The 49306-nt window shown below is 72.0% G+C and carries 47 protein-coding genes; 19 read left to right on the top strand and 28 right to left on the bottom strand.

Annotated elements, in window-relative coordinates; genetic code table 11:
- Window positions 1–2: 2 nt before the first annotated feature.
- The 6 genes from ITP53_RS21245 to ITP53_RS21220 all read right to left on the bottom strand — a co-directional run bounded on the left by ITP53_RS21245 (window position 3) and on the right by ITP53_RS21220 (window position 6237).
- Window positions 3–1037, bottom strand: coding sequence for a DUF917 domain-containing protein (locus tag ITP53_RS21245; RefSeq protein WP_195897161.1), 1035 nt, complete (start codon window positions 1035–1037; stop codon window positions 3–5).
- Window positions 1034–1945, bottom strand: a complete 912-nt coding sequence (locus ITP53_RS21240) for a hypothetical protein (RefSeq protein WP_195897160.1) — start codon at window positions 1943–1945, stop codon at window positions 1034–1036. Before ITP53_RS21240 ends, ITP53_RS21245 begins: the two co-directional genes overlap by 4 nt.
- A gap of 14 nt (window positions 1946–1959) precedes the next feature.
- Window positions 1960–3267, bottom strand: a complete 1308-nt coding sequence (locus ITP53_RS21235) for an MFS transporter (protein ID WP_207756224.1) — start codon at window positions 3265–3267, stop codon at window positions 1960–1962.
- A gap of 209 nt (window positions 3268–3476) precedes the next feature.
- Window positions 3477–4235: an ATP-binding cassette domain-containing protein gene (locus ITP53_RS21230; RefSeq protein WP_195897159.1), complete on the bottom strand. Its 759-nt coding sequence runs from the start codon at window positions 4233–4235 to the stop codon at window positions 3477–3479.
- The gene (locus tag ITP53_RS21225) at window positions 4232–5260 is read right to left on the bottom strand and encodes an ABC transporter permease (protein ID WP_195897158.1); all 1029 of its coding nucleotides are present in this window, start codon (window positions 5258–5260) and stop codon (window positions 4232–4234) included. The genes ITP53_RS21230 and ITP53_RS21225 overlap by 4 nt, the downstream gene beginning before the upstream one ends.
- On the bottom strand, window positions 5257–6237 hold the full coding sequence (locus tag ITP53_RS21220) for a sugar ABC transporter substrate-binding protein (RefSeq protein ID WP_195897157.1): 981 nt from the start codon (window positions 6235–6237) through the stop codon (window positions 5257–5259). The genes ITP53_RS21225 and ITP53_RS21220 overlap by 4 nt, the downstream gene beginning before the upstream one ends.
- A gap of 117 nt (window positions 6238–6354) precedes the next feature.
- Here ITP53_RS21220 and ITP53_RS21215 point away from each other — a divergent pair, with 117 nt between their 5' ends.
- Window positions 6355–6906 (top strand): hypothetical protein, encoded by a 552-nt coding sequence (locus tag ITP53_RS21215; RefSeq protein ID WP_328815258.1) that lies wholly within the window; start codon window positions 6355–6357, stop codon window positions 6904–6906.
- 13 nt (window positions 6907–6919) lie between these two features.
- On the opposite strand, the gene ITP53_RS21210 is transcribed toward ITP53_RS21215, so the two are convergent.
- The 4 genes from ITP53_RS21210 to ITP53_RS21195 are packed head-to-tail and all read right to left on the bottom strand — an operon-like array spanning window position 6920 to window position 10572.
- A complete protein-coding gene (locus tag ITP53_RS21210) occupies window positions 6920–7156 on the bottom strand; it encodes a hypothetical protein (protein WP_195897156.1) in 237 nt (78 codons plus the stop codon).
- A gap of 12 nt (window positions 7157–7168) precedes the next feature.
- Window positions 7169–8506 (bottom strand): TRAP transporter large permease subunit, encoded by a 1338-nt coding sequence (locus ITP53_RS21205; RefSeq protein ID WP_195897155.1) that lies wholly within the window; start codon window positions 8504–8506, stop codon window positions 7169–7171.
- Window positions 8507–8548: 42 nt separating this feature from the next.
- Window positions 8549–9388: an HpcH/HpaI aldolase/citrate lyase family protein gene (locus tag ITP53_RS21200; protein ID WP_195897154.1), complete on the bottom strand. Its 840-nt coding sequence runs from the start codon at window positions 9386–9388 to the stop codon at window positions 8549–8551.
- Window positions 9385–10572 (bottom strand): CaiB/BaiF CoA transferase family protein, encoded by a 1188-nt coding sequence (locus ITP53_RS21195; protein ID WP_195897153.1) that lies wholly within the window; start codon window positions 10570–10572, stop codon window positions 9385–9387. Before ITP53_RS21195 ends, ITP53_RS21200 begins: the two co-directional genes overlap by 4 nt.
- A gap of 79 nt (window positions 10573–10651) precedes the next feature.
- Here ITP53_RS21195 and ITP53_RS21190 point away from each other — a divergent pair, with 79 nt between their 5' ends.
- The 3 genes from ITP53_RS21190 (at window position 10652) to ITP53_RS21180 (ending at window position 13137) form a co-directional block, all read left to right on the top strand.
- Window positions 10652–11305 (top strand): GntR family transcriptional regulator, encoded by a 654-nt coding sequence (locus ITP53_RS21190; protein WP_236051038.1) that lies wholly within the window; start codon window positions 10652–10654, stop codon window positions 11303–11305.
- Between the two features lie 256 nt (window positions 11306–11561).
- Entirely contained in the window at window positions 11562–12290 is a 729-nt protein-coding gene (locus ITP53_RS21185) for a hypothetical protein (RefSeq protein ID WP_195897152.1), read from the top strand.
- 163 nt (window positions 12291–12453) lie between these two features.
- Entirely contained in the window at window positions 12454–13137 is a 684-nt protein-coding gene (locus tag ITP53_RS21180) for an HAD family hydrolase (RefSeq protein WP_195897151.1), read from the top strand.
- Window positions 13138–13320: 183 nt separating this feature from the next.
- Here ITP53_RS21180 and ITP53_RS21175 read toward each other — a convergent pair whose 3' ends face one another.
- Window positions 13321–14085, bottom strand: a complete 765-nt coding sequence (locus ITP53_RS21175; RefSeq protein ID WP_195897150.1) for an inositol monophosphatase family protein — start codon at window positions 14083–14085, stop codon at window positions 13321–13323.
- Window positions 14086–14217: 132 nt separating this feature from the next.
- On the opposite strand from ITP53_RS21175, the gene ITP53_RS21170 reads away from it, so the two are divergent.
- Window positions 14218–14958 carry a GntR family transcriptional regulator gene (locus ITP53_RS21170; protein ID WP_195897149.1) on the top strand — a complete coding sequence of 247 codons (741 nt, stop codon included), beginning with the start codon at window positions 14218–14220 and terminating at the stop codon, window positions 14956–14958.
- A gap of 77 nt (window positions 14959–15035) precedes the next feature.
- Here the strand turns inward: ITP53_RS21170 and ITP53_RS21165 are convergent, their stop codons facing one another.
- The gene (locus ITP53_RS21165; RefSeq protein ID WP_195897148.1) at window positions 15036–16025 is read right to left on the bottom strand and encodes an aldo/keto reductase; all 990 of its coding nucleotides are present in this window, start codon (window positions 16023–16025) and stop codon (window positions 15036–15038) included.
- Window positions 16026–16153: 128 nt separating this feature from the next.
- Between ITP53_RS21165 and ITP53_RS21160 the strand changes: the two genes are divergently transcribed.
- From ITP53_RS21160 to ITP53_RS21125, 8 genes are read left to right on the top strand one after another with little or no spacing between them, the layout of a single operon-like run.
- A complete protein-coding gene (locus tag ITP53_RS21160) occupies window positions 16154–18067 on the top strand; it encodes a glycoside hydrolase family 127 protein (protein WP_207756222.1) in 1914 nt (637 codons plus the stop codon).
- Window positions 18068–18087: 20 nt separating this feature from the next.
- Window positions 18088–19773 carry an ABC transporter substrate-binding protein gene (locus ITP53_RS21155; RefSeq protein WP_195897147.1) on the top strand — a complete coding sequence of 562 codons (1686 nt, stop codon included), beginning with the start codon at window positions 18088–18090 and terminating at the stop codon, window positions 19771–19773.
- A gap of 33 nt (window positions 19774–19806) precedes the next feature.
- Window positions 19807–20703: an ABC transporter permease gene (locus tag ITP53_RS21150; protein ID WP_207756221.1), complete on the top strand. Its 897-nt coding sequence runs from the start codon at window positions 19807–19809 to the stop codon at window positions 20701–20703.
- Complete coding sequence (locus ITP53_RS21145; protein WP_236051037.1) at window positions 20700–21698, top strand: ABC transporter permease; 999 nt, start codon at window positions 20700–20702, stop codon at window positions 21696–21698. The genes ITP53_RS21150 and ITP53_RS21145 overlap by 4 nt, the downstream gene beginning before the upstream one ends.
- Window positions 21695–22495, top strand: coding sequence for an ABC transporter ATP-binding protein (locus ITP53_RS57765; RefSeq protein ID WP_195897145.1), 801 nt, complete (start codon window positions 21695–21697; stop codon window positions 22493–22495). The genes ITP53_RS21145 and ITP53_RS57765 overlap by 4 nt, the downstream gene beginning before the upstream one ends.
- Entirely contained in the window at window positions 22492–23304 is an 813-nt protein-coding gene (locus ITP53_RS60375; RefSeq protein ID WP_328815249.1) for an ATP-binding cassette domain-containing protein, read from the top strand. Before ITP53_RS57765 ends, ITP53_RS60375 begins: the two co-directional genes overlap by 4 nt.
- Entirely contained in the window at window positions 23301–24575 is a 1275-nt protein-coding gene (locus ITP53_RS21130; RefSeq protein WP_236051036.1) for an alpha/beta fold hydrolase, read from the top strand. The genes ITP53_RS60375 and ITP53_RS21130 overlap by 4 nt, the downstream gene beginning before the upstream one ends.
- Entirely contained in the window at window positions 24568–25923 is a 1356-nt protein-coding gene (locus ITP53_RS21125; protein ID WP_195897144.1) for an aminopeptidase P family protein, read from the top strand. The genes ITP53_RS21130 and ITP53_RS21125 overlap by 8 nt, the downstream gene beginning before the upstream one ends.
- Before the next feature lie 89 nt (window positions 25924–26012).
- Here the strand turns inward: ITP53_RS21125 and ITP53_RS21120 are convergent, their stop codons facing one another.
- A complete protein-coding gene (locus tag ITP53_RS21120) occupies window positions 26013–26867 on the bottom strand; it encodes an ACT domain-containing protein (RefSeq protein WP_195897143.1) in 855 nt (284 codons plus the stop codon).
- A gap of 164 nt (window positions 26868–27031) precedes the next feature.
- Here ITP53_RS21120 and ITP53_RS21115 point away from each other — a divergent pair, with 164 nt between their 5' ends.
- A complete protein-coding gene (locus ITP53_RS21115; protein ID WP_195897142.1) occupies window positions 27032–29116 on the top strand; it encodes a S9 family peptidase in 2085 nt (694 codons plus the stop codon).
- Here the strand turns inward: ITP53_RS21115 and ITP53_RS21110 are convergent.
- The gene (locus ITP53_RS21110) at window positions 29088–31166 is read right to left on the bottom strand and encodes an alpha-galactosidase (protein ID WP_195897141.1); all 2079 of its coding nucleotides are present in this window, start codon (window positions 31164–31166) and stop codon (window positions 29088–29090) included. The genes ITP53_RS21115 and ITP53_RS21110 overlap by 29 nt on opposite strands.
- Window positions 31167–31256: 90 nt before the next feature.
- A complete protein-coding gene (locus ITP53_RS21105) occupies window positions 31257–32699 on the bottom strand; it encodes an RICIN domain-containing protein (RefSeq protein WP_328815245.1) in 1443 nt (480 codons plus the stop codon).
- 310 nt (window positions 32700–33009) lie between these two features.
- Here ITP53_RS21105 and ITP53_RS21100 point away from each other — a divergent pair, with 310 nt between their 5' ends.
- On the top strand, window positions 33010–33903 hold the full coding sequence (locus ITP53_RS21100) for a siderophore-interacting protein (RefSeq protein WP_195897140.1): 894 nt from the start codon (window positions 33010–33012) through the stop codon (window positions 33901–33903).
- Window positions 33904–33928: 25 nt separating this feature from the next.
- On the opposite strand, the gene ITP53_RS21095 is transcribed toward ITP53_RS21100, so the two are convergent.
- Window positions 33929–34624, bottom strand: a complete 696-nt coding sequence (locus ITP53_RS21095; protein ID WP_195897139.1) for a hypothetical protein — start codon at window positions 34622–34624, stop codon at window positions 33929–33931.
- Window positions 34625–34749: 125 nt separating this feature from the next.
- Between ITP53_RS21095 and ITP53_RS21090 the strand changes: the two genes are divergently transcribed.
- Together ITP53_RS21090 and ITP53_RS21085 are read left to right on the top strand one after the other, a co-directional pair.
- On the top strand, window positions 34750–35343 hold the full coding sequence (locus ITP53_RS21090; protein ID WP_195897138.1) for a TetR family transcriptional regulator: 594 nt from the start codon (window positions 34750–34752) through the stop codon (window positions 35341–35343).
- 222 nt (window positions 35344–35565) lie between these two features.
- A complete protein-coding gene (locus tag ITP53_RS21085) occupies window positions 35566–35889 on the top strand; it encodes an STAS domain-containing protein (protein WP_195897137.1) in 324 nt (107 codons plus the stop codon).
- On the opposite strand, the gene ITP53_RS21080 is transcribed toward ITP53_RS21085, so the two are convergent.
- Window positions 35861–36481: a TetR/AcrR family transcriptional regulator gene (locus tag ITP53_RS21080; protein WP_195897136.1), complete on the bottom strand. Its 621-nt coding sequence runs from the start codon at window positions 36479–36481 to the stop codon at window positions 35861–35863. The genes ITP53_RS21085 and ITP53_RS21080 overlap by 29 nt on opposite strands.
- Window positions 36482–36672: 191 nt before the next feature.
- Window positions 36673–38337, bottom strand: coding sequence for an ABC transporter ATP-binding protein (locus ITP53_RS21075; RefSeq protein WP_236051035.1), 1665 nt, complete (start codon window positions 38335–38337; stop codon window positions 36673–36675).
- A gap of 603 nt (window positions 38338–38940) precedes the next feature.
- Here ITP53_RS21075 and ITP53_RS21070 point away from each other — a divergent pair.
- Window positions 38941–39129 (top strand): hypothetical protein, encoded by a 189-nt coding sequence (locus tag ITP53_RS21070; protein ID WP_195897134.1) that lies wholly within the window; start codon window positions 38941–38943, stop codon window positions 39127–39129.
- 7 nt (window positions 39130–39136) lie between these two features.
- Here ITP53_RS21070 and ITP53_RS21065 read toward each other — a convergent pair whose 3' ends face one another.
- From ITP53_RS21065 to ITP53_RS21030, 7 genes are all read right to left on the bottom strand, one after another.
- On the bottom strand, window positions 39137–41860 hold the full coding sequence (locus tag ITP53_RS21065) for a DEAD/DEAH box helicase (RefSeq protein ID WP_195897133.1): 2724 nt from the start codon (window positions 41858–41860) through the stop codon (window positions 39137–39139).
- Between the two features lie 158 nt (window positions 41861–42018).
- The gene (locus tag ITP53_RS21060; RefSeq protein WP_195897132.1) at window positions 42019–42918 is read right to left on the bottom strand and encodes a diacylglycerol/lipid kinase family protein; all 900 of its coding nucleotides are present in this window, start codon (window positions 42916–42918) and stop codon (window positions 42019–42021) included.
- A 16-nt stretch (window positions 42919–42934) separates the two neighbouring features.
- On the bottom strand, window positions 42935–43795 hold the full coding sequence (tatC, locus tag ITP53_RS21055) for a twin-arginine translocase subunit TatC (RefSeq protein WP_195897131.1): 861 nt from the start codon (window positions 43793–43795) through the stop codon (window positions 42935–42937).
- Window positions 43796–43826: 31 nt separating this feature from the next.
- Window positions 43827–44162, bottom strand: coding sequence for a Sec-independent protein translocase subunit TatA (gene tatA / locus ITP53_RS21050; RefSeq protein ID WP_195897130.1), 336 nt, complete (start codon window positions 44160–44162; stop codon window positions 43827–43829).
- Window positions 44163–44229: 67 nt separating this feature from the next.
- Window positions 44230–44385 (bottom strand): hypothetical protein, encoded by a 156-nt coding sequence (locus tag ITP53_RS21045; RefSeq protein ID WP_195897129.1) that lies wholly within the window; start codon window positions 44383–44385, stop codon window positions 44230–44232.
- Window positions 44386–44634: 249 nt separating this feature from the next.
- Window positions 44635–45756 carry a helix-turn-helix transcriptional regulator gene (locus ITP53_RS57745; RefSeq protein WP_236051034.1) on the bottom strand — a complete coding sequence of 374 codons (1122 nt, stop codon included), beginning with the start codon at window positions 45754–45756 and terminating at the stop codon, window positions 44635–44637.
- Window positions 45757–45772: 16 nt separating this feature from the next.
- Complete coding sequence (locus tag ITP53_RS21030; protein WP_195897128.1) at window positions 45773–46723, bottom strand: helix-turn-helix transcriptional regulator; 951 nt, start codon at window positions 46721–46723, stop codon at window positions 45773–45775.
- Window positions 46724–46762: 39 nt separating this feature from the next.
- Between ITP53_RS21030 and ITP53_RS21025 the strand changes: the two genes are divergently transcribed.
- Window positions 46763–47830 (top strand): DUF3866 family protein, encoded by a 1068-nt coding sequence (locus ITP53_RS21025; protein WP_195897127.1) that lies wholly within the window; start codon window positions 46763–46765, stop codon window positions 47828–47830.
- On the opposite strand, the gene ITP53_RS21020 is transcribed toward ITP53_RS21025, so the two are convergent.
- The 3 genes from ITP53_RS21020 to ITP53_RS21010 all read right to left on the bottom strand — a co-directional run.
- Window positions 47776–48255, bottom strand: coding sequence for a DUF3291 domain-containing protein (locus ITP53_RS21020; protein WP_195897126.1), 480 nt, complete (start codon window positions 48253–48255; stop codon window positions 47776–47778). The two genes, ITP53_RS21025 and ITP53_RS21020, sit on opposite strands and share 55 nt — an antisense overlap.
- Window positions 48256–48271: 16 nt before the next feature.
- Window positions 48272–48928: a helix-turn-helix transcriptional regulator gene (locus ITP53_RS21015; protein WP_195897125.1), complete on the bottom strand. Its 657-nt coding sequence runs from the start codon at window positions 48926–48928 to the stop codon at window positions 48272–48274.
- A partial coding sequence (locus ITP53_RS21010; RefSeq protein WP_195897124.1) for an FKBP-type peptidyl-prolyl cis-trans isomerase occupies window positions 48925–49306 on the bottom strand: 382 nt, incomplete at its 5' end. The genes ITP53_RS21010 and ITP53_RS21015, both read right to left, overlap by 4 nt.

The following is a 49306-nucleotide window of genomic DNA, read 5'->3' as shown; positions in this document are numbered from 1 at the left end:
CCTCACAGCGGGATCCCGAACGCGTGCAGACCGCCCAGCGCCAGCCCCTCTTCGGTGTGCCACACCGGTGCCGCCTCGACCACCATGATCTCCACCTCCAGGCCCGGCTCCGCCGTGTCGACGTCGACGACCATCCCGTCGGACGTCGAGATCATGCAGATCTGGTCCGGCGCCATCGCCTCCACCGCCCCGTCGGCGAGGGCCAGGATGATCTCGTTGTGCGCCTCCAGGCGTACCAGCCGCCGCAGGCCATGGGACTCGCGCACCACGATGCTCGACGGCAGCGACGGCAGGGCCAGGTCGGCCCCGTGTCCCGTGCTGCCCTCCACGGCCAGGATCCGCCCCGTGCACAGGGTCCGCACACCGTACGGCACCGCCGCCGACCGCGGCGCCCCCGGCGTGCCCGCCTCCAGCAGCAGGCTGACCGTGCCGGGCACCGCCACCCTGGCCAGGTCGCGCGCGGCCATCGGATAGCACGCCGCCACCGCCCACCCGCCGACCGACAGCACCACCGGCCGCAGCAGCTCCTCCACCCGGCCGGCCGCCGGCTCCAGCACCAGCAGCTCACCGGACGCCCCGGCGAGCGCCAGCGGCGCGGGACGCACACCGCCCAGCGCGTACGTCGTCTGCTCCACCAGCGGGAACACCCGCCCAGAGCCGTCGCCGTCCACCAGCGGCACCCCGAGCCCGGCCGCCGCGATGAACGGGATCAGCGCGTTCTCCGCCGCCAGGTTCAGCGCCACCACCGCCTGGGCCCGCTCCCCCAGCCGCCGCTCCAGCGCCCGCACGGCCCGCACCGGCTCCTCCCCGCGCGGCAACTGCTCCCCCAGCGCCGTCGTGGAGCCGACCAGGCTGACCGCGACGCACAACGCGTCCGGCGCCGGCTCACCGGCCGCCACCAGCTCGACCCCCGACCCGGCCACCGACCTCGCCCAGTCCAACGCCAGGCTGAAGGACGGCTCGGCGCCCCCCGCGGCGAACAACCGCGACCCCGCCGCGAACCGGGTCAGCTCGCCGCCGTCGATGAGCCGGCTCACGGGAGCACCCCCTCCGCCGCCACGCGTACCCGGTAGATCCCGTGGGGCAGGTACGACAGCGGGTTCACCGTGGTCTCCGCGATCCACGCCGAGCCCGGCGCGGCGCCCGCGCTGACCACCCGCGTCAGCACCTCGTCCCGCGCGTCCTGGAGCGCCCGCTCCAGCTCGGCCCGGCCGTGCGCCTGCACGATCCGCTCCACCCGCGCCTCCGGCCGCCCGATGGCCGCGCCGTACGCCGCCGCCACCTCGCCGGGCACCGACTCGTCCGCCAGCGCCGCCCGCCCCCGCACCCGGCTCGCCGTCGCACCCAGGTCGCAGGCCAGCGGGAAGCGCCGGAAGTAGTGCGCCGACACCACGCCGCCGTCCGACCTGGCGAAGTACGCCGGCATCCGGGGCAGCTCCCTGACCACCTCGTCGGCGATCCGGCCCGCCTCCCCGCCGAGCGCCGCGTTGCGGATCGTGTCCCTTTCCCGCTCACGCAACCCGGGCTGCCCGAACTCGTACGACAGCGTGATACGCGCCCCAGGCACCTCGGCCGCGACGATCTCCGCAACCGCCAGCTCGTGATCGGACAGCATGGGTGACCCGCTCGCCGTCACGGCGAAGTCCGCCAGCCCGCACGAGCCGGCGAAGCGCCGCACCGCCTCGGTGTCCAGCGGCTCCAGCGGCCGCCCGGTCAGGCTGTGGCCGCCCCGCACGATCGTCGCCGCCCCCGGCCTGGCCACGTGCGGACGCAGCGCCGCGGGGCACGGCCCGCCCACGCGGATGGCCGCCACGGGGGACGTGCCTGAGCCGCTCAGGTCCACCGCGACGCAGGCGCGCGCGGCCGTACGGGCGGTGGCCCGGTTGACCGGCCAGTCCGGCACGCCGTCCCGTACGGCCACCACCACCGGTAGGGGCCGTCCCAAGGCGACGCCGAGGATCACTCCAGCTCGCGCCCTTCCGTCTCCGGCAGCGGCAGCGCCAGCAGCGCGGTCGCCACCATGAACGCGTTGATGAGCAGCATCGTGGCGGTGAAGCCGGTGGCGTTCGCCAGCAGCGCCCCCACCGCCGACGGCGCCGCCGTCGTCGCCACGAGCTGCGCCGCGGTGGCGTGCGCGTAGCCGGTGCCGCGCAGGGCCGTCGGGTAGAACTCGCCGTTCCAGGTGTTCCACACGCCCCAGGCGCCCAGGCTGAAGAACGACAACACGAAGACGCCGAGGTAGAGCCCGGCCGCGGACCTGGCCGTGGCGAAGCAGAGACCGCCGAGCACCGCCCCCGCCACGTAGCCGAGGAACACCTTCTTACGCCCGAGGCGGCCGGTCAGCAGCGACGCGGTCACGTACCCGGGGATCATCATCAGCGCGCTCAGCGCCGCGAACCCGAGCGAGGCCGCCTGCGTCAGCCCCCGGCCCCGCAGCAGCGTGGGCAGCCACGTCTGAAGGCCCCAGTAGCCCCAGTTGAAGAAGAAGTTCAGCGCCAGCATCACGACGGTGATCCTGGCGAGCCCGCCGCGGAACAGGTCCAGCGGCCGCCCCACCCGCTCGGCCGCCACCGTGAACCTGGCGCCGGCGTCCGGGCTGGCCAGTGAGCGCAGCACCGCCCGCGCCTCCTTCTGCCGGCCGCGCGCCGCCAGCCAGTACGGCGACTCCGGCACCCACGCCCTGATCGCGAACGCCCACACCCCCGCCACCGCGCCGGCGATCGCCACCACGCGCCAGCCCAGGCCGCCCAGCGCGACCGCCGCCCCGATCGCGGCCAGCATGCCGACCGGCCACCCGATCGACAGGTACACCGTCGCCCGCCCGCGATGCCGGGTCGGCAGCAGTTCCAGGAAGAGCGGGAACGTGATCGTGTAGATGCCCGCCAGCGCCAGCCCCGCGGCCACCCGCGACGCCACCAACGCCACCGCGTCGGGCGCGAACGCCGAGGCCAGCGCGATCACCCCGTACGCCGCGAGCGACCAGAACGCCGCCGGCCTGCGCCCGACGTGGTCGGCCACCGGCCCCCACACCAGCACGCCCGGGATCATGCCGAGCGCCACGGCCGACAGCACCACCCCGATCGCCGCCTCGCCGATCCCGAGCTCCGCGCCCAGGTCACCCGCGACGTAGACGAGCGCGAGCTGCTCCCACGACTCGATGACGAACGCGACGAACAGCGCGAAGGCGATGAGCAGATGCCGGCGGGTGAACGGCATCCGGTCGAACGCCGCGCCGATGGGCAGCACCGACCGGCCGACGGCGGTCATGGGAGCTCCTGGGGCCGAGAGCCGGAAGGAGGCCCGGCACGCGGCCGGGCCTTCCTGCTGGGCGCGCGGGTAATAACGGTGCGCACAGCAGCACACCGCCGGACGCCTTTACTTTGTAGATCAAAGTATGCCCCCCGGTGGATGGTTCCGCCGAGGTGTTCCTGCCTGACTTTGCGTCGAGCGGATCGCCCAAAAGCCTCAAATTCCCATCAAGTCTCCCGTTTCAGCTCGTGCTCCAGCTCATCCAGCTCGGCCCCGCCCGCCATGAGCGCGGTCAGCTCCTCGCGACTGATGTCCGCCTTGCCGTACTCGCCGAGGCTGGTCCCCCGGTTGAGCAGCAGGAACCGGTCCCCCACCGGGTAGGCGTGATGCGGGTTGTGGGTGATGAAGACCACCCCGAGCCCTCGGTCGCGGGCTCTGGCGATGTAGCGCAGCACCACGCCCGCCTGCTTCACCCCGAGCGCCGAGGTGGGCTCGTCCAGGATGAGGACGCGGGCGCCGAAGTACACCGCCCTGGCGATCGCCACCGACTGCCGCTCGCCGCCGGACAGCGTGCCGACCGGCTGGTCCACGTCGCGGACGTCGATGCCCATCGCGCGCAACTCCTCGCGGGCCACCCGCCGGGCCTTGACCACGTCGAACGCCAGGCCCTTGCGCGGCTCGGAGCCGAGGAAGAAGTTCCGCCAGACGGACATGAGCGGGATCATCGCCAGGTCCTGGTAGACCGTGGCGATGCCGCGGTCGAGCGCGGCGCGGGGGCCGCCCAGGCGCACCTCCGCGCCGTCCACCAGCAACGTGCCCGTGTCGTGCTGGAGGACACCGGCCAGGATCTTGATGAGGGTGGACTTGCCCGCGCCGTTGTCGCCCAGCACGCAGGTGACCCGGCCGGCCTCCACCCCCATCGACACGTCGCGCAGCGCCAGCACCGAGCCGAACGTCTTGCCGATGCCGCGGGTCTCCAGGATCAATGCCGCACCTCCTCGGCGTAGCGCCGGACCAGGCGGTTGGCCAGCGTCGCCAGCAGCAGCATCGCGCCGAGGAACAGCTTGAACCAGTCGGCGTCCCAGCCCAGGAACACGATGCCCTTGTCGGCCATGCCGAAGATCACCGCGCCGATGGCGGCGCCGATCGCGGAGCCGTACCCGCCGGTGAGCAGGCAGCCGCCGATGACGGCGGCGATGATGTAGATGAACTCCTGCCCGATGCCGATGTTGGCCTGCACGGACGTGTACCGCAGCGCCAGGATCGAGCCGACCAGCCACGCCGCGAACGCCGTCGTCATGAACAGCGCGATCTTCGTACGGGCGGCGGGCACGCCCACCGCCCGCGCGGCCTGCTCGTCGCCGCCCACCGCGAAGATCCAGTTGCCGGCCTTGGAACGCATCAGCACCCAGGTGGCCACCGCGGTCACGAGGATCCACCACAGGATCGCCACCCGGAACGAGGTGCCGCCGATCTGAACGGTCCCGGCGAAGATCGCGCTCGCGCCCTCGAACCCCTCGGCCCGGCGCAGGCCGCTGACCTGCACGGTCCCGGTGATGGCCTTGGTGACGCCGAGGTTGACGCCTTGGAGCATGAGGAACGTCCCCAGCGTGACGATGAAGCTGGGCAGCCGGGTCCTGGTCACGACCAGGCCGTTGGCGTACCCGACGGCCAGCGCCACGACCAGCCCGGCGAGCATCGCCAGCCACACGCTGACCCCGAAGCGGGTGGCCAGCGTGACGAGGATCAGCCCGCTCGTGCCGGTCAGCACGCCCGCCGACAGGTCGAACTCGCCGCCGATCATCAGCAGCGCGACCGCGACCGCCATGATGCCGAGCGTGGCGGCCGGGTCGAGCCAGTTCGCGATGCCGGCCGGCGAGCGGAACACCGGCGACTGGGCCGCGAAGAACGCGAACACCACCACCAGCCCGACCACCGCGCCCAGCTCGGGCCTGATCAGCAGCCGGCGGGCCAGTCCCACGTGGGCGAGCCGCTCGTCCGCAGCGGTCACCGAGTGCCCGCCTCGGCCAGCTCGGCCACCTGCGCGGCGTTGTCCTTGGTGACGAACCCTGGCCCGGTGTTGACCGGCAGCCCGCCGCCGACGGTGTTGAGGTTGGCCTTGTACAGGTTCAGGAACGTGATCGGCAGGTAACCCTGCAGGTACTGCTGCTGGTCCACGGCGAACAGCACCTCACCGGCCTGGATCGCCTCCACCACGTCGGCCGACAGGTCGAACGTCGCCAGCCGCGCCTGCGACCCCGCGTCCCTGATCGCGTCCCTGGCGGCCACGGCGATCGCCGGGTTCAGCGCCAGCACGCCGTTGACCTGCTGGTCCGACTGCAGCTTGGCGGTGACCTTGGACGTCACGTCGGCCAGGTTGCTCACGTCCACCTGCAGCCGCTCGACGGTCCCGCCCAGCGTCTCCTCCGCACCCTTGCAGCGCTGGTCGAGGCCGACGTTCCCGGCCTCGTGGATGACGCACAGCAGCTTGGTGACGCCCGCGGCCTTGAGCTGCTCGCCCGCGCCGCGCCCGGCCACGTCCTCCGACTGGCCGACGTGCGTAACCGCGCCGAACGCCTTGGAGGAGCCGGCGCCCGAGTTGATCGTCACGACCGGGATCCTCGCCGCGACCGCCTTGCCGATGGCCTCCTTCAGCGCGTCGGGGTTGGCCATGGAGACCACGATGCCGTCCACCTTCTCCGAGACGGCCTGGTCGATGAGCTGCGACTGCTTGGCGGGGTCGCCGTCGCCCTGGTAGGTGACCTGGGCGCCGTACTGCTCGCCGGCGGCCTCTGCGCCGTTCTTGACCACGTCCCAGAAGGAGTCGCCGGGCGCCCCGTGCGTGATGACGGCGAACTTGGCGCCGCTCCCCTCCTGCGCCGCGGAGGTCGCGGGCGGGGCACTCGGCGCGCTCTGCCCTCCCGAGGAGGAACAGCCGGTCACGGCCAGCGCGCCCAGCAGGGCCAGCACGATAGGGGTACGTCTCATCGGACACCTCCAAGACGAACGGGCTCGCCCCGGTTGTACCCCAATATCAACTCTTTGTATAGACATACGGACCAATGCTCAGCCCCGTTCACTCCCGGCGATGACCCGGCCATCTGGGTGCATCCCGGACGCCCCGGCGCGAGCGTGGTCATCGCGACCGCCAAGGAAGGCGGCCTGTACGCCTACTCCCTCACCGGGGCCGTGCTCCAGCACGTACCCGCCGAGCCGCCGCCCGGCCCCGACCACGAGCCTGGCCGGCTCAACAACGTCGACCTCGTCCACGGGCCACGTCGTCGCGCGGTACGGGCTGCACCGCGTCCACGCCGGGATCTTCTCGGGCATCGCCGTCGCGGTCGCGCTGCTCGGCCTCGCCCCCGGTTCGCTCCCCGCCGTCGCCCTCTCCGCCCTGCTCTACGGCCCGTGCTTCATGGCCGGATCCGGGGGCCTCGCGGTGTGGAGTTACCGTGTCTTCCCCGAGCGGCCCTCCGCCGGCCTCAGCCTCACCGCCTTCTTCCTGGGGCTGGGCACGATCGCGGGACCCGCGCTGCTCGGTGCGTACGCCGAACTCCACGGCCTGCGCGCCGCGTTCCTCCTCACGGCCGGCGTCGCGGTCCTCACCTTGGTGTGCGCTCCAAACCGCGGCGCGTCACGCCGTCGCAGGGCGCGTGACGGCGTCGGTGAGCTAGTCCTCGCCTGCCTTCCAGTGGAACAGGTACGACATCACGAACCCCAGTAGCCCGGTCACCCCCGCCGCCACGGTCATGGCCGTGCCGAGCATCGACACGGCGCCGGAGACCAGGCCCGCGTCCCCGGCGATCAGCCCTACGGCCTGGGTCAGCACGACGATCACGCCGAGGGCGAGGAACGCCACGACGCCGATCTTGAAGATGGTCATGGTGACGCTCTTGACGGTGTTCACGAAGGCTTCCTCTCAGATCGGCAGGACACCGGTCGCCACCAGCACGCCGATGACCAGGGTCGGGACGACGAACCAGATGATCAGCCGGCCGAACGTCCTGGCCGGGTCCACCTGGGCGATGCCGCTGGCGATGTAGATGGGCGCGGCTCCCGGCGGCGAGGCGCCCTCGGTCGAGGCGAAGATCATGATCGCGGCGGCCGCGGCGGCGGGGGCGATCCCGGCCGCGGTCAGTGCGCTGAAGGCCACCCCGCCGACGGCTGCGATGGTGGCGGTGGCGGTCAGCGGCGAGGCGACGACCACGATGAGCAGGCCGACGAGCGTGGCGATCACGACCGCGGGGGCGTCCATGGCCTGCATGATCGCGGTCAGCTGATCGACCAGGCCCAGCTCGCCCAGGCTGGCGGCGGCGGCGAAGGCGAAGAACAGCGTCGCGCCGATGACGGCGTATCTGGGGGCCATGTCGCCGAGCAGTTGGCTCCAGGCGCGGCCGGTGCGCGGCAGCCGGCGCCACGCCACCGCGAACGTGGCCAGCACCGTCAGCACCGGGATCCACACCACGATGCTGACGTCGCCGGCCGCCTCGCCGACCCGCGACTCCATCAGCGCCACGCCGAAGTCGAGCGTCATCAGCACCGGGATCAGGATGCCCGCGTACACCAGCAGTGACGTCCAGCCGGCCCGCAGCGCCGCGCGCAGCGGGACGATGTCGGCCGCGTCGGTCGCCGCGATCCGGTGCCGCCGCACCCACACGAACACCACCACGAACCGGTACGCCACCGTCCACAACCCGCCGACCAGCGCGGGGACGAAGAGCTGGTCGGCGGTCAGCACGGGCGTCACGGCGGCGGACCCCAGCAGCAGGAACATCGACGAGCTCGGCGGGATCGAGATGCCCAGCCCGGCGTTGCCCGCCACCAGGGACGCGGCCAGGTCGGGCCGCCAGTTGGAGCGCGTCATCCACGGGATGGTGACAGAACCGACGGACGCGGCGATGCCGGACCCGGACCCGGACGGGCCGCCCAGCAGCGCGGCGGCCGAGGTGGAGACGTAGCCGGCGCCGCCGCGGAGCCGGCCGAAGATCGAGTTCAGCACGGTGACCTGCTCCTGGATGAGGCCCAGCCTGGTGAGCAAATACCCCATGAACACGAAGGCCAGGGCGGCGAAGACCACCTCCTCAGAGAGCGCCTCGGTGATGCCGGCCCAGGCCAGCCCGAAGAAGCCGGTGCCGCCGAAGAGGCACACACCGGCGAACCCGATGAGCATGGCCTCACCGATGTTGCGTTTCAGCACGCCGTTCCAGACGACGATGATGGCGATGTACGCGATGAGCGCCCAGACGGCGATTCCCATGGCGCGATGACCTCCAATGGGGGACGGCAGGGGTGGCCGGCGTCAGTCGCCGGCGGGGGGCGGGCCGGCGAGCCGCCTGGCCAGTTCCACGGTGCGTCTGGCCCGCGCGACGATCGGGGCGTCCACGAAGCGGCCGTCGGGCAGCGCGACCGCGCCCGTCCCCGACCGCCCGGCCTGCTCCGCCGCCTCGACGATCTCGGCGGCTCTGGCCGTCTCCTCGTCGGTGGGCCGGAACGCCCTCCTGATCACGGGGATCTGGCGGGGGTGGATCGCGGTCCTGCCGAACAGGCCGAGCGCGCGACCGGCCAGGCAGGAGGCGAGCAGGCCGGCCTCGTCCTTGATGTTCGGGTAGACGGACATGGGGACCGGCGGCAGGCCCGCCGCGGCGGCGGCGAGCACCACCCGCAGCCTGAGGTGGTTCATGGCGCTCTCGTCGGTGATGGACAGCTCGGCGGCCAGGTCCTGCTCGCCCAGGGCTACGCCGGCGACGCGCGGGTGGGCGGCGATGTCCCCGGCGGCGACGATCCCGGCCGCCGACTCCAGCAGCGCGTACGCCGGGGCAGCGCCGAGCATGTCCAGCACACCGGGCGACTCGACCTTGGGCAGCCGTACGGCGTCGGCGAGGTCACCGACCGCCCCGAGGTCGGCCTGTCCGCGCTCAGTGGCCAGGTCGTTGAGCCGTACGTGCACCGCCGGCCCGCCGGGGCGCTCCCGCCGTTCGCGCAGGTAGGCGGCGGCGTTGGCGCGGGCCTCGTCCTTGCGGACGGGCGCGACGGCGTCCTCCAGATCGAGGATGACCACGTCGGCGCCGGACGCGGCGGCCTTGGCGAACCGCTCGGGCCGGTCGCCGGGCACGTAGAGCCAGGTCACGGGGATGTTCACGCGATCACTCCGTCCTCGCGCAGTGCCGCGACTCGCTCGCCGGGGTAGTCCAGCTCCGCCAGCACCGCGTCGGTGTCGTGCCCGAGCGACCGGCCTGGCCAGCGGATCTCGCCGGGCGTGTCCGAGAGGCGGAAGAAGACGTTCTGCATGGTGACCTCGCCCAGCTCCTCGTCCGCCATCTCCACGAAGGTGCCCAGCGCCGCGTACTGCGGGTCCTCGGCCAGGTCGCGTACGTCGTAGATGGGCGCGACCGCGGCCTGGACCTCCTCGAAGCGGGCGATGACCTCGTCGGCGTCCCGCTCGGCGATCCAGGAGGCGACGGCCTCGTCCAGCTCGTCCACGTGCCGCACCCGCCCTGCGCCGGTGGCGAACCACGGCTGCTCGACCAGGTCGGGGCGTCCCACCAGGGTGACCACCCGCTCGGCGATCGGCTGCGCGCTGGTGGAGATCGCCAGCCAGCGCCCGTCGCGGGTGCGGTAAGTGTTGCGCGGCGCGTTGCTGCTCGAACGGTTGCCCGTCCGCTGGGGCACGACCCCGAGCGCCTTGTACGCGGTCATCTGCGGCCCCAGCAGGCCCAGGATCGGCTCGATGATGGCCAGGTCGATGACCTGCCCGAGCCCGGTCCGCTCGCGGGCGTGCAGCCCCACCATGATCGCGTACGACATGGCCAGGCCGGCGATGCCGTCGGCGAGCGCCAGCGGCGGCAGCGTCGGCGGGCCGTCCGGCTGCCCGGTCATGGCCGCGAACCCGCTCATGGCCTCGGCCAGCGTCCCGAACCCCGGCCGCTTGGCCATCGGCCCGAACTGCCCGAACCCGGTCATCCGCGCCACGATCAGCCGCGGGTTGAGCTCCAGCAGGTCCTCGGGAGCGAGGTCCCAGCGTTCCAGGGTGCCGGGGCGGAAGTTCTCGATCAGCACGTCCGACCGTTCGGCCAGGCGGCGCAGGATCTCCTGACCCTCGGGGCGCGACAGGTCTACGGCGGCGGTGCGCTTGTTGCGCGACAGCGTCTTCCACCACAGCCCTACGCCGTCCACGGAGGCCCCGTGCCCGCGCGAGGGGTCGCCGCGCCGCGGATGCTCGATCTTGATCACGTCGGCGCCGAAGTCACCCAGCATCATCGCGGCCGAGGGGCCGGCGAACAGCGTCGCCGCGTCGATGACCCGCAGGTCGGCGAGGGTAGTCATGGGTATGTAACTTATAAGAAATAAGTCATAGGTCAAGCTTTTGCATGATCGACCCCGATATTGCGGGACACTTGAGGACATGCCCACCAGCCAGCCCCGGCCGCCCATGAGCAAGGCCGACTACGTCTACAGCGTGCTGCTGGACGAGATCCGCAACGCGCGCATCCCCGGCGGCACGGCGCTGCGGGCCGGCGAGGTGGCCAGGCGGCTGGGGGTGTCCGTCACGCCCGTGCGGGAGGCGCTGCGCCGGCTGGAGAAGGACCGGCTGATCAGCTACGAGGCCCACCACGGCGCGACCGTGATCGACCTGGGCGCCGAGGCGCTGGCGGAGTACTACGGCCTGCGCGCGGTCGTCGAGGGGCTGGGCGCACGGCTGGCGGCGGCCAGGATCACCGCGGCGGAGCTGACCGGGCTGCGCGACCTGCACGCCTCGATGGCCGCGGACGCCGAGCACGGCAGGTACGCCGGCCTCGGCGAGCAGAGCATGCGCTTCCACCTGCGCATCGTGGACATCGGCGGCCCGGCGTTCCTGGGCGCGCACGCCAGGTCAGTGCGCAACAGCGTCCCCGTGCCCGCAGAGGCGTCGCTCTGGCTGGACGAGAGGCAGGTCGAGCGGCAACTCGAAGCGCACCAGGGCATCCTGGCCGCGCTGGAGGCCGGCGACGGCGCCGCCGCGGAACGCGTCATGATCGACCACGTACGCAGCGCGGGCGACCACCGCACCCGCCACTGACCGACTCCCGGGAGGCTCCGCAACGCCGCCTCGGGCCAGGCGGACGCGCACCGCAGGGCTCGCAGGCCGGGCGGACGCTCAGCCTGGGGCGCGCCACGGCCGTTCGGACCGCTTGGCTCCGGGCCGCGCCGGAGCGGACGATGACAAACATCACCCTTTGCATCCGCTCTGTTGCAACGCGGTGACGCCTGATGCACGATGGCCACCTCAGTGGTCTGACACCTGACGCATACTCCGAGGTGAAGGGGCGGAAACCGTGGCGGACGCGTGGGTCCTGCATCCCGACTACCGGACGCCCCCGGTCCCCACAGGCACAGGCGTCGACCCCGGCCCGTGGCGGCACCCCGACGGCGGCCAGATCATGAACGGCACCTACGAGCGCCCCCTGCCCGACCACCAGGTCGAGGTCGTCACCATCTGGTACGGCTACGCGCTCAGCCACTGGCGCGGCCCCCGGATGCCGCGCTTCAGCAGCCCCATGGTCTCGGCCTGGAACCCGGTGCTGGCCCAGGGGCTCGCCGTCGAACCCGGCACGCCGACGCCCTACCGCGACGCGTTGTGGTGCGATCGGTGGATCGCCGAGGCCCTGCTCTACGGGCGCAAGCCGTACGGCGCGTTCACCCTGCCCGTCGAGGAGACGCTGCGCTGGTTCGGCAAGAGCGGCGGCAGCGGGCTGGTCTACCACGCGGAGACCAGCGGCGAACTGATCAGGGTGGTGGCGGGCACGTCGGAGCGATACGCGCACCTGTTCGACCTGGACGCGCTGATCGCGGACTACCGCGACGCGCTGCCGCCCGAGCTGGCCGAGCCCGAGGCGGCGGCGCTGGAGGAGCACCGCGGCCACTCCCCCGCGCTGCACTACATCCTGAGCGACGGCGCCGAGGCCCGCTTCGCGCAGGCACCGCTGTCCGTGCGCGGCCTCACGCTGGGCTACCCACCCCGCGAGACCGCCGCCCGCATCGCCGCGGCCGCCGCACTGTCCTGATCCCGTCTCTCCCGCACGCCCTCATCCTCGAACCACGGCCCTGCTCACCCGCGCCCTCGCGATCCCGTCCATCGTCGAGGTGCGGTCCCGGTCAGCGGTGGTCGCCGCGCTATCGTGATTCAGGACAAACCGTCCTCTCCCGTACGACCCCCGAGGCGCTGTCGTGATCAAAGGCATTCTGTTCGACCTGGACGGCACGCTGCTGGACCACCGGGGGGCGGCCGACGCCGCGATCAACGCCTGGCTGGCGGCGCGCCGCCCCGGCCATCCGCGCCTGGCCGAGGCGGCCATGCTCTGGGCGGGTTTCGAGCGGCCGTACCTGGCGATGTGGCAGGCGGGCGAGTGTTCATGGGAGGAGCAGCGGCGGCGCCGGCTGCGCGCGTTCTGCCAGGAGCTGGCCGTGCCCGTGCCCGCCGACCTCGACGCGGCCTACGCCGACTTCGCCGCGCGTTACCGCCGGGGCTGGACCGCCTACCCGGACGTGGCGGAGGCGGTGGCGGGTCTGGGCGGGTTCGCGCTCGGGGTGCTGACCAACGGCGGGCAGCGGATGCAGGAGGCGAAGGTCCGCACGATCGGGCTCGACGGCCCGTTGGCGACGGTGCTGACGGGCGAGGTGCTGGACGGCCACTACAAACCGTCGCCCGGCGCCTACACGCGGGCCGCCGCGACGCTCGGGCTGGCACCCGAGCAGGTGCTGCTGGTGGGCGACGACGTGGCCAACGACGTGACGGGGCCGGCCGCGACCGGGATGCGCTCGGTCTGGCTCGACCGGCTCGGCGCCGACGAACCGCCCGCCGGTTTCCCCCGGATCACCTCACTCACCGACCTCCCGCACCTACTTCCCTGACCGGCGCGCCCCCGAGCCCCAGGGTGGAGCGGGCAGGATCAGCGCACCGAGAGCCGAGCTGCGCAGGGGCCGGGTCACGGTCGGTGCGCCACGTCGGCGAGCACCCGAGCCCCGCAGATCGCACGGACGGGGGTCACGGTCGGAGCGCGATCTCGGCGAGCATCCGAGCCCTCAAGGGCGCGGTCAGTGGGCCACGTCGGCGAGGGCCGAGTTCTCCAGGTCGAAGCCGCCCACCGTGGCCAGGTAGTCGCCTTTGACCAGCGGGTCTCCCAGGTAGACGCCGCCCGCCCTGCGTACCAGCAGCGCCCCCGCCGCCACGTCCCATGGGTTGGACATGGTGCCGAACGTGGCGTCGGACCAGCCGGCGGCGACGTGCGCGAGCTGGAGCGCGGCGCTGCCCGGCCGGCGTACGGCAGAGAAGGACTCCAGGAAGCGCTGGTAGCGCCGCAGCGCCAGGTCACCGTCCGTCTCCAGGTCGATCGGCGTCGGGTAGCTCGTCAGGAGCATCGCCTCGCGGTCGGTGGCGGCTCCCGCGCTGCGCAGCCGGGCGCCGTTGCACCAGGCGCCCTCGTCGGTGGCGGTGAACTCGTCCTCGCGCACCGGGTCGTACACCACGCCCGCCACCAGCTCCCCGCGTACGGCGGCGGCGATGGAGACACAGAAGAACGGCAGTCCGGCGGCGAAGTTGGCGGTGCCGTCGATGGGGTCGACGTACCAGGTGAGGTCGCCCGAGCCGGTCGCGCCGCCTTCCTCGCCGACGATCGCGCTCTCCGGGCGCCGGGCGGTGATGACGGCGCGGATGGCCTCCTCGGCGGCCCGGTCGTGCTCGGTGACGGGATCGTGGAAGTCGCGTTTCTCCGTGACCTCGGGCCGGGACCTGAACGCCTTGCGCAGCAGCGGGCCGACCGATCTGGCGGCCTCGGTGGCGATGTCGAGCAGCTGGGTCACGTCCGTGTCCTCTCCGGCGGGGCGGTACGGCTCTCCACGACTCCATGCCCATTTTCGCCCGTTTCTGAGCGTACGAACGGGAGGAACGGCGGCATTTGTCTGGACATTCTGACCTGCGTTAAGCTGATCAGCATGACCGCGAACCTGGCCATCGACCTGGATCGATCCAGCCCCGTGCCGCTCTATTTCCAGGTGGCCGAGCAGATCGCCGAGGCGATCCGGCGAGGTGATCTGGCCCCGGGCTCCCGGCTGGACAACGAGATCCTGCTGGCCGGCAAGCTCGGGCTGTCCAGGCCGACGATCCGCCAGGCCATCCAGTATCTCGTGGACAAGGGCCTGCTCGTCCGCAAGCGCGGCGTCGGCACGCAGGTGGTGCACGGCCAGGTCAAGCGCTCGGTCGAGCTGACGAGCCTCTACGACGACCTGCGCAGGGCGGGCCAGGAGCCGGCCACCCAGGTCCTGTCCCTGGAGCCGCGGGCGGTCGAGGAGGGGATCGCCGGCATCCTGGGCGTGGAGCCCGGCGCCGAGATCCTCTACCTGGAGCGGCTGCGCTTCGCCGCCGGCGAGCCGCTGGCCGTGCTGCACAACTGGCTGCCGCTCGGCCTGGCCCAGCTCACCGCCGCCGATCTGGAGGGCCGCGGCCTGTACGAGCTGCTGCGCGGGGCGGGCGTGCGCATGCGGGTGGCCAACCAGCGCATCGGCGCGCGCGCCGCCACCCAGACCGAGGCCCGGCTCCTGGACGAGCGCCGCGGCGCCCCCCTGCTCACCATGATCCGCACCACGTACGACGACCAGGGCCGGGCCGTCGAGCACGGCTCGCACATCTACCGCGCCTCGCACTACTCCCTGGAAGTCACCCTCATCGAACGCTGATCGCGCGATGCCCCCGAACCGACCGAGAGCGTGCGCCCGTAACGCCCGAGAACCGTCCGAAGGCAGGCACCCGGCGGTCAGCGCTCGCTGTCGAGGTGGGCCATCTGCGATTCGGCGTACCTCGATCCCGCGGCGGCCCCGGCGGGCACGGCGGCCTCGATCCTGGTCAGGTCCTCGGCCGTCAGCGTCACGTCGAGCGCGCCCAGCGCCTCGGCGAGCCGATCGCGCCGCCGCGCCCCGATGAGCGGCACGATGTGGTCCCCCCGCGACAGGACCCACGCGATGGCCAGTTGCGCCAGCGGGATCCCCTTGGCATCGGCGAGCGCCCCGAGCGCGGCCACCAGGGCGAGGTTGTGCTCCAGGTTCTCGCCGGAGAAGCGCGGGCTGAAGGCGCGGAAGTCCCCCGCGGCCAGCTCGCGGTCCTTGGACCAGCGCCCGCTCAGCAACCCCCTCGACAGCACCCCGTAGGCCGTGACCCCCACGCCCAGTTCCCTGCACGCGGGCAGGATCTCCCGCTCGATCCCCCTCGACAACAGTGAGTATTCGAGCTGCACGTCGGCGATCGGGTGCACCGCGTGGGCCCGCCGCACGCTCTCGGCGCCCGCCTCGGACAGCCCGATGTGGCGTACGCGCCCCTTGGCCACCTCCTCGGCGATGGCCCCGACCGTCTCCTCGATCGGCACGGCCGGATCCACCCGCGCCATCCGGTAGACGTCCACGTAGTCGGTGCCCAGGCGCTGCAGCGTGTACGCCAGCGAGGTCTTCACGGCCGCCGGCCGGCCGTCGAAGCCGAGCCAGTCGCCGTCGGCGTCGCGCTGCGAACCGAACTTCACACTGATCCGCACGTCGTCGCGGGACCGCCCGCGCAGCGCCTCCTCGATCAGCAGCTCGTTGTGCCCCATGCCGTAGAAGTCGCCGGTGTCGAGCAGCGTGATCCCGGCGTCGAGGGCGGCGTGGATCGTGGCGATGGACTCGGACCTCTCGGCCGGCCCGTAGAAGTCGGACATGCCCATGCAGCCGAGCCCCAGGTCGGACACGGCGGGTCCGCCGATTCCCAAAGTTCTCATACCCTCACCATGCCAGTTGGAATGACAGATTTCAATTTTTGTCAGGATAAGTGTCGCGGTTACGATCGCGTTTACGACCCTTCTGCCCCCTTGGCAACACGCCTCCCGGACACCTACAGTTCAGTGCAATGCCACACAGTACTTGGAAGGCCATGACGTCCAAGCAGGTCAAGGCACGGTTCGGCGCTGTTCGTACCACCGCGGGAGCCGTCAGGCCGGTGTCCGGGGCCCGCATCACCGGCGGTCTGCTGCACGACTGGCAGCGCCGCAACGGCACCGCCACGATCCCGCACACCATCGAACGGCTGCGCGCGGCCGGCAACCTCACCAACCTGAGCCGCCTCCTGGAGCCGGACCCCGCGCCGTACCGGGGCCTGTACCCGTTCCTGGACACCGACCTGTACAAGACCCTCGAAGGTCTCGCGTACGAGCTGGGCGACGGCGACGAGCAGCCCCGCGAGTTCTACGAGGAGGTCGTCGGCCTGCTGGAGCGGGTGCAGGCCGAGGACGGCTACCTCAACTCCTTCTTCCAGGACCCCGCGGCGGCCAGGAAGCCCTGGCAGGACCCGGCCTGGGGGCACGAGCTGTACAACCTGGGCCACCTCATCCAGGCCGCGGTCGCGGCCAACCGGCGGATGGGCGACGACCGGCTGCTGCGCGTGGCGGTCAGGTTCGCCGACCTGGTGGTGCGCAGGTTCGGCGAGGAGGGCCTCTGCGGGCATCCCGAGGTGGAGATGGCGCTGGTCGAGCTGTTCAGGGAGACGGGCGAGCGCCGTTACCTGATCCAGGCGGGGCGGTTCGTCGACCGGCGCGGCACGGGCCGGCTGAAACACAGCATCTTCCCCGGCGACTACTTCCAGGACCACGTGCCCTTCCGCGAGCTGCCGTCGGTGACCGGGCACGCGGTGCGGATGGCGTACCTGGCGGCGGGCGCGGCCGACGTGTTCCTGGAGACCGGTGACCGGACGCTGTTCGACGCGCTGGAGCGGCTGTGGGACGACATGGTCGCCTCGAAGCTGTACATCACCGGCGGGCTGGGCAGCCGGCACTCCGACGAGGCGATCGGCGACCGGTACGAGCTGCCGCCCGAGCGCGCGTACAGCGAGACCTGCGCCGCCATCGCGGTCATGCAGTGGGCCTGGCGGATGTTCCTGGCCACCGGCGGCGCCAAGTACCTCGACGCGTTCGAGCGCGTCCTCTACAACGCCTACGCCGTGGGTCTGTCGCGGGACGGCCGGGCGTTCTTCTACGACAACCCGCTCCAGCGCCGGCCCGACCACGAGCAGCGCAGCGGCGCGGAGGCGGGTGGCGAGCCGTTGCGCCGCGCCTGGTTCGGGTGCGCGTGCTGCCCGCCGAACATCGTGCGGTGGATGGCCCAGCTCGCCGACTACGTGGCGGCCGAGCGCGACGGGGCCGTGCTGATCGCCAACTACGCCGCGGCGCGGATCGAGACGGCCGCGGTGGCGTTGGCGGTGGAGACCGCCTACCCGTGGGACGGCGACGTGCGGGTCACGGTCGAGCGGGCCCCGGAGGAGGCGTACGGGCTGGTGCTGCGCGTGCCGGGGTGGGCCGCGAACGTGACGGCGGCCGTCAACGGCGAGCCGTGTGCGGCCGAGCCGGACGGCGACTGGCTCACGCTCGAACGGCGCTGGGCGGCGGGCGACGAGGTGCGCCTCCACTTCCCCATGCCCGTCAGGGCGCACGGCTCGCACCCCTACCTGGACGCCACCAGGGGGACGGTCAGCCTGGCCCGCGGCCCGCTCGTCTACTGCGTCGAGCAGCGGGACAGCCCGCTGGCCTCGGTCGACGACCTGGTGATCGGCGTGCCGGACATCGCGGCCGCCGGCGTCGAGCGGCGGGACGACGCCGTCGTGCTGCGTGTCGAGGCGGCCGCGGCTCCCCCGGTCTCCGCCGAGCTCTACCCCGAGTACCCCGGGCCGCCCGAGCAGCCGCGGACGAGGGCCGGCACGACCTTCGTCCCCTACTTCCTCTGGGGCAACGGCGACCCGGGCGCGATGCGGGTCTGGGTCAGAACCTCCTGAACCAACGGAAAGAAGGCGACATGAGGAGATCGGCGGCGCTCGCGAGCGTCACCCTGACCGCCGCGCTGACGCTCACCGCGTGTGGTGGCGGCGGCGCCGCGCCCGCCGCCGGCGGCGGGGCGGCCACCTCGACGGCGGCCCCCGCGACCGGCGGCACATTGCGCTTCCTGACCAACGCGGACTTCTCCCACCTGGACCCGGCTCGCGGCTGGGACGGCGGCGTGAACAACTTCTACCGGCTCATCTACCGCGGCCTGACGACCGTCGGGGCGGGTCCCGGCGCGGAGAGCACGAAGATCGTGCCCGACCTGGCCACGGACACCGGCAAGCCGTCCGCGGACCACAAGACCTGGACCTACACCCTCAAGGACAACGTTTTCTTCGAGGACGGCACGCCGATCACGAGCGAGGCGGTGAAGTTCGGATTCTCACGGTCGTTCGACCCGGAGGCCGGCATCGGCTCCCCCTACGCCAAGCTGCTGCTCGACGCGCCGAAGGACTACAAGGGCCCTTACCTGTCCGGTGATCTCGACACGATCGAGACACCCGATGACAAGACGGTCATCTTCCATCTGAAGAAATCGTTCCCCGACTTCCCGAGCGCGCTGACACTGCCGAACTTCGTCCCGTTCCCGAAGGGCACCGGCGCGGCGGCCGCGTTCGACAGCAAGCCGATCGCCAGCGGGCCGTACAAGGTCGAGAGTTACCGGCGCGGCTCCTCGCTCAAGCTGGTGCGCAACCCGTACTGGAAGCCGGAGACCGACCCCGTGCGGGCGGCCAAGCCGGACGTCTTCGAGTGGACGTCCGGGCTGGACCCGGCCACCATCGACGAGCGCATGCTGGCCGGGCAGGGCACGGACACCGACGCCATCATGGCCATCATCCAGAGCTCCACCGTGGCGCGGGTGCAGGCGCCGCAGCTCAAGGCGCGCACGCTGAGCGGGCTGACCGGCTGCACCACGTACATGTCCCTGAACATGACCAAGAAGAACCTGGACGATGTCCGGGTACGCCAGGCGATCAACTACGCGGTCGACAAGGACACCGTGGTCGCGGCGCAGGGCGGCTCGACACTGTCCGCCAAGGCCACCGCGATCCAACCGCCGACGATCGCGGGGCGGGTGGAGTACGACCCGTACCCGCGCAACGTCGAGACCGCCAAGAAGCTGCTGGCCGAGGCGGGTCTGGCGGGCGGGTTCTCCATGACGCTCGACGCACGTAACGACCCGAAGATGCAGGCGATCGCGGTGGCGATCCAGGAGGCGCTCAAGCAGGTGAACATCAACGTCAAGATCAACAACGTCGACGTCTCCACGTTCTACGAGGTGATCGGCACTCCGGCGCAGCAGCACGACGCCGCCGTCACCGGCTGGTGCCCGGACTGGGCGTCCGGGGCGACGTTCCTGCCGCCGCTGTTCGACGGGCGCCAGATCGTCGACAAGGGCAACCAGAACCTGGCGCAGATCAACGACAAGGCGATCAACGCGCGCATCGACGAGATCGCGGCCATGCCCGAGGTCGAGCAGGCCAACGCGGCCTATGGCGCGCTGGACAAGCAGATCATGGAGCAGGCGCCGATCGTGCCGCTCACCTACGAGAAGCACGTCACGATCACCGGCTCGAACATCGCGGGCGCGTACCTGTCGGCGTCGTTCTCCGGCGGCATCGACCTGGTCTCCGTCGGTCTGGCGAAGCCGAAGAAGTAAATGACCGTCGCAGCTCATACAGAGGTGGCGGGTGTGCCCGTCACCTCGGGCCGCCGGATCGCGGGCGTGCTGCTACGCGACAAGGGCGCCGTCGTCAGCGCCGCGTTCCTCGTGCTGATCGTGCTGATGGCGATCTGCGCGCCGCTGATCAGCGCGATCACCGGCCACGGCCCGAACGACTTCGACAGCGCCGCGATCGACACCGACCTGGGCGGGCTGCCGCGCGGGTCGCTGGGCGGGATCAGCGCCGAGCACCTGCTGGGCGTCGAGCCGCAGAACGGCCGCGACATCCTGGCCCGCATCGCGTACGGCGCCCGCGTGTCGCTGCTGATCGCGACCGCCGCCACGGCGCTGACGACCCTGCTGGGCGTGGTGCTGGGCATGCTGGCCGGCTTCTACCAGGGCTGGGTGGACCAGGTGATCTGCCGGGTCATGGACTTCCTGATGGCCTTCCCGGCTCTCATCTTCATGATCGCGATCCTGTCCTCGCTGCCGCAGGGCAACAAGTCGGTGCTGCTGGTCGTGGTGATCACCGGTTTCGGCTGGCCGTACCTGGCGCGGGTGGTGCGCGGGCAAACGATGACCCTGGTCAACCGGGAGTTCGTGGAGGCCGCGCGGGCGTCCGGCGCGTCCACGGGGACGCTGGTGTTCAAGGAGATCCTGCCGAACCTGCGCAGCTCCCTGATCGTGATGACCACGCTGGCCGTGCCCGGATACGTCGGCACCGAGGCGGGCCTGTCGTTCCTGGGCGTGGGCGTGGCGCCGCCGACACCGTCATGGGGCCAGATGATCGCCAGCTCGGTCTCCTGGTACGCCGTGGACCCGATGTACTTCGTGATCCCCGGCGCGTTCCTGCTGTGCCTCGTGCTGTCGCTGACCGTGCTCGGCGACCGGCTGCGGGCCGCCATCGACGCGGGGGACGCCTCATGATGGCGCGTTACCTGGCCGGGCGCCTGGCCGGCGTGGTACTGATCCTCTTCCTGGTCTGCCTGTTCACGTTCATCATCTTCTTCACGCTGTCGCCGGACCCGGCGCTGCTGATCTGCGGCAAGACGTGCACGCCCGACCGCATAGACCAGATCCGCGGCGTACTGGGCCTGGACCAGCCGTTCCTGACGCAGTTCTTCGGCTTCCTCGGCGGGATCTTCGCCGGCCGCGACTACGGCGAGGGCGCGAACCTGGTGCACTGCGCGGCCCCGTGCCTGGGCTACAGCTTCCAGACCAACCAGTCCGTGTGGGACATGGTGGTGGAGCGGCTGCCGGTCAGCGCCACCGTGGCGATCGGCGCGGCCGTGTTGTGGCTGGTCTTCGGCGTCGTCGCCGGGCTGCACAGCGCGGTCAGGGAGGGCACCTGGTGGGACCGCACCGCGATGGGGCTGGCGCTCGGCGGCTCCAGCATCCCCAACTACGTGCTGGCGCTGGCCCTGCAGTACGTGCTGGTCGTGCAGCTCCAGGTGCTGCCGTTCCCGCAGGCCGTGGCGTTCGCCGACGACCCGGTGGTGTGGTTCCAGTCGTACCTCATGCCGTGGATCGTGCTGGCCACCGGCTACGCCTGCCTGTACGCCCGGCTCACCAGGGCGAACGTGATCGACACGCTGGCCGAGAACTTCATGCGCACCGCCAGGTCCAAGGGGCTGAGCCCGGTGCTGACGATGCGCAGGCACGCGTTGCGGCCGGCGCTCACGCCGATCACCACGATCTTCGGCATGGACTTCGCCGCGCTGCTGGGCGGCGCGCTGATCACCGAGAAGGTGTTCGGGCTGAACGGGGTCGGCAAGATGGCCGCCGACTCGATCGCCAAGAACGACCAGCCGGTGATCATGGCGGTGACGTTGCTGGCGGCGTTCTTCGTGGTGGCCGGGAACCTGGTGGTGGACCTCGTCTACAGGATGCTGGACCCGAGAGTGAGGATCACGGCGAGATGAGCGAGCTGCTGGTCGTTGAGGACCTCACCGTCACCTTCCCCACCACGCGCGGCCCGGTGGACGTGGTCAAGGGCGTCTCCTTCACCGTCGGGCGGGACGAGACCGTGGGGATCGTCGGCGAGTCGGGCTCCGGCAAGTCGATGACCAGCCTGGCGATCATGGGGCTGCTGCCCAGGGGCGCCACGACCGGCGGCAGCGTCCGGCTGGACGGGGTCGAGCTGCTCGGGGCCGCCGACCGGGACCTGCGCCGGCTGCGCGGCGACCAGATGTCGATGGTCTTCCAGGATCCGCTGTCGTCGCTGAACCCGTACTACACGGTCGGCCTGCAGATCGACGAGGTCTATCGCGCGCACCGGGGCCGCTCGCGCAGGGCGGCGCGGGAGGTCGCGATCAAGGCCCTGGAGCAGGTCGGCCTGCCGGACGCCGGGCGGCGGGTGGACCACTACCCGCACCAGTTCTCCGGCGGTCAGCGGCAGCGCATCATGATCGCGATGGCGCTGGTGTGCTCGCCCGCGCTGCTCATCGCCGACGAGCCGACCACGGCGCTGGACGTGACCGTGCAGGCGCAGATCCTGCGACTGCTGGCCGACCTGCGGCAGCAGACCGGCACCGGGATGATCTTCATCACGCACGACCTGGCCGTGATCAGCTCGATCGCCACCCGCGTGCTGGTCATGCGCGCCGGCGAGCCGGTCGAGTACGGCACCGCCGAGCAGGTCTTCGCCGAACCACGCCACGACTACACCCGGATGCTGCTGGAGAGCATCCCGCGCATCGACGATGAGGTGACCACGTGACCCTGCTGCGCGCCAAGGACCTGACCAAACGCTTCGTCTCCCGCGGCCCGATGGGCGCCCGGGCCGAGTTCACCGCGGTTGACCGGGTGAGCTTCGACGTACGGCTAGGCGAGACCCTGGCCGTGGTCGGCGAGTCGGGCTCCGGCAAGTCGACGACCGCCCGCATGGTGGCCAAGCTGATGGACCCGAGTGAGGGCACGCTGGAGTTCGACGGCGAGGACGTCACCCACGCCAAGGGGGCGGCGCTGGCCCGTTTCCGCGCCAACGTGCAGGTCGTCTTCCAGGACCCGTTCTCCTCGCTCAACCCCCGGCACACCGTCGAGCGCATCCTCATGGCGCCGCTGGTCTACCAGGGCATCGCGCCCCACGGCAGCCGCCGCGCGCACGCCAAGGAGCTGATGGAACGGGTCGGGCTGAACCCGGACCACTCGCTGCGCTACCCGGCGCAGTTCTCCGGCGGGCAGGCGCAGCGCATCGGGATCGCCCGCGCGCTGGCCGTCAACCCCAAGCTGGTGATCTGCGACGAGGCCGTCTCGGCGCTGGACGTGTCCGTGCAGGCTCAGGTGATCGAGCTGCTGCGGCGGTTGCAGCGCGAGAGCGGGTTCAGCTACGTGTTCATCGCGCACGACCTGGCCGTCGTACGGCAGATCGCGCAGCGGGTCGCGGTCATGAGCGAGGGGCGGATCGTCGAGGTCGGCTCCACCGCGCAGGTGTTCGGCGAGCCCAGGGACGAGTACACGCGCACGCTGCTGGCGGCCATCCCCCGCATCAACCCCGAGTGGGACCGCCGCAGAAGGGAGAGATCTTGATCACCGCGAGTTACACCATTCCCGGCATGCGGGTGCGGGACCACGTCGAGAGGGTACCGCTCGACTGGTCGGATCCGGCGGTCACGATCACGGTGTTCGCCCGTGAGCTGGTGGATCCGGCCCGCGACCGGGAGGACCTGCCGTGCCTGCTCTACCTGCAGGGCGGGCCCGGCGGCAAGGGACCGCGTCCCGTGGGCACGTCGGGCTGGCTGGGGGCGGCGCTGGCGGCGTACCGGGTGATCCTGCTGGACCAGCGGGGCACGGGCCGCAGCTCGCGGATCGACGGGCGGGTGATGGCGGCGCTCGGGCCGGAGGAGGGCGCCGGCTACCTGGCGCGCTTCCGCGCGGACTCGATCGTGGCCGACGCCGAGCACCTGCGCAGGACGGTCTTCGGCGGCGGGCGCTGGTCGACGCTCGGGCAGAGCTACGGCGGGTTCCTCACGCTGACGTACCTGTCGCGGGCGCCCGAGGGCTTGAGCGCCTGTTACGTGGCGGGCGGCCTGCCGGCGCTGGAGCCGGACGCCGGGGAGGTCTACCGGCGCACGTATCCGCGAGTGGCGGCCAAGAACGCCGAGTTCTACCGCCGCTACCCACACCACGCCGAGACGGCGGCCAGGCTCGCCGACCGGCTGGCGGCAGGTGACGTGCTCCTGCCCGACGGGGACATTCTCACTGTGCGCAGACTGCAGTCGCTCGGCATCGACTTCGGCATGAAGCCGGGTTACGAGCGCATGCACTGGCTCCTCGACGAGGCCGAGGGCCTGCCGGAGACGTTCCTGCACCAGGTGCTGGCCCGCTCCTCCTACGCCGACAACCCGCTGTTCGCGGCGCTGCAGGAGAGCATCTACGGCTCAGGCCCCGGCGCGACCGCGTGGGCGGCGCAGCGCGAGCAGGCCAGGCACCCGGCCTTCGCCGAGGACGCCAGGCCGCTGCTGTTCACCGGCGAGATGATCTATCCGTGGATGTTCGAGGAGATCCGCGCGCTGCGCCCCTTCCGCGCCGCCGTGGACCTGCTCGCCGAACGGGCCGACTGGCCGCCGCTGTACGACCTGGACCGCCTCGCGGCCAACGAGGTGCCGGTGGCCGCCGCCGTGTACTTCGACGACATGTACGTAGACTCCGGCCTGCAACTGGACACCGCCGCCCGAGTCGGCAACACGCAGGCGTGGGTAACCAACGAGTACGAGCACGACGGCATCGGCGAGGAACGTGTCTTCGCCAGGCTCACCGGGCTCGTCCGCGACACAGGAGGAGGAATCACCGGTGAGTGACGGCAGACTGCCCAAACTGTCGGAGATCCCCGCGTTCACCGAATACATCGCCCAGGGCTGGGATTCCCCCGCCCGCACCTCCGATGTGGTGCCGGGCGCCGCCGAGGCCGCCGCCGGGCACCGGGCCGCGCTCGCCGCCGCCCTCCCCGGCCGGACGGTCGTCGTCGCGGCCGGCCGCGCGCCGGTACGCAGCAACGACACCGACTACGACTTCCGCGTCGACAGCGACTTCTACTGGCTGACCGGCTGCGCCACGGAGAACGCCGTGGTGACGGTCGTGGACGGCGACGCCACCCTGTATCTGCCGCCCCCGGCCCGCCCCGGCGACGTGGGCTTCTTCAGCGACGCGGTCCACGGCGAGTTGTGGGTGGGCCCCTCCCCCACGCTCGCCGAGTGGTCGGCCGCGCTCGGCGTCACGGTCCTGCCGCTGCCGGAGTTCGCCGGGCCGCCCGGCGACGCCCTGCTCGGCGGGCCCGGCTGGGAGCAGCCGTCGGAGGAGCTCGGCCGGGTGCTGGCCGAGCTGCGCATGATCAAGGACGAGTGGGAGGTGGGCCGGCTGCGCGAGGCCGTGGACCGTACGGTCGAGGGCTTCGCGGCGGTGCTCGCCGAGATTCCCGCGGCGGTCGCGGGCGGGGGCGAGCGCTGGCTGCAGGGCACGTTCGACCGGTACGCCAGGACCCACGGCAACGGCCCCGGCTACGGCTCCATCGTGGGCAGCGGCCCGCACGCGCCCACCCTGCACTGGGTGCGCTGCGACGGCCCCGTACGCCACGGCGACCTGCTGCTGCTCGACATGGGCGTGGAGGTGCGCAGCCACTACACCGCCGACGTCACCCGCACCTTCCCCGTCTCCGGCGCGTTCTCACCCGCGCAGCGGCAGGTGCACGACCTGGTGGAGCGGGCGCACAGGAAGGCGATGGCGCAGGTGGCGCCGGGCCGCAGGTTCACCGACTTCCACCACGCGGCCATGGAGGTCATCGCGCACGGCCTGGACGACTGGGGGCTGCTGCCGGTGTCGGTGGACGAGGCCCTGTCCGAACGCGGCCAGCACCACCGCCGCTACCTGATCTGCGGCGTCGGCCACCACCTGGGGCTGGACGTGCACGACTGCGCCAGGTCCAGCGTGGCGGCCTACCACGGCGCGGAGATGGCGCCGGGGATGGTGCTGACGGTCGAGCCCGGGCTCTACTTCCACGCCCACGACCGCACGGTGCCGCCTGAGCTGCGCGGGGTCGGCGTACGGATCGAGGACGACCTCCTGGTGACCACGGACGGCGCGGAGGTGCTGTCCGATGCCCTGCCGATCGACGCGAGCGGGCTGGAGAGCTGGACCAAGGAGCGCACCTGACCCACCGGCCAGGGCCGGGCAGCCGTACCACCGGATGGTCAGGTGCTCCGGCCAGGGCGGCCGTACGACCGGATGGGCCGGCGGCGGGGTCACGACGAGCTGTAGCGGGCGTGCCGGGCGGCGGCGGTCAGGGCCGCCGCCCTGGCCGCCTCGGTCGGCGTGAACGGCAGCTCTGGCCGCCTGATCAGCAGGGCGCGGTCGGGGTTCACGGAGATCACCATGGTGGTGTTGAGCTCGGCGCCCTCCTCCACGGTGTCGCCGGGCCGCCGCCACTCGACCTGCGAGACCCGCAGCAGCTCGGCCATCGCCTCCGGCAGCCTGCCGGGGTCCGCGCCGACCCGCTGGGCCAGGAGGAACGCCTGCACGCCCGGGTCGGTGAGGTCCTTGACCTGTGCGGGAACGATCACGACGTCATGCCCGCCGGCCTCGGTGAGCGCCTTCACCAGCACGTCGCGCGCCAGCTCGCGCGGCGCCTCGATGACGAACTCGTCCAGCGCGTCGCACCCGGCGGGCGTGATGGCGCTGCCGCCGGTCGGCGCGATGTGCAGGGCCAGGATGTTGCAGCCGAGCCGGCCGAACGCGCCGGCCACGGTGGCCAGCCGTCCCGGCCGCTCCACCACCCGCATGCGGATGCGCCACAGCGCCATGGGCGCCTCCGCGCACCCGTCCACCGGGAGCGCCGCCCGCCTGGCGGGACGGCGGCTGCTCAACGGTTTGCGGCGGCCCAGCCGCTTGTGGACCGCCGCGCCGACGATCAACGCCATCCCCAGCCCGACCAGCACGACCGGCCCCGGCTCCTGGTGCCCGAGCAACGTCGCGAGCAGGTGCGCCAAGCCCACCGCGAGGAACAGCGCGGCGAGCTCCGCGATCTCCCGCCGCCAGGAATGCGCGTGACGGCCGCCGGGTCCGGAACGTGAGTGCATCACCTCAGGTGCATCGCTCATGCCGCCAGTGTGTCCGCGGCGTGTTTCCGATCAGGAACGGCGACGTTGCGACGGCATTGGCCCTCCGGCCCGTGACCGTCCGGCGCTGAAGGCCCTGGTGAGCACCGCCCACCCCCTTACCTAACGACTTGCGGCGGGCTTGACAGGCATGCCTACGATCCTCCATGCCTCCCCTCACGCTTCCCCGTCAGCACGCCCGTACGGCCCGCTTCAAACTCGGCGTCCCCAGGGACTTCACGATCTCGCCGGACGGCGCCAGGGTGGTCTTCCTCAGGTCCTCGGCCGGTGACGACCCGGTGAACCGGCTGTGGACGCTGACGGTGGCCACGGGAGAGGAACGTCTGCTCGTGGACCCCGGCACCCCGTCGGGCGCGACCTTGCCGGAGGCGGAGCGCGCGCGAAGGGAACGCACCCGCGAGCGGGCGAGCGGCATCGTCGCCTACGCCACCGACGCCGCCGTGACCAAGGCCGTCTACGCACTCGACGGCGAACTCCACACCGTCGACCTGCTGACCGGCGCGATCACCCCGCTCGGTGCGACCGGGTCCGACCCGCGGCTCGACTCGTCCGGGCGACACGTCGCCCACGTCTCCGACGGCGCGTTGCACGTCGACGGCAGGCCGCTGCTGACGCCCGACGGCCCCGAGGTGACGTGGGGGCTGCCCGAGCACGTGGCGGCCGAGTCGATGGCCAGGCACAGGGGCCACTGGTGGTCGCCCGACGGCACGCGCCTGCTGGTGGCGCGCGTGGACAACGCCGGGGTGAGCAGGTGGCACCTGTCCGATCCCGCCGATCCGGGCAGGCCGCCCAGAACCATGGCCTATCCGGCGGCCGGCACCGCCAACGCCGACGTGACGCTATGGCTGACCACGCCGGCCGGGGAGCGTACCGAGGTGATCTGGGACAGGTCGGCGTTCGAGTACGTCGCGGCGGTGTCGTGGACCGGGCAGGGCCTGCTGGTGCTGGTGCAGAGCCGCGACCAGCGCACCACCCGCGTTCTGGAGGCCGACCCCGAGACCGGCGCCACCACCGTGCTGCGCGAGGACACCGACGACGCCTGGCTCGAGCTCGTGCCCGGCACGCCCGCCCGCACGGCCGGCGCGGAGCTGGTCTGGACGGTGGACCGCGACGACACCCGCCGCCTGATGGTGGGAGACGACCTGGTCACGCCTCCGGGCCTGCAGGTGCTGCGGATCCTGGCGGTGGACGGCGACACCGTGCTCGCGCAGTGCTGCGACGAACCGACGGAACGCCACCTCTACACCTACTCCAGGGCAGACGGGCTGGTCAGGATCACCTCCGAGCCGGGGCTGCACACCGGGACGCGCGGCGGCGGCGTCACCCTGGTGCTCACCCGCACCTTGGAGGAGCACGGGGTCCGTGTCACGGTGACCGGCGGGCGGGCGGCCACGCGGATCACCTCGAACGGCGCGGTCCCGGTCCTGCGCCCGAAGGTCGAACTCGTGTCGCTGGGCAAGCGGGAGCTGCGCGGCGCGATCATGTTCCCGGCCGGGCACGTGCCGGGCTCGCGGCGCCTGCCGGTGCTGCTCTCCCCGTATGCCGGGCCGGGGGGCGCCCTGGTCCTGCGGGGGCTGGACGATTTCGCGGTCTCACAGTGGTTCGCCGACCAGGGGTTCGCCGTGCTGGTCGTGGACGGGCGCGGCACGCCGGGCCGGGGACCGGCCTGGGAGCGGGCCGTCCACCTCGACAAGCTGAGCGCGGCGCTGGAGGACCAGGCCGATGCGCTGCACGCGGCCGCCGGCCGCTTCCCCGACCTGGACCTGGGCCGGGTGGCGATCCGCGGCTGGTCCTACGGCGGGTATCTGGCCGCCGCCGCCGTGCTGCGCCACCCCGATGTCTTCCACGCCGCCGTCGCGGGCGCGCCGGTCACCGACGCCCGCCTCTACGACACCCACTGGCAGGAACGCTTCCTGGGTCACCCCGGCGAGCACCCCGAGGCCTATGACCGCAGCTCCATCATCGCCGACGCCCCCGCCCTGCGCCGCCCGCTCATGCTCGTGCACGGCCTGGCCGACGACAACGTCTTCGCCGCCCACACGCTGAGGTTGTCCGCCGCGCTGCTGGCCGCGGGCCGCCCGCACACCGTCCTGCCGCTGCCGGGCGTCTCACATATGACCGCCCAAGAGGAGGTCGCCGAGAACCTGCTCCTGCTCGAACTGGACTTCCTGCGCCGCAACCTTCCGCAGCACGACCTGGACTCTAGAGGGACAGGTTCGTCACCTCGATGAGCAGCACCGACGCGGGCTTGAGCTTCGGCGCCGGCAACCCCAGCTCGCCCAGCACCGACCCCGGCACCCGCACCGGCGCGGCGGCCCACCCCGGCAGCGCCGCGCCGTCCGGCACCGGCCCCGCGACCCGCACCTCGTAGAGCGCGGCGGGGTCGAGGCCGGGCAGCCGCAGCGGCTCGGCCTCGACGGTGACCCTGGAGGTCAGCTGGGCGAACCCGAACACCGCCTGCTCGGGCAGGACCACGCCGTGCAGCAGCGCCGACGGGTCCGGACGGTCGGCCCGCACCACCCGGCCCGCGTGCAGCACCGGCCGCAACCGCTTGTGCAGCGCGATCCAGGTGGCCAGCTCCTCCCGCTCGGCCTCGCTCGCCGAGGTCAGGTCCCACTCCACGCCCATGTGCCCGAACAGCGCGGTCGCCGCGCGGAACGCGAGCGGCAGCGACCGGCCTGTGACGTGGTCGCGCGGCGCGCCGACGTGGCAGCCGAGCCGCTCCGGCGGCACCAGCAGCCCGGTCCAGCGCTGGATGGCCTGCCGGTCGAGCGCGTCGTTGGTGTCGGACGTCCAGACCCGGTCGGTACGGGCCAGCACGCCGAAATCGATCCTGGCGCCGCCCGACGAGCACGACTCGATCTCCAGCCCGGGATGGCGGCGGCGCAACTCGTCCAGCAGCCGGTACGTCGCCAGCGTCTGCGCGTGCACGCCCGGCACGCCGTCGTGCACCGGCTCGGCGATGTCGCGGTTGTGGTCCCACTTGATGTAGTCGAGTGCGTACTCGCTCACCAGCGCGTCCAGCCGTTCGAGCAGGTAGGCGTACGCCTCGGGCCTGGCCAGGTCGAGCACCTGCTGGTTGCGCTGCGGCGGCGGCGTACGCGCGGCCCGGCCGAGGATCCAGTCCGGGTGCTCACGGGCCAGGTCGGAGTCGGGGTTGACCATCTCGGGCTCGAACCACAGCCCGAACTGCATGCCCAGCTTGCGCACCCGGCCGGCGAGCGGGTGCAGGCCGCCGGGCCACACGCTCTCGTCGACGTACCAGTCGCCGAGCCCGGCCCGGTCGTGGCGGCGGTGCAGGAACCAGCCGTCGTCGAGCACGAATCGCTCGATCCCGGCCGCCGCGGCCCGGTCGGCCAGCTCCAGCAGCCGGTCGAGGCCGTGGTCGAAGTAGGTGGCCTCCCAGTTGTTCAGCGTGACCGGCCGGACCGGCAGCGGGCCGGCCGCCCGCAGGTGGTCGTGCAGCCGGGCGCCGGCGTCGTCCAGCCCGCCGCCCGACCAGGTGAAATACACCCGAGGCGTCGCGTAGGTCTCCCCTTGCGCCAGCACGATCTCGCCGGGCTCCAGCAGCTCGCCCGCGGCCAGCAGGCCGGGACCCTCGGCCAGGCGCTCGGCGTAGTGGACGTGGTCGCCGCTCCACCCCGCGTGCACCGCCCACACCTCGCCACTCCGGAACCCGAACCCCTCGGTCCCGGCCACCAGCAGCCCCGTGCCGTCGTGCCCGGTGCGCCCGCGCCGGTTCTCCCTGGACCACACCCCCTGCCCGAACGCCCGGCGCTGCGGCACCTTCTCCAGCGCCCACCGCCCGGTGAAGTCGAGCAGCTCACCGGCCCGCGCGGGCAGCGGCAACGCGCAGGTCAACCCCTCCACCCGGTACGGGGACGCGGCGGTGTTGCGCACCGTGTGCCGCATCGTGACCAGCCCGCCCGCGTCCATCGCCAGTTCGGTCACCAGCTCCAGCCCCGCCATGTCGTCGGAGGCGGCGACGGTCACCGTACCGCCCGCGCCGGGCGTGGCCGTCACGTCGAGCCGGTCAAGAGTCCACCGCACCGGCCAGTGCTCGCCGGTCCTGCCACCGGACAGGCCGGGCCGGCCGTACCAGGCGTCTCCCTGCGCGGGCAGGAGCGGCGGCGCGGCGGCCGGGGAGCCGAGCGCGGGCACCAGGTCGGGCCCGGCGGCAGAGCCCAGACCGGCGCCGAAGTGGCGCACCCGGGGCAGGCCGGGACCGGACGCGTCGAGCACCAGGGCGGCACCGGCGGCGGAGAGTACGACGGGGGACAACGCGGCTCCTCGCTCAAGGCAGGGTCAGGTCTTCACCGACAAAGGTAACGGTCCCTCCGGCGCGCGCCGAAGGGACCGTTACCCGGGGGGTCAGGCGGAGATCCGCCCGGCGCCCGCGCCCGCCGTCACGATGGACTTGACGTTGGAGGCGGTGTCGAGCGAGTAGGAGTAGGGGATGGAGCCGACGCTGCCGCCGGTCTCGCCGCTGCCGGAGTTGACGAAGTGGTTGTTGCGGGCGACCAGGCTGCCCGGACCCGAGTCACCCTCGCCCAGGTGGAACGGGTCGTCGGTGTTCTCGAAGTAGTTGCCCTCGACCAGCACGCCCGCGCCCTCGGTGGAGGCCACGCCATAGCTGCCGACGTTGCCGTAGAAGTTGTTGTAGACGTGCACCGGGTTGCCGAAGCGGACGCGCGGGTTGCGCTGGTTGGTGCCGTCGAACCAGTTGTGGTGGTACGTCACCCGCAGGTGCCCGCGGTCCTCGCTGCCGTTGCCGTCGTCGTGGCCGAGCAGCATGTTCTTGTCGTGGTCGAAGACCCTGTTCCACGAGATGGTGACGTAGTCGCTGGCCCGCTTGACGTCCACGGCGCCGTCATAGCCGTCGCTGAAGGTGTTGTGGTCGATCCACACCCGGGTCGAGTACTGCACGTTGATGCCGTCGTCGTTCCAGCCGCGGAAGGTGAGGTTGCGGACGATCACGTTCGAGGCCTCGGAGATGTTGAACCCGCAGCCGGAGATGGTCGCGCCCGAGTTGCCCAGCACGGTCTTGTTGGAGCCCACGCGGAGCATCCCGGAGCAGGAGATCGTGCCCGACACCCGGATCACCGAGGCGCCGCTGGACGACAGCACGCTGGTCAGGGCCGAGGCGGTGGAGACGGTGACCGGCGAGGCGTTGCCGCCGCCGGTGGTGCCGCCGCCCTGCGTGGCCCAGCCGACCAGCCCGGTCGCGTTGCCGGGCGGGTCGGTCGGCGGCGGGTCCGTGGGCGGCGGGTCACTCGGGTCGCCGCCGCCCGCGGGGACGAGCCGCCACTGCTTGGTCGCGACGGAGTCGCAGGAGTTCTGCTGCACCAGGGCGCCGGAGGAGGTCGAGTTGTCCTTGGTGTTGAGGCACTTGCCGCCGTTGGCGTTGACGACCCTGACGGTGGAACCGGACTCGGGCAGCGTCCACAGCTGCGACGCCGCGCCGCTGCAACCCTCCTGCTGCACGGCCTTGCCTGCGGAGGTGCTGGCGTCCTTCACGCCCGCGCACCTGCCGCTGTGGGCGGCCTTGAGGGTGTAGCCGCTGCCGCCGGCGGTCAGGTTCCAGGTCTGCGCGGCGCCGCCGCAGCCGGTCTGCGTGAGCTGCACGCCGTCGGACGAGCTCGATCCCGGTACGGTGAGGCACAGGCCGCTGGCGTTGTTCACCACGCTGTACGCGCCCGGCGCCGGGGCGGCCGCCGCCGATGAGGCCACCGCGACGCCTGCGACCGCGGTTCCTGTCAGGGTGATGACGCCCGCGATCATCGCAGCCGTTCTGCCGTTGATTCTCTGTCGCACGATTCAAGCTCCTTGCTGGACCGGCAGGCCATCGGCCTGCGACATGGTGTCCCCCCAGCGAGCACTCGTTCACATACATGGCTGCCATACGTGTGAGCGAACAAGCCACAACATAGGTAAGCGCTTTCCCACTGTCAATCAACCGTGAAACTTTCATCACAACCGCAGTTAGGGGCCGTGCGAACCCCTTCCGGCCTGCGCCTATCCGGAGAACCGCCACCGAGGGTGACATCGCGTGACATCGCCCCGCTGGTCATCACTCCAGGGATCGATTAGGTTAGGCTCACCTAATTAAGGAGGAGAGGTCGGGATGGTCGAGCCTTTTCGCATGTTCGACGTACGGGTGGACCGGCTCGAAAGGCTGAGCCCGTCATTCCTGCGGGTCACCTTCACCGGAGAGGATCTGCACTGTTTCGCCGACAACGGCTTCGACCAGCGGCTCAAGCTCATCCTCCCGCTCCCGGAGCACGGCATGGCGCACCTGCCCAGCGGTCCGGACTGGTACCTGAGGTGGCGGGAGCTCGACTCCGGCCGGCGCAACCCGATGCGTACGTACACCGTCAGGCTCGTCCGCCCCGAGGCCCGCGAGGTCGACGTCGACGTGGTCATGCACCCGGACGGCGGACCCGTCGCCCGGTGGGCCGAGCAGGTGCGGCCCGGAGACATCGCCGCGCTCTTCGGCCCCGACTCCGGCCACGACGGGCGGCACGGCGGCCTGGAGTTCCGCCCGCCGGCGGGCACCGGCTCGGTGCTGATCGCCGGGGACGAGACCGCCGTGCCCGCCATCTGCGCCATCCTCGAGCAGTTGCCCGCCGGCATGGGCGGCGAGGCCCTCATGGAGGTGCCGGGCGAGCACGACTTCCTCGACGTCAAGACGTCCTCCCCGATCACGGTGAGCTGGCTGGCCAGGAACGGCGGGGAGCGCGGCGCCCGGCTCGTCCCGGCCGTGCGGGCCGCCGCCGACCGGCTGCTGCCGCCGCTGCCTGTGCCGGAGTCGTTCGACGACGTGGACGTCGACGCGGACGAACTGTGGGAGGTGCCGCAGGAGACGGCGGCGCAGGAGCCGCTGTACGCGTGGCTGGCCGGGGAGGCGGGCGTGATCAAGACGCTGCGCCGGCACCTGGTCGCCGAGCGCGGGATGGACCGGCGTTCGGTGGCGTTCATGGGCTACTGGCGCCAGGGCCGCGCCGAAAACAGCGAGTGACGAATCCCGGACGATACGGACGTGCTCACGACGGCCCGGCCGCGAGCGCGCCCTCACGTTCCTCCGGTGTCGGGGGCCGTACCCAGGTGAGCCCGGGACCGTCGGCCGTGGCCATGCGGGTGACGACCTCGCGCAGCAGCGCCCGCGCCGGCGCGTCCGGCTGCTTCTCGCGGGCCTCCAGGTAACGGTCGAGCACCCTGGCCAGGTCGAGCATCATCGTGTTCGGCTGCTCCCCCGAGACGGTGACGTACGACGACCCGAGAACCTCGTCGCCGGCCCAGTCACCGCCGGGGCACACGCTCTCGCGCACGGCGCCGGCGAACCCGCCCCGGTCCATGCCGTCCACCTCGCCGGTCAGCCAGTCCCTGCGCAGGTGCAGGATCCCTGGCCGCTCGGCCGTGGCGAGCCGGTTCATCAGGGTCGCCACCGTGCCCTCCGGATCGTGCAGCGCGGCGTCCCCCCGGGTCGCGAAGCCGTCCGCGAGCAGGTACAGGGAGACCAGGCACGGCGGGTCGTACATCGTGAGCACTCCCCGCTCGATCCGGGGACCGTCCCCACGGTCATGGCAGGCCCGCAGGCCCTCCGCGAACGCCGGCCGCGCCTCCGCGCCCAACCCCAGGTCCCCCTCGACCTCGAACCCGTCGTCGGCCGGGTCGCGACGGAGCCACCAGGCCACCACGCCGACGGCGGCGGCGGCCAGCACTGCGACTGCGATCCACACGATGCGCTGCTTCCCCTCGTCTCTGACAGCGGTAGCGTAGTGTGATCTTTCACCAAAAATGCCCCTATTTCGCGAAAGCGCGTTCGCTGTCCGCGCACGCCCGCCCGGCTGACAGAATTGGGAATGTGACAGATGGCATCCTGACGGCCGAGCAGATCCTCGCGGCGGCTCAAGACGTCCTGCGCCGCTACGGTCCGGCCAAGGCCACGGTCGTCGACGTCGCGCGCGCGCTCGGAGTCAGCCACGGCAGCGTCTACCGCCATTTCCCCAGCAAGGCCGCGCTGCGCGAGGCGGTCACCCAGCGCTGGCTGGAGGAGTCGCGCGCCGCGCTGGACTCCGTCATGGCGAAGGACTCGCCCGCCGGCGAGCGCCTGCGCGAGTGGCTGGCCGCGCTGTTCGCGTCCAAGCGCGAGAAGGCCCTCGACGACCCCGAACTGTTCGCCACGTACACGGTGCTGGCCCGCGAGGACAGCGAGGTCGTCGACCGGCACGTCGCCGACCTGACCGGCCAGATCGAGCGGATCATCACCGCCGGCATCGAGCGCGGCGAGCTCACCGCGGCCGACCCCGCCACCGCCGCCCGCGCCGTGCTGCACGCCACGACCCGCTTCCACGACCCCGTGCACGCCGCCGAGTGGGTCACGCCCGGCATCGAGGAGGAGTTCGCCGCCGTCTGGGATCTCGTCCACCTCGGGCTGAAGCCGCGCTCCACGGGGTGACGATTATCCTCTGGTAATCGGAATTGTTTTCCTGAGGATTTCTCCTGTTCACCCGCCACAGTGGACCCGCGGGGCCGGACCTGTACACTCCATTCCGGAAGCAGACAGTCGCTCTCAGTGAGACACGCACGGACTAGGTTGGCATTCGGCGCCTTCGGCCGTGGGCGGGCCCCCGCGACCCGACCGGAAGATCCCGGCCCCTGACCCAGCGCGGAGCCGGACATGGACCCTCTCCATCTGACCACCCGCCGCCACCACGGGGCCCTGACCGTGTCCGTCTCGGGCGAGCTCGACATCGCCACCACCGAGTTGCTCCGGGGTCACCTGCTGGAGCTGCTGCAGGAGGCCGGTCGCGCGCGCCGTGGGCAGGTCACGGTCGTCGTCGACGTGAGCGGCCTGTCCTTCATCGACGCGGCCGGGCTGGGCATCCTCGTCGGCGTCCAGAACCAGGCCCTGCGCCAGCGCACGCCGCTACGGATCGCCGGCGTCCCGCCGGGCATGGCGCGGCTGCTGCGGATCACCGGGCTTGACGCCCGTCTCGCCTGACGGGCTCGGCCCGGCGGGCGGTGGCGCGCATCCCGTCGCAGACCACTTCGGCCATCCGCACCGCGCCGCCTCTGGCACGTGCCCGCCGCTCGGCCATCAGGCAGCCCCGCAGCAGGTCGCGTACGTCCGCCGCGGCCAGCTCCGGCCGTACCGCGCCGACCCGCTGAGCCCTGACTAGCAACCGGCCGAGCGCGCCCGCGAAGTCATCCTCCAGCGTGGAGCCCGGCCGGAACGGCAGACCCGCGCCGCTCTCCAGCATGTCGCACAGCGCCTGGTTGGCCGACGCCTGCTCGACCACCCGCGCGAACCAGCCGAAGAACGCCCGGCCCGCGTCCTCCGCCGTGGCCAGCGCGCGGGCGTCGGCCACGAACCGCTCGATCCGGCCCAGCAGCACGGCCTCGAACAGCGCCTCCTTGGTCGGGAAGTGCCGGTAGACGGTGCCGACTCCGAAGCCGGCCCGCCGGGCGATCTCGTCGAAGGAGATGGTCAGGCCGTCGCTGGCCAGGGCCTCCTGCGCGATCTGCAGGACCCGCTCGCGGTTGCGCCGGGCGTCTGCCCGCAGCGGCCTGGCCGGGCCGTGACCGTCGCCCATCCATGCACCTGCCTTCGACGTACGAAGCCCGGCCCTCCCGGGGCTAAGCGGAGAGGATTCTCCGATTCTAGCGATCACATGTCATGACATACACCCCTATTCGGGACGCCTTCACACAGCGGCACCCGCCCCCGGGTGGGGCGGGTGCCGCTCAGGCATCCCCTGCCGGGACGCTCGCCGCGGTACGCCGATCAGGGCGGACATCCCAGCCGGGACGATCGCCGCGGCGCGCCGACGACCTTGAGCCGGCTGCGTTCCTCCCTGCGCAACGGCTCCAGCTCGACCGTGCGGGCGCCCTCGGGCACGTGCCGCAGGTCGTGGGTGATGAGGATGGTCGTCCGCCCGCTCATGAGCCGGCCGAGCGGCTTCATGATCTGCGCGGCCGTGGCCTCGTCGAGGCCGGCCATCGGCTCATCGAGCACCAGCACGGGCGCGTCGCGCAGGATGGCCCTGGCGATCGCGATCCGCTGCCGCTGCCCGCCGGACAGGAGCCTGCCCCGCTGCCCCACCGGGGTGTCGTACCCCTGGGGCAGCATCTTGACGAAGTCGTGCACCCCGGCCGCCTCCGCCGCCCCGATCACCTCGTCCAGCGAGGCGTCCGGCCGGCCGTAGGCGATGTTGTCGCGTACCGATCCGGAGAACAGGAGCGTCTCCTGGTGCAGGACGGTGACGTTGGAGCGCAGCGACTCGCGCGTCAGGCCGCGGATGTCGGCGCCGTCCAGCAGGATGCGCCCCGCGGCCGGGTCGTAGAAGCGCAGCAGCAGCTTGGCCAGCGTGGACTTGCCCGCCCCGCTGGGCCCGGTGACGACGAGAAGTTCGCCGGGCTCCGCGGTGACGGACAGGTCGCGCAGCACCGGCCTGGCCCGGTTCGGGTAGGCGAAGCCGACCTGGTCGAACTCCACCCGGCCAGGGCCGCGCACGGCGGCCACCGCGTCCGGTGCGTCGGTCACGGCGGGCCTGGACCCCAGGATCTCGATGACCCGGTCGGACCCGGCGGCCGCCTCCGACACCGTCAGGGCCAGCTCCCCCAGGCTCTGGACGGCCGGGTAGAGCATGGCCAGGTACGCGGCGAAGGACAGCAGCCCGCCGATGGTCAGCCGGCCGGCGGCGATCTCCCAAGCGCCGAACCCCAGGATGACGATCAGGCAGACGGTCTCGATGACCTGGACGGCGGGACCGTACAGGCCGGACAGCCACGCCTGCGACATGTTGGCGCGCAGCCACGTCCACCCCTCCGCGTGCAGGCGCCGCGACTCGGCCGGCTGCCGGTTGTACGCCTGCACGAGCGGCTGGTTGGCCAGCCCCTCCTCCAGGACGCTGTTCATGGCGCCGTTGCTGGCCCGCTCCCGCGCCGCCGCGGTCCTGAACCGGCCGGCGAACGCCTTGGAGACCAGCAGGAACGCCGGGATCAGCGCCATCGTGACGAGGGCGAGGTCCCACCGGACGAAGAACGCCGCGCAGGCGAAGAACACCGCGCTGGCGGCGGTCGTGAGCGCCTTGACCAGCCCCGAGCCGACGAGTTCCTCGATGGCCTCGACGTCGTCGGTGAGCCGCGCCATCAGGTCGCCGAGCCGCCGGTTCTCCGAGAAGTCCGGCGCGAGCGTCTGCAGGTGGTCGAACACGCGGTCGCGCAGGGCCAGCAGGAAGCGTTCCGCGCCGAGGGCGGTGACGTACGACCCGGCGAAGGACGCCACGCCGGCGACCGCGGCGAGCCCGAGCCAGGTGAACGCGGGAGTCCAGAAGGCCGTCAGGTTCCGGGTGGCGAGCACCTCGTCCGTGATGTGACCGAACAGGCGGATCGCGGCGACCTCGCACAGCGCGGCCACGATGGCGAGCACCACACCGGCCGCGAACAATCGGCGCAGCCCGCGTGTGTCCGGCCAGAACTCGCGAAATGTCCGGCGAATGGAAATCGCCGGCGCGAGTTCACGGCCGGAGACAGGCAAGGAGAGCCGGCGGCCAGGCCGCCGGCTCTCACGGGGCTTATCTAGCACCCCCACCACCTACGGCGAACGCAGCAGCACCAGCACCGCCTGCGGCGCCGGCGACAGCCCCATCCCTGCTTGAACCCGATCTGAGTGAGCTGCGTGCTAGCCATGATTCCTCCCCCGTTGGCCGACACCATTCACAAATCGGACGCTAGCACCCGAATTCCGATAAAGCACGAGATATTCTTCGATTTAAAAGAGACTTGACCCGTGAATCCCCGCAGAAAAGGCGAATTCGGCCGCCCGCTAAAAGTGCTGTAAACGAGTAAAACCACTGGCGACGGCAAAGGAAGCGCCACGGATGCTTCTGAGAACTGGTTCCGAGAATACTTTTCAGGACCCGTCCGGCGGCGTCGTTCAATCGCAATTCGCAGTCAATTGAATACGCTCTGTAAACGAAGAGGCCAAAGGTGTAGGCGGCCCATACTTTGGTTCGATGGAATGATCCGCCGGGGTTGCGACGATCGTCGCATGGCGTTCTTCGGGGTACTCCTCATGATCCAGGGCTTCGGCGCCCTCGTCGCCGACCACTTCTTCGGCAGCAGTTTCGGCCTGCTGCACATCTGGCTCGACGGCGGCGCGCTGACCACCGCGAGCGTCGCCCTCGGCCTTTTGGGCCTGGTGGTCACGGTGCTCGGCGCGCGCGCCAAGGGCGACTAGCGGCCGGTCAGGTGAGCGAGGAGTAGGCCACCACGCCGCGCCGCATGGCGTCCATGGCCTTGCCCGCCGTCTGCCTGATCTTGCTGTCCTGCGGCGCGGCCATCCCGAGCTGGCCGAGCAGGTCCATCAGCTGCTTGATCCACCGTACGAAGTCACCGGCCGCCAACTCGTTGCCGTTGACCCCCTCCATGAGCACGGCGTCGAGGCTGTGCCCCCTGGTCCAGCGGAACGCCGCCCAGGCGAAGCCCAGATCGGGCTCCCTGATGGTGGACAGCCCGTGGTCGGACTCGATGCCCTCCAGCTCGCCCCACAGCCGCGTCATCGCCGTCAGCGCGTCCTGCGCGCGCCCGGCGGGGATCTTGGGGCGGCGGGCGTCGTCGGCGGCCCGCGACTCGAACACCAGCGCCGACACGCACGCCGCCAGCTCGGCCGGCTCCAGCTCCTCCCACAGGCCCGTGCGCAGGCACTCGGCGGTCAGCAGGTCCAGCTCGGTGTAGAGGCGCCCCAGGCGGCGCCCCTCGTCGGTGACCGTCTCGCCGTCGAGGTAGCCGAGCTGCTCCAGCACCGAGCAGATGCGGTCGAACGTACGCGAGATGACGTGCGAGCGGCCCTCCACCCGGCGGCGCAGCCCCTCGGTCTCGCGCAGCAGCTTGTAGTAGCGCTCGGCCCAGCGGGCGTGGTCCTCACGCTCGTCGCAGCCGTGGCACGGGTGCTGGCGGATGCGCCGGCGCAGCTCGTTGACCTCCTCGTCCTCCACCGCGTGGTCGCGCGCCCTGGCCGGCTTGCCCAGGTCACGGTCGCCGATCTTGGCGAGCAGCGTGGAGACGAGGTTGGCGCGCTCCTTGGGCGAGCGGCCGTTGAAGTTCTTCGGGATGCGCAGCTTCTCCAGGGGCTCGACAGGGACCGGGAAGTCGGCCGGGTCGAGCTTCTTGATCTGCTTGCCGATCGTCAGCACCAGCGGGGTGGGGCCGTGGCCGCGGGAGTTGCGGCCGGGGTCGAGCACGATCGCCAGGCCCGCCCGGCGGCCGCCGGGCACCCGGATGACGTCGCCGGGCTGCAGCGCCTCCAGCGACCGCGCCGCCGCGGCCCGCCGGGCGGCGCCCCGCTGCCTGGACAGCTCGGCCTCGCGGTCGGACAGGCGCCGCCGCAGCGCGGCGTATTCGGGGAAGTCGCCCAGGTGGCAGGTCATCGCCTCCTGGTAGCCCTCCAGGGCCTCCTCGTGCTTGCGCAGCTGCTTGGCCAGCCCCACGACCGCCCGGTCCGCCTGGAACTGCGCGAACGACTCCTCCAGCAGCGTCCGCGCCCGCTCCCTGCCGAACTGGCCGACCAGGTTGACCGCCATGTTGTAGGACGGCTGGAAACTGGATCGCAGCGGGTATGTACGGGTGCCTGCCAGGCCCGCCACCGACAGCGGGTCCATGCCGACCTGCCACAGCACCACGGCGTGACCCTCGATGTCGATGCCGCGCCGCCCGGCCCGCCCGGTCAGCTGGGTGTACTCGCCGGGCGTGAGGTCGGCGTGGGTCTCGCCGTTCCACTTGTCCAGCTTCTCGATCACCACGCTGCGGGCCGGCATGTTGATGCCGAGCGCCAGCGTCTCGGTGGCGAAGACCGCCTTGACCAGCCCGCGGGTGAACAGCTCCTCCACGACCTCCTTGAACGCCGGCAGCATGCCCGCGTGGTGGGCCGCCAGCCCCCGCTCCAGGCAGTCGCGCCACTCCAGGTAACCCAGCACCGCCAGGTCCTCGTCCGGCAGGTGCGCGGTGCGCTCGTCGACCAGTTGCCTGATCTCGTGCCGCTCGCGGTCCGTGGTGAGCCGGATGCCGGCGTACAGGCACTGCTGGACGGCGGCGGCGCACCCGGCGCGGGAGAAGATGAACGTGATCGCCGGCAGCAGTCCTTCGGCGTCCAGCTTCTCGATCACCTGCACCCGGTCCGGCGGGCGGGAACGCTGCGGCCTGCCGTAGCCGCGCCGGCCCCGCCCCGCCGTCAGCCGCTCGGCGTCGCGGGTCACCCGCATCAGCGTGGGGTTGATGCGCGGCGTCAGGTCGTCGGCCATGAACATGTCGTAGATGCGGTTGCCGACCATCATGTGCTGCCACAGCGGCACCGGCCGGTGCTCGTCGACGATCACCGTGGTGTCGCCGCGCACCTCGCCCAGCCACTCGCCGAACTCCTCGGCGTTGCTCACCGTCGCCGACAACGCCACCAGCCGGACCGACTCCGGCAGGTGGATGATCACCTCTTCCCAGACCGCGCCCCGGAACCGGTCGGCCAGGTAGTGCACCTCGTCCATGACCGCGAACCCCAGCCCGGCCAGCGTCGCCGAGCCGGCGTAGAGCATGTTGCGCAGCACCTCGGTGGTCATGACCACGATGGGGGCCTCGCCGTTGACGCTGTTGTCGCCGGTCAGCAGGCCGACCTTGGCGGTGCCGTAGCGCTTGACCAGGTCGTTGTACTTCTGGTTGGACAGCGCCTTGATGGGGGTGGTGTAGAAGCACTTGCGGCCCTGCTCCAGGGCCAGGTGGACGGCGAACTCGCCGACGACCGTCTTGCCCGACCCCGTGGGCGCCGCCACCAGGACGCCGTCCCCGGCCTCCAGGGCCCGGCAGGCGTCGAGTTGGAAGTCGTCCAGCGCGAAGTCGTAATGACCTCGGAACGACCTGAGAGCGGCCCCGTCGTCCCCGTGCTTCTGACGGAAGGCCGCGTAGCGTTCCGCTGGCGTTGTCATACCTGTCAGCCTACCGAAATCACCATTCCGGTCCGTCCCGCTCATCCGGCCCCCGCCTCCCGCGCCCACCGGGCGTCCGGGCGCCGCCCCGCCGCCTCCGGACGCCCGCCAGGCGGGGTGGAGTGCGACGACAGGCCGACGCCTTTACATTGTAGATTTCAGACGATGACCCGTAACGCCCCCGGCCGGACCTCGCACTCGACCGGCGCCGGCCCGATGCGTTCACCGTCGGCGTAGGCGACGACGCCGGCCGCCTCCAGCCGCACGCTGCGCACCCGCCGCACCGACACGGCGGGATGCGTCACGTGCGACCCCCGGTACACGCGGGGGAAGACCCGGACGAACTCGGCCTTGGACACGGCGTCCAGCACCACCACGTCCAGCAGCCCGTCGTCGGGGAGTGCGCCGGGGCAGACCCGCATGCCCGCGCCGTAGGAGCGGGTGTTGGCCACGGCCACCAGCATGACCTCCCGCTCCAGCACCTCGCCCCCGTCGAAGGTCACCCGGAACGGGATGGGCCGGAAGGAGCGTAACTCCTGCGCCGTGGCCACCAGGTAGCGGGCCATGCCGGGCGGCCAGGTACGCCGGTTGGCCCGTTCGTTGGCCCGTTCGTTGACCCGCGAGTCGAACCCGCAGCACACCACCCCGGCGAACAGCTCGTCCGCGGGCCCGGCCACGATGCGGGCCGCGTCGACGAGCCGCGACTTCATGCGCAGCACGGCGCGGGCCGCCGCGAGGGGGTCCGCGCACGGCACGCCCAGCGCGGCCGCGATGTCGTTGCCGGTCCCGGCGGGGATGATGCCGAGCGGCACGCCGGTGCCGGCCACGGCCTGCACGGCCAGGTGGACCAGGCCGTCGCCGCCGAAGGCCACGAGCGCGTCGGGACGTTCGGCCACGGCGGTGCAGGCACGTTCGAGGGCGTCGGTGGCGTCGTCGCCGACGATCATCGACAGCTCGGCCCCTCCCGCGCGCAGCCGCCGCGCCACGGGCTCGAGCATGCGCAGCGTACGGCCGCCGCGGGCGGCGGGGTTGACGAGCAGGGCGAGTTGTGGGGACACGCCCGGAACTTATCGCCTATCGGGTGGTATCGGAATCCTCTTCCAGAGGTGGTTCCTCCAGCGGCGAGGCCTCGTCGTCGGACAGGTCGCCGAACTCGCTCTGGGGTTGCCTCTTCTCCCGCAGATACATGATCAGCTCAGCCGCCAGGAACAGGATGATCATCGGCGCGGCCAGCGCCATCATGGCGATCGGCTCCCCGCCGGGCGTGACCACGGCGCCGAACACGAACATCAGGAAAATGATCAGCCGGCGGTGCTTGGAGACCGTTTCCCGTGGCAGCACACCGATGATGTTGAGGAACACCAGGAGCAACGGCAGCTCGAACGACACCCCGAAGATCAGCACCATGATCAGGACGTAGTCGAGATAGTCGTCGATCGCGATGGTCGCGACCGTGCCCTCGAGCGAGAAGCTCAGCAGGAACGCCAGGCTGGTGTCCATGATGAAGTACGCCAGCGCCGCGCCCAGCGCGAACAGCGGGATGGCCAGCCCCAGGAACGCCATCGTGTAGCGCTTCTCGGTGCGGTAGAGGGCCGGGGTGACGAACGCCCAGATCTGGTAGAGCCAGGCGGGCGACGAGACCACCAAGCCGACCATCAGCGAGACCTTCAACGTGATGAAGAACGACGAGAAGATCCCGGTGAAGGTGAGGCTGCACTCCCCGGTGAGCTGCCGCGACGCCCCGGTCGAGCAGTAGGGCTCCTTGAGCACCTCCCACACCGGACCGGAGACGATCCAGCCGATGATGAGGCCCACCACCACGGCGGCGAGCGCGACGAGCACCCGGTTGCGCAGCTCACGCAGGTGCTCCATGAGCGGCATCCGGCCTTCTGGGTCGGCATCCGGTTTGGGGCCCGACCGTTTCAGCAGCGCCATCTACCAGTCCAGGTGACGAGGGGGCGGGGGGTCAGACGCGCTTGTCGGCCTGGGAGGCGGCGCCGGCGCGCAGCCTGGCGGCCTGCTCCTCGAGCTGACGGGCCTGCTCCTCGGCGGACAAAGCCGGCGCGGGCGTGGCCGCGATCTGCTGCGGCGTCGGGGCCTGCTGCGGCGGGGCCTGCTCGGGCTGGGCCTGCACGACGGTCGGCTTGTCGTCGTCGTCATCGGCGGCCATCTTGCTGGTCTCCGCCTTGAAGATGCGCAAGGACCGTCCGACGCCACGGGCGAGATCCGGCAACTTCTTGGCACCGAAAAGGAGGACCAAGGCCACCAAGATCAGGATGATCTCCGGAGCTCCCAAGTTCATGTGACGTCCTTCATGGTGAGCGACATGCTGTCCTTAGCCACGATCGTACGCTGCCAGGGGCTCTGCCTCATCCCCTGAGGTCCTCTTTGTCCTTGAATTGCCGGTGAACTCGGGCGATTTGGCTGTTCAGCATCCTGGCCGCGATGACGACCCGGGCGCCCGCGACGCCGAGAACGATCAGCCCGGCGACGCCGAGCCCGACTGCCAACAGGTTTACCGCCATGGAAGGTGACCATAGCCGACCGTGCGTCCGCCCCGGACGCGCCCGCCGCCGAGCGGGCCCTTCCCGTCGCCGCCCACGTCAGGCACCGCGCTCCGACCTGCCGGCCGCCTGCCGGTGCTTGACGGTTTCTGTGCCGCACCGCAGCGTGTCGTGAGCCTGCTCACGTGACATGGTGCCGGTGAAACCGACGACGACCCCCTGACGGGTGACCGGGCCGATCAGTCGGCCCCCACCCCTCGCCGGTCCATGTCAGCCCCGTGGACGCTCCTCGGAGTACACGCTCAGGGCTCGCCCGGCTTCCCGCCTGACCTTGCCGGCCATCTCGGGCGGCGAGACGACCCGCCCGGTGTCGCCCAGCCGCAGCGCCAGCTTGAGTATCCAGTCCTCGTCGCGGGCCCGCAGCGCCACCCGCAGCCGGCCCTCGCCGAGCTCGGTGACCCGCTCGCACGGGTAGTACTCGGCCACCCACCGCCCGGCCGCGCTGACCTCCAGCTCGACCAGTTCGTCGGTCGGCGAGGGCCGGAAGACGCCCCGCGTGACGTCGATCGGCTCGGCCTCCTCTGGCGGGTCGGCGGCCACGTCGAGCACGTCCACGCCCAGCACGCGGTCGAGCCTGAACAGCCGCATGGCCTCGGCGCGGTAGCACCACCCCTCCAGGTACGCCCGCCCGTCGACGACCACGACCCGCATGGGGTCGACCTCGCGCGGCGTCACCTCGTCACGCCCGGGCACGTAGTAGCGCAGCGACAGCCGGCGCCCCCGCGTCAGCCCTTCGCGAACCCGCGGCAGCGCGTCGGGCGCGGCCTCCACGTCGACGGCGACCTGGCTGCTGACGGTGGCGGCGCCCTCCCCCGCCGCCCGCTCCAGCTTGGCCGTCACGCGCGCCAGCGCGTCACCGTGCACCTCGACGGCGTGCCCCTCGCCGACCGGCCCCCCGCTGACAGGCCCGTCGTTGACAGGCCCGTCGTTGACAGGCCCGTCGTTGACAGGCCCGTCGTTGACAGGCCCGTCGTTGACAGGCCCGTCGTTGACAGGCCCGTCGTTGACAGGCAGGGCCAGATCGGGGGTGGCGGCCAGCATGCGCAGCGCCACCAGCAGCGCGCTGGCCTCGTCGATGCCCAGCCGCAGCGGCCTGGCGATGGTGTCGGCGTTGTCGATGAGGATCTCGCCGCCGTCCCAGGACACGTCGATGAGGTCGCCAGGGGTGTGGCCGGGCAGCCCGCACATCCACACGAGCTGCAGGTCGTCGATGAGCTGCTTCTCGCTCAGCCCGAACACCGCCGCCACCTCGCCGACCTGCGCCCCCGGATGGGACATCAGGTACGGCACCAGCGCCAGCAGCCTCGGCAGCCGATCCGCTGACCCGCTCATGAAAGCACTCCCCCTGTCATGCCATGACCCCCTTCAGCCGGCGGATGACCGCCTCGCGCGCGTCCGGTGGCTCGACGACCTCGACGTCGGCGCCGAGGCTGGCCATCCAGCCCGCGAGCCGTTCTGGGTCGGAGAAGACCAGCTCGGCCTCGTCCCACCCGTCGGTGCCCGGGTGGACGGCCCTGGCGAGCTGCCGAACCCCCTCGCACGCTCCGTGGCGTACGCGGACGACGGCGACCCGTTCCTCCACCGTCTCGTCGGGGAAGCCGACCATGGCGCGCAGGTCGACCCCCTCGGGCACCTCGACCGCGCCGGCCTTGCCGACGGCGGTGACGTGCCCGGTGATGCGGCTGAGGCGGAAGGCCCGCGGCGCGTCGCGCCCCCGGTCGAACCCGGCGAGGTACCACCGGCCGCGGCGGCTGACCACGCCCCACGGCTCCACGGTGCGGCTGCGCACGCTCTCGCTGCCGGCGCCGCGGTAGTCGAAGCGCACCACCCGCCGGTCGCGCACGGCGTCCCACAGGGCCGGGAAGGCCGCGTCGCGGGTGTCGACGCGCAACTCGAGCGCGCCGGTGCCGACCGGCTGGTCGGTGGCCACGCCGCCGGCGCGCAGCTTCAGCAGCGCCCCGGAGGCGGCCTCGGCCAGGCTGGCGCGCTGCCACACCTGGGCGGCCAGGCCCAGCACGGCCGCCTCGTCGGCCTCCAGGGTGATCTCGGGCAGCTCGTACGACTCCCGCTCGATCCGGTAGCCCGGCTCGTCCTCCCAGGGATCGCGCACCACGTCGATGGGGATGCCGATCTCGCGCAACTCGTTCTTGTCCCGCTCGAACATCCGCTGGAACGCCTCGTCGCCGTCGCGATCGTAGCCGGGCACGGCCTGGCGGATCTGCTCGGCCGACAACGGGCGCCGCGTGGCGAGCAGGCAGATCACCAGATTGAGCAACCGTTCTGTCTTCCGGCGCGACATCTGCCCTCACTCCTCCTTCATCGACGCTAACCTGCCCCCGTGATCAGATGGCGCAAGGGCGAGGTTGTCCGGATCCGACGCGAGTGGCCGGGAGCGGTGGAGCTGGACGTCACCGTCCCCGAGGGGGAGTGCCGGGCGCTGGCGTATCCGCCGTTGGTGGGCCGCCCGGAACCTGGTGACGAGGTGCTGCTCAACACGACCGCGCTCGCGATGGGTCTCGGTACGGGAGGTTACGCCATGGTGGTGGCCGTCCCGAACCGTTTGCCGGAAGATCCCGTGGGTCCCGGGCACCTGGTGAAGGCCAGGTACACGCCGTTGCAGGCCACGGTGCTCGGCGCGGACGAGCAGGATTCCCCGCATCACGGGGAATTGCGCGAGGCGGACTCGCTGGACGGCATGCCGGTGATCGTGGCGGATCTGCACTCCGCGCTGCCGCCGATCCTGTGCGGGCTCTACGATCGCGCGCCTGGCGTGCGGGTGGCGTACGTGATGCTGGACGGCGGGGCGCTGCCGGCGTGGTTCTCGATGGCGGCGGCGCGGCTGCGCGAGATCGGATGGCTGGCGGGGGTGGTGACGGCCGGGCAGTCGTTCGGCGGTGACGTGGAGGTGGCGACCACCCACACCGGGCTGCTGGCGGCCAGGCACGTGCTGGGGGCCGACGTGGCGGTCGTCACGCAGGGGCCGGGCAACCTGGGCACGGGCACCCGATGGGGCTTCTCCGGCGTGTCGGCGGGCGAGGCGGTCAACGCGGCCGGGGTGCTGCTGGGCCGGCCTGTGGCGGCGCTGCGGGTCAGCGAGGGCGACCGGCGCGAGCGCCACTACGGCGTCTCGCACCACTCGCTGACCGCCTACGGCCGGGTCGCGCTGTCACCCGCCGACGTGCCGGTGCCCGAGCTGCCCGGCGAGTTCGGCGAGCGGGTCAGGGACCAGGCGGAGCTGCTGGCCGTACGGCATCGCCTGGTGCCGGTCCCGCTCGACGGCCTGCACGAGGCGCTCCGGCGCTCGCCGGTGCGGCTGTCGACGATGGGCCGCGGCCTGGAGGAGGACCTCGCCTACTTCCTGACCTCGGCGGCGGCGGGCAGGCTGGCGGCCTCGCTGCTGTCGTAGGAGTCCTTGAACGTGAACGCCTGCGGCCCCGGCCCCTCCGCCCGCAGGCGGTCCAGCCGCGCCATGCCCTCGGCCAGCGACGGGATGTACCCTTCGGGGATCCACCACATCACCATGTACGGCTCCGCCATGCGCAGGAACCACTCCCTGCGCCTGCGCAGCACGCCCAGGTGGACGCTGCGGTAGGCGTAGTTCCAGAGCGTGTCCAGCGACTCCCACACCGAGAAGTTGATCAGCAGGTGGTCGCCGTAGTCGTGGATCACCGTGGCGGCGGGGTCGGTCTCGCTCTCCTTGAGCCGCCACACGAACCCGGGCGCCGCGTCGGCGACGGCGTTGACGGGCTCCAGGAGGGCGACGAACTCGGCGAGTTCGGGGCTGTCGACGGGGGCGCGCATGTGGGCGACGTTGAGCTGGGCGAGATGCATGACGCTCAGCACACCATCAGGCGTCTTCTATGTCAATGCTTGTTTGTTTTAGAGTGACGCAGCACTCCCCCGGCCGCGGATCCAGCGCGGCCCTGGCCGGGTCGTCGCCCAGCCCTTCGAGCAGCCCCTGGCACAGGGCCAGGTTCATGGAGCACACCAGCAGCGGCTGCTCCACGGCCAGCACGTGGAACGGGCAGTTGCGCAGCCGCAGCGTCCCGCCCTCCGCGTACGGCTCGTAGCCGCGCCCGCCCAGCACGTGCTCGGCCCGCTCGCCGGAGTGGCGCCCGGCCAGGCGGGCGCCCGCGTCACGCGCCGCCACCTCGGCCTGCTCCTCGGCGCCGAGCAGGTCGACCACGCCGGCCAGGACGGAGGCGAGCGTGGCGTAGTCGCGCGGCGGCAGGCTCACCGACCGCTCGCGCACGGCCCTGCGGTAGACCTTGGCCGGCCGCCCGCTGCCCGGGCCCTTCTTCTCCTGCGGCCTGAAACCGCTCTCCAGCAGCCCGGCCTCGACGAGCTTGTCGAGGTGGTGCCCAGCCAGCGTCCTGGACACGCCCGCCGCCTCGGCCGCCTCCCCCCTGCCGACGTCGCCGCCGCGGGCCGTGACGACGGCGTACAGGCTGCGGCGGACGGGGTCGTGCAGCAGGGCCAGCGCATCGAGGTCTTCGCTACTCACAGCCGGAGTCTACGAAAGCCGCATGCCCTCCCGGTCAGATAGGCAGCGATGAGGTCCACGACGTAGACGAGCGTGTCGCCGCCCCTGATGCCGTGCGTGGGGTGGCCGGCGGCGCCGTACCCGTGGGGGGGCGGGACGATCATCAGGACGCGGCTGCCCGCCGGCACGCCCGCCAGCGCGGCGTCCCAGGCTTTGACCACGCTCCCGTCGCCCATGGTGAACGCCTTCGGGCGCGGCCAGGTGGTCTCGAAGACGCGGCGGTCGTTCCAGACGGCGGCCGTGTACTGGACGACCACGAGCTGACCCGCCCGCGCGGCCCGCCCACTGCCCCGGGCCAGCACCTTGACGGCGAACCCGGCCGGCGGCTCGCCCCACGGC

It is taken from the genome of Nonomuraea cypriaca (assembly GCF_015645445.1).
In the GTDB taxonomy this organism is placed as follows: domain Bacteria; phylum Actinomycetota; class Actinomycetes; order Streptosporangiales; family Streptosporangiaceae; genus Nonomuraea; species Nonomuraea cypriaca.
This window is presented reverse-complemented; position numbering and strand designations above follow the sequence as displayed.

Bases quoted from the DNA above. Each gene is read 5' to 3' on its own strand.
- ITP53_RS21235 (WP_207756224.1), bottom strand. From the start codon at position 3,267: ATGACCGCCGTCGGCCGGTCGGTGCTGCCCATCGGCGCGGCGTTCGAC.
- ITP53_RS21220 (WP_195897157.1), bottom strand. From the start codon at position 6,237: ATGAGACGTACCCCTATCGTGCTGGCCCTGCTGGGCGCGCTGGCCGTG.
- ITP53_RS21205 (WP_195897155.1), bottom strand. From the start codon at position 8,506: ATGGGAATCGCCGTCTGGGCGCTCATCGCGTACATCGCCATCATCGTC.
- ITP53_RS21195 (WP_195897153.1), bottom strand. From the start codon at position 10,572: ATGACTACCCTCGCCGACCTGCGGGTCATCGACGCGGCGACGCTGTTC.
- ITP53_RS21190 (WP_236051038.1), top strand. From the start codon at position 10,652: ATGCCCACCAGCCAGCCCCGGCCGCCCATGAGCAAGGCCGACTACGTC.
- ITP53_RS21170 (WP_195897149.1), top strand. From the start codon at position 14,218: ATGACCGCGAACCTGGCCATCGACCTGGATCGATCCAGCCCCGTGCCG.
- ITP53_RS21165 (WP_195897148.1), bottom strand. From the start codon at position 16,025: ATGAGAACTTTGGGAATCGGCGGACCCGCCGTGTCCGACCTGGGGCTC.
- ITP53_RS21160 (WP_207756222.1), top strand. From the start codon at position 16,154: ATGCCACACAGTACTTGGAAGGCCATGACGTCCAAGCAGGTCAAGGCA.
- ITP53_RS21155 (WP_195897147.1), top strand. From the start codon at position 18,088: ATGAGGAGATCGGCGGCGCTCGCGAGCGTCACCCTGACCGCCGCGCTG.
- ITP53_RS21145 (WP_236051037.1), top strand. From the start codon at position 20,700: ATGATGGCGCGTTACCTGGCCGGGCGCCTGGCCGGCGTGGTACTGATC.
- ITP53_RS57765 (WP_195897145.1), top strand. From the start codon at position 21,695: ATGAGCGAGCTGCTGGTCGTTGAGGACCTCACCGTCACCTTCCCCACC.
- ITP53_RS21120 (WP_195897143.1), bottom strand. From the start codon at position 26,867: ATGAGCGATGCACCTGAGGTGATGCACTCACGTTCCGGACCCGGCGGC.
- ITP53_RS21115 (WP_195897142.1), top strand. From the start codon at position 27,032: ATGCCTCCCCTCACGCTTCCCCGTCAGCACGCCCGTACGGCCCGCTTC.
- ITP53_RS21100 (WP_195897140.1), top strand. From the start codon at position 33,010: ATGGTCGAGCCTTTTCGCATGTTCGACGTACGGGTGGACCGGCTCGAA.
- ITP53_RS21085 (WP_195897137.1), top strand. From the start codon at position 35,566: ATGGACCCTCTCCATCTGACCACCCGCCGCCACCACGGGGCCCTGACC.
- ITP53_RS21080 (WP_195897136.1), bottom strand. From the start codon at position 36,481: ATGGGCGACGGTCACGGCCCGGCCAGGCCGCTGCGGGCAGACGCCCGG.
- ITP53_RS21070 (WP_195897134.1), top strand. From the start codon at position 38,941: ATGGCGTTCTTCGGGGTACTCCTCATGATCCAGGGCTTCGGCGCCCTC.
- ITP53_RS21065 (WP_195897133.1), bottom strand. From the start codon at position 41,860: ATGACAACGCCAGCGGAACGCTACGCGGCCTTCCGTCAGAAGCACGGG.
- tatC (WP_195897131.1), bottom strand. From the start codon at position 43,795: ATGGCGCTGCTGAAACGGTCGGGCCCCAAACCGGATGCCGACCCAGAA.
- tatA (WP_195897130.1), bottom strand. From the start codon at position 44,162: ATGAACTTGGGAGCTCCGGAGATCATCCTGATCTTGGTGGCCTTGGTC.
- ITP53_RS21045 (WP_195897129.1), bottom strand. From the start codon at position 44,385: ATGGCGGTAAACCTGTTGGCAGTCGGGCTCGGCGTCGCCGGGCTGATC.
- ITP53_RS57745 (WP_236051034.1), bottom strand. From the start codon at position 45,756: ATGAGCGGGTCAGCGGATCGGCTGCCGAGGCTGCTGGCGCTGGTGCCG.
- ITP53_RS21030 (WP_195897128.1), bottom strand. From the start codon at position 46,723: ATGTCGCGCCGGAAGACAGAACGGTTGCTCAATCTGGTGATCTGCCTG.
- ITP53_RS21020 (WP_195897126.1), bottom strand. From the start codon at position 48,255: ATGCATCTCGCCCAGCTCAACGTCGCCCACATGCGCGCCCCCGTCGAC.